The following is a 57,671-nucleotide window of genomic DNA, read 5'->3' on the forward strand; positions in this document are numbered from 1 at the left end:
AAGACCACATCAGGGAATTGATGGAAAAAAGCCAATTGAAATGATAAATCCGTTACCGAAATAAGTAACTTTTACAAGGATGACAAGATTGAAGATTTGTATTTCAAATATAGCCCGTAGTTTCAACCACGGGAAACGTTGTGAGGAAAATTATATTGTCGATATGCATTGTGTCCCCGTGGTTGAAACCACGGGTTATGTTTTTGATAATCTAAAAAAATCTTTGTCAAAGTTTTAAACTTTGACAAAGATTAATCTCATATAAATTCGTGAAAATTAATGTAATTGCTTCGCCAGTTCGCTATCGCTCGAGTCGTGGCAAAAAAAAACTAATTAATCAGTTTACTAGGTGGGAAACCAAATTGTTTTTTGAAGCACCTGCTAAAATACAATGGATCATTAAACCCAACTAAATTGGTTACTTCAGAAACATTGTATTTTTTACTTTTAAGCAATTCCGCAGACTTTTTAAGACGAATCGTTCTAATAAATTCGTTTGGAGCTAAATCTGTTAATTCCTTAATCTTTCTGTAGAGTTTAGAAGAGCTCACTCCAAGCTTATCGCAAAGAAATTCGGTAGAAAGATCTAATTCGCTTAAATTATCGTTGATCAAATTGGTTACTTTTTCCATAAATTCTTCGTCAATAGGAGAATGCGTAAGCATACTTACTTTGCTTTCAACTTCTCCAGAGAATTTTTGCTTAAGTTCCAATCTTGATTTGATCATGTTTTCAATCACCGTTTTAAGCAACAATGGCTCAAAAGGTTTTACTAAATAAGCATCAGCTCCTGTGTCGTAGCCTTTCACTTTATCCATATTTTCTGAAAGTGCCGTAAGCATAACCACTGGAATGTGGCTAATGAACTCGTCATTTTTAAGCTGTCGACAAAATTCCAACCCGTCCATAATTGGCATCATGACATCAGTAACACATACAATCGGTTTAATTTGTCGGCAGATTTTTAAACCCTCCTCACCGTTTTCTGCATCGTACACTTTATAATAATCCGACAAATAATCAACCAGATATTTTCTAAGTTCGCTATTATCCTCAATTACAAGAATTTTCTCTTTTAAATCGGTATTTTGAATAATTTTCTTAGCCGCTTTTTCAGGAATAAGCATACTTAGATTATCGTTTTTAATAGCATATTCAAACACTTCCTTGTGCACGTAAGAAGCACGATCAATAGGAAGTTCAACTTTAAATGTACTTCCTTTTCCTTGAGTGCTTTCTACAGCAATATTTCCTTTGTGAATCGCCACCAAAGATTTCACCAAAGATAAACCAATACCCGATCCTGTATTATTGGCCTTACTGTTTGAAGCCTGATAAAAACGCTTGAAAATCTTCTCCTGACTTTTTAACGGAATACCAATTCCATCATCAGTTACTTCAATAACCAAAATATCTTCAACGGTGTCTTTTAATCTGATATACAAATCGACATTTCCGTTTTTGTTGGTAAATTTTAAAGCATTAGATAAAAGATTGTACAAGATTTTATCGTACTTATCATTATCAATCCAACCGTTTATTTCATCATCTTCAGAGATAAAATTGAGTTTAATCTTTTTGTTATAAGCCATTTCTTTAAACGAATCAAAAATATTTTTTGAGTACGTCAAAATATTGGTCTCCGTAACTTTCAATTTCAATTCGCCCGATTGTGCTTTTCTAAAATCTAATACTTGATTTACCAAATTCAATAATCGGCTTGCGTTCTGATAAATCAGATTGTATCTGCTTTTTTCGTAATCTGTTGCATGGCTATTTTCTTCCAGCAATTGTTTCGCAGGACCTAAAATCAGGGTCAAAGGCGTTCTTAATTCATGAGAAATATTGGTAAAGAAACGCAGTTTTTCATTATTCAGCTTGATATCATGCTCTCTGTTTACTTTTTCGGTAAGCAGTTCTTGCTTTAAGCGAATTCGATTTTTGATTTCTTTCCTAACAAAATAGAAAACACCAAATAGAATGGCAAAAAACATTAAAAAAGAAGTCGGCGTTAGCCAGAATGGAGGCAGGATTTTTATTTTATAAGAAACTATTTTGCTCCAATATCCATCGCTGTTGCTTGATCTGATTTTAAAAGTATAATTGCCTGGATAAAGATTCGTATACTGCACAATTCTTGAAGTGCTATTGGCTGTAATCCAATGTTTATCAAACCCTTCCAACATGTATTGAAACTTATTTAATTTTTCGTTTGCAAAAGAAGGAGCTGAAAACTGAAGAGAAAAGTTTCGATTTTTATGGCTTAATTCAATTTCTTTTCCGTAATTGAGATCTTTTGAAAGCGGAATTTCTCCATTTATTTCCATTTCTGGAAAAACTTCTTCGTTCTGAATTTTAAACTCTGAAATCACTGGTAATGGCGACCAATTATTTCTTTTCATTGCGGGTGGAGAAAAAGAAATAATTCCGTTTTTTCCCCCTAGAAAAATATTAGAATTATTAAAATAAAAGAAGCCGCTAGCGCTAAAAACATCCAATCGGTTTCCACTATTTACATGATAAATGCTAATATCTTTTAAATTCGATTTGACAAAAGCAATATTATTGTTGTTGATATTCAGCCAGAGATTTCCACTTGCATCAGATAAAATATCGGTAATCCATTTACCAGAAAGCTCTTTTAGATTTTTTACAGGTTCAAATTCATTCTTCTTCGGATTGTACAAACACAATCCAAAACGCGTTGAAGCCCAAATTTTACCTTTAACATCTACCAAAACATCACTTACATTTTCGTCGTGCGGAACTCCTTTTTCTTTTATGAAAAGCGACGAATAGGTTTCTATTTTTCCTGAACTAATATTATATTTCACAACACCTGTTTCAGTAGCAAACCAAACATTATTTTTGGCATCTCTCTCGATAGCATTAATCTGAAAACCAGGCAAAAGTTCGTTAGAAGTTTGCACTTGAAGTGTTTTAGTATTTAAAACTACGGCACCTTCGCCAAATGAACCTACGATCATTAAGTCGTTACCAATTTTGCTAAAAGCAAAAACAGGCGACTTTTCAAAACCAACTTTAATTTCTCTGGAGGAATTTGCAGCATAATTGTAAACCAAAACATTTCCATCCCAAAGACCACAGTAAAAAATCTTTCCATCATCTGAATAAATGCTAGCAATATCTTTTCCAGTATTGTGCAAAGGAGTTGAGCTTTTTGTATTCGAAATAAAAAGTCCATTGTGGTACGTCGCGACAATAATTTTCTGATCGTACGTTTTTGCAAATCCTCTAATTCTTGGCGCCTGATTGCCAATAGAACGCGAAATATCTTTGTTTAATGTAAACTGATTTTCGTACGGATCATATTTGTCCAAACCGTCTTCAGTTCCAATCCATAAGACGCCAGATTTATCAAAATAAAGAGCTGAAATTAAATTATCGACAAGCGAAGTATCATCAGACAAAATAGAATAATACCATTTGTAATTTCCATTCTGAATGTTTTCTAACTGGTCGCAAACCAACAATCCTCCTAAAGTTCCTACCCAATATTTACCATCTGGAGCACGAGCAACAGATAAAAAATAAGGTCCTAATGCACCCCTAACCTGTTTGTTTTCAATATATAAATTAACAAACTGATTTGTAGTCTTATCTAATTTGTATAATCCCTCACGAGTTCCAACAAAAATATCCTGTTTTGCATCTTCATAAATAAAGTTGATGTACGGATTTTTTATATTGGAATAAGGAACAGAAAGCGTGTAATTGGTAATTCTGACAATAGCACCTTTGGCATCCATTGTAATTTTGGCAACAGATGAATTTTCATAACTTCCAATCCAGACATTTCCTTTTTTATCTTCGAAAATTTCTTTAACGTAATCAAATCCTTTTAATTTAATTCTCTCAAATCGATTTTCATTCAAAAAGAACAGATACATTCCTTTTGTCTTCGTACCAACCCAAACTCTTTTGAATTTATCTACATAAACCGATCTTACTTCATCATCTGGCAAACTGTTTGGATCATCTTTTTTATGGAAAAAGGTGGTAAAAACATGGGTATCCATTTTAAAAAGCGTCAATCCTTTTCGCGTACCAATCCACAAATGATTAGAAGCTTCGTCAAGTTCTAAAGCTGTGATATCATCATTGTATAATTTATTTTTTCCAGGAGTTGAACTCATGTAGTTTTTAAACTGATAACCATCGAAACGGTTTAGTCCTGAGAATGTTCCAAACCACATGAAACCTTTTTTATCTTGTACAATATGGCGTACTGAGTTGTGAGACAATCCATTATTGTCATTATAATGCGCGAATTTTATGCTCTGTGAATAAGAATGATAAAAAACGGCAGATAATAAGAATACTAAAAAGAATTTTTGTCTCATGAAAATAAATTATAAATGCAATTTAATCTTTTTGAATTAATAAATATCGGAATTATTTAACAGACAAATTATCAATTTTACTATTTTTTAAGTCAATTTTAAAATGATCTGAAGGTTGACCAAACATGGTTTTAAGAAATATTTCTGCCCATAAAATCAGTTTTGCATCATTTGATTTTTTTAACTGCCTGCATACTAACTCGTATTCCTTTAATCTTTTCTTTCCAATTTCTGGAATAGCAAGTTCATCAGCGTTCTTTAATCTGTAAAAATCGAAAATCATATCAAATCCTGTCCAAGATTCAAATTCAGAAAATACAAGGGAATTTTCCTTTAAATCCTTGGTAATTTCTTTGGTATCTTTGCCTATTTCTAGCAAATCTTTTCCTGAAAGTTTTTCTATCGACTTTAAGAAATCAGCCGGAAAATCTTCAGGCAAGAATCGCAATCGAACTAATTCTTTTAAATGCCAGTTTGTAAATGCTGCATAATCCTTTGCTTTTAAAATATCTTTATCCCAAATGTTTTTGCTATTAATTTCTTTTAAATGAGCATATTCTTGTTCGTAAAAAGGAAATAAACTATTGAATTTAGCCACTTTTCCGATGACAATCGTTTCGACCTCAAGATCTGAATCCGAATGAATCGTCAAGATTTTATAAGCTGGCATATAAGCCGCAAGCGATGGTGTCTGAATATTGAAAAGCGTATTCCCTTTTGCTGTCGTTCTAATTCCTGTATCGTTAATGTGCATGTGTCCGCCAAAATGAACCTGAATTCCAGCATCTGCAAATTGTTGCGCCACTTCTTCACTTGGAACCCTTGACAACTGCATTTTATTAGCACCAAAAAGCTGTTCTAGTTCTGATGAAGCATTATTATTAAATTCAACCAGTGGATAATGACTGAAAGCAATCAGAATTTTTCCTCTTTGTTTGGCTTCTGAGGCAACTTTTTTTACCCAATTAATTAAATGGCTTTTGTAAATTAGAACATTATTGTAACCTATATTAGCTCCTGAAAAATCATTTGGATTATTGGACTGACCCGATAATTTCTCATTCGGAACATACGCATTGCCATCAATAGCCAAAAGCCAAATTCCATTTACTGGCTCGACCAAATAACTGGCATCCGGCAAAGACAAATTGGTGTTTTTAATGAGGTACGTTCTTTTTTCTAAAACAGATTCGTCTTGAGCTTTTTCGAAATTATATTGTTCATAGGTATAATCGGAAAATGGTGTTTCCCAATATAAATCGGTCTTTTTTGGAAAGAAACCAAAATCGCGCATTTCTTGAATTGTTTCTTTGTAACCCCAATTTTTAATATCGGCTGTTATAATGGGCTCGAGCTCACTTTTGCTTTTGCTAAAATTATTTGGAGAACTGCTGATAATCTGTTCCTTTCCATTTTTCCCTAGAAAATCGGTTTTGACAGCATCTTGAGCAAACGGTTTTACTACATCATGATTTCCTGTGGTCACAAAAAACGAAATGCCATATTTCTGGGAATATTCATTAAGAATTTTTCTCAATCCGCGAACGTGGACAGGCTGTCCGTCATCGCTAAAATCGCCTGGAAGCACTACTTGTTTAATTCCTCTTTTTACAATGTCATTTAAGGCTTCTAAAAAAGCAAAATAGTTTTCGTTGAAAATTCGTGTAGAATGCAACTGAGAATTCATAGTTCTGATATTAGCATATTCACCCGTTACAGGATTTTGAATGCCTTTATAGTCGCTGTCTTCAAATTTGGCGTAAATATCCTGTAAATGAGCATCGGCTATAAAAGCAATTTGAACTTCTTTTTTTAAAGTCTGCTGTGATTTGCAGGAATTTAAAGAAAGTAATATTACTAATATAGCCGATATTCTAAACATGTATTTTGTATGCGTTTATTTTTTAATATATGCCTCCAATTTATCTAAAGTGTTTAATTCTGTTTCTCTCGCACTCGAAGATATAATTGAAGTCTCTAAAGTTTTTGCAGGTTTTGAAATCAATAAATATTGTGTTCCGTCGTCTGTCGTTTTTTCATAATCTTTCGGATTGTACATAATTGCAGCACCAATTTCTACAATTTCTGCTGCTACGTCTTCTGGGTGTTTTCCCCAAACTGCGATATAATTAGACCCTTTTTTAGTTCCAAAATCTTTAAAATAATTGATTCCAGTTGCAAATTGTACTTTTTCTCCAGTTAAGGAAACCGCTTCTACTTTTGCTTCTCTTTTTCCAGAAAATACCGTAACACGAACTAAGATGTCAACTTTTTTTCCTTTATATGGAACACCTCTCGAAATCATTTCCATCCAAGAAGTTGTATCTGTTTTGCCCACGCGCGCTAAACGATTTGTCACTGGATTTAAAGGAACTAATTTATCTCCGTCCCAAAGCTTAACACCGCCTAATCCTACAGTTGACGCCACTTTATAATAATCGGCTCCCCATCCTTCTTTTTGTTGTTGCGGTGTTGGGTACCAATTTGCTTTTCTCAATTCTAAACCTGGTTTCGCTTTAGAATAAACGTCAATTGCTACTTTGTCGCTGAAATAAATTCGCAATGCCATCCATTCGTTTTCAACTGCTGGACCGTGATGACCGATTGTTTTATATAAATCTCCTGATTCTGAGCCAATATCTGTTAAATAAGTAATTTTATCAGACTTCATATACAAACTGGTATCTGTATTATTTTGTCCGAAACAAATGCAGCAAAAAAGTAAAGAGGTTAAGATAGATAATTTCATAATTGATAAAAATAAAGTTTAAGTGTAATTCCTGTAAATTTAAAAACAACTTTCAACAATTTACCAAGAATTTTGCCTAATGTTCTGAAATTATCATTTTATACTGAAAATGTGATTTTTTTTTAAATTGATATCTTCCTTTTCTTTATCTGCAAAAACTTTGCTTATAATTATCTTTAACACCTAGAAACATAGATTTAAATGCTTTTAAATGGCGTTTCACTTGCGATAATGCACATAGCTATGTGTAAAAACTGGTTTTTCTGAAAAACTCTCTTTTAGACAAACCTATGTTTCTATGTGTTTATGATAAATCCATATTACCTATCTGTTACTTTTACTAAGGTCGGATTTATCCCTAACGGATTCTTGATGATTTTACAAATTAGAGGGAACTCGGGATTTTTGATAATCCACATTTCCGTTTCATCAATCTGAGCAATCACATGTAACGTTTCCATCGTTTTTCCGTCAATTGAAACACTATTTTTATCTTCGCTTTTATCTAAAATGTAAGTCGTATTATTATAAACAAACGAACCTTTCTTTAATAAATCTTGATAAGCCGATCTAGAAATCATAAAAAAAGTTTCACTTGGTTTTAAGTTTAAGACTGGAGCGTATTCTCCTTGATTGAAACTCAATTCTGTCCCATTCTTTATCGCTTCTGGAAGCATTACAATACTACTTTTTACACCTCTCGTCTCCAGTTTAAAAGTTAGTCCATCACCAACGGTTTGAGCTGTCAAAGTCAAAGTCCTAGTCTGGCCGTGAAGCTTGCAGACATAATTAAGTTCTGTATTATTCTTAATTGTTGGTACGTAATTCTGTGCTGTTCCATTCTGATAAACAATGCAGAAAAGAAACATTAAAATCATATTTTTCATTTTGCTTATACTTTTTATTTTTTTGGCGGTAAAATCACGGTTCCCCAAGCTGAAGGTTTAGAATCCATTTCGAAAATCAATTCTCCACCATTATTGATATCATCATGTATAATCCACGCTTTATCATACGGTTTTCCATTCAAAAGCGCTGATTTTATATATATGTTTTTATCACTCATTTTTTTAGTAGTGATTTTAAAACTTTTACCGTTTTCTAATTTTACAACTGTTTCTTTTATGAAAGGTGTATTAATCAAATAATAAGGCTGCCCAGCATTTGGATATAATCCCATCATATGAAAAGCAAGCCAAGAAGACATTGCACCAGAATCATCATTTCCTGGTAAACCTTCTCGTGAAGTATTGAAACTTCTTTTTATAATTGCTCTGATTCTATCGCTGCTTAAATAGGGCTTGCCAATCCAGTGATATAAACACGGAGTCAAAAATGAAGGTTCGTTGGCAACATTATACAGTTCTGAATCAAAGAAAGTATTCAATCTGCTCTCAAAGGCTTTTTCTCCTCCAGATTTTTTTACCAATTCTGGCACATCATGCGGAATGCTTAATGAATATTCCCATGAATTTCCTTCGTAAAAGAAAACGCACCAATGGCATACATACCAAGGAGACTCAATGATTACAGGTGTATATTTGAAAGTTGGCTTTTGGATTTTTGACTCTCCGAAAACAACATCATCTAGCCATTTTCCATCTTTATCTTTCGGCATGATAAATCCTTTTGCACCATTATTTTCGTAGTCTCCTCTCCACAAATTTTGCCAGCTGTCGGCTTGTTTTATGTATCTTTCATAAAGATCTGTTTTGCCAAGTCCTCTTGCCACGATTGCAATATTATAATCGTTATAGGCATAATCAATAGTTCGATTTCCTGCGCGGTCGGTGCCATACGGAACGTATCCTAATTTTAGGTAATCTATAAGTCCGCCTCTGCCTTCTCTTTCTTCATTTCCTCCTGGTGGCACTTCAGCATCTTTTAACATAGCTTGCAAAGCCAATTCGTAATCTATTCCTTTTAAATTTTTCACAAAAGCATCTGCAATTACAACTTCAGAATTTGATCCTCCTTGTGTTCTTCCGTTATCGTTTCCACTTCTACCCTCAGGAAGATAACCTTCACGCTTGTAAATATTTAGCATGGCATTAATTATTTCCACTTTTCGTTTAGAATCAATTAAAGTGATTAGAGGACTTGACGTTCTAAAAGTATCCCAGATGGTATAAAAATCATCATAATACGGCTCGTCATTTGTCCATAATGGGTTTTCACCAGTTCGGTTCACAGGCATAATCATGGTGTGATACAAACCTGTATAGAACATTTTCTTATAATCTTCTGATGTATCTTTAGAAAGCTGGATTCTGCTTAGGAGGTTTTCCCATTTGTTTTCTAAAGTCTTTAAAACCTCATCGAAATTCCAATGCGGAACTTCCTCTTCTATATTATTTTTTGCTTTTAATTCACTTAAAAATGAAATTCCTATTTTGACTTTCAGTTCTTCTTTTCCATTTCCGAAAGAGAGTAGAGCTGCAGTCTTTTTTCCCGAATCAAACTGGGCTTTTTCATTATAAAATTTTCCGTCTTTATAAGTGACATATTTTGCTATCGGCTGGTCAAAAACTGCCCAGAAATAAACTGTATAAGCGCGTCCATTGTTCCAGCCTCCGCGGATTCTGCTGTAGCCTCTCACTTCTGTTTCTGAGACAATTTCAATCTGAGAACCTACAAACTGCTGCGCTTCTCTCGCCTCTGGAATCTTTTCTTCTCCAAGAAAAAATCCTGGATCGATTTTTAATTCTCTTGATTTGTTTTTAGGGTAAGTAAAACGGTAAAAAGATACTTTCTCTCCTGTCGTAATCTCTGTTTTAATATTATTTTCTTTAAAGACCGTTTCATAATAACCCAGTTTTACATTTTCCTCGGTTCTAAATGAAGTCTGATCCATTTTATCCAAAGCTCCTGAAAACGGCATAATTTGGATGTTTCCATATTTTGGTCCTCCGCCTGTTCCGCTTACGTGAACCTGACTGAATCCTGTTACTTCTTTTGGCATTGGAAGCCAACCACTATTGGGACTCGAAGTACAATCTGGACTTGGTTTCACCATTCCATACGGACATGATGGCCCGATAAAAACTCTACCAACTCCTTCTGAACCTATCATTGGGTCAACATATTGTTGTACAGTTTGAGCATTTAGGGCTATTGTAAACAAAAATGATATTCCTAAAAGTATATTTTTACTATATATTTTCATTACTTATTTATTTCTTTACGGACTAAAAAAACTTTACTTTGACATTTCTAAAATCAACTCTCCGCCATTCGTAATTTCCTGATGCGAAAGCGTAAAATTCTTAACTGCTTTATTATTGAATTTAATGCCCTTTATATATACATTTTCAGGACTATTATTATTGGCTTTAATCACGAATGTCTTTCCTGAATAATATTTTGGATTTAAATCAATTGAGATTTTATTGAATATCGGACTTCCTATTTGATAAACAGCATCTTTATCTGTTCCTCCATTCATTTGAAATATACCTAATTTTAACAAAACATTCAAACTTCCCATTAATCCTTGATCTTCATCACCGTTATAACCAGTTGATGGAGACAATCCGCTGAAGGTTTCTTTAACTACATTTCTCGTCCAATACTGGGTTAAATCTGGTCTTCCTAAAACGGTAAAAATGTTTGAAGTCTGCATGGAAGGCTGATTTCCAAAATTTATCGGAATTCGGCTAAACTCTGGATGCAATTCGGCATCGTGCGATGTACCAGAGGTATAATTTTGCTTTTTAGCCGTTTCAAATTGCTGATTTAATTTTGTAACGGCTTTTTCTCTTCCTCCCATTAAATTCGCTAAACCTTCAATATCATGCGGTACAAACCATGTTGACTGTGCTCCGTTTGACTCAATAAATCCGTTTTCATATTGATAGGGATCATAATTTTCTCTCCATTTTCCATCTACATTTTTTGGGCGCATCCATCCAATGGTTTGATCAAAAACATTTTGATAGTTTTTTGACCTTTTCATGAAATAATTATAATCTTCTTCATGGTTTAATTTTTTCGCCAATTGCGCCAAAGTCCAATCTTGATAAGCATATTCTAAAGTCTGGCTGGCTCCGTCTTCATGGCTTCCAAAATTGCCTTCTGGAAGCGGATACGGAACATATCCTTTTTCTAAGTAATATTTTAAACCTCCTCCAATATTGGTTTTGTGCTCATAACCGGCTTTTGACATAATTCCGTCTGTCATATGCCCTTTTTTAAGCGCAACATAAATGTCTTCCAAATCTTCTTTTACAATTCCTTTTTGAATGGCGCTTACAATAAAAGGTGTTGCCGATGCTCCTGTCATTACATAGGTATCATTTCCTCCCGAAGGTCCGCGCGGAATAGAACCGCCATCTTTGTAATACTGCATTAACGAATACACAAATTCTTCCATAATTTCAGGATATACCAATCCCCAAAGATTATTGATTGTCCATTGTGCACCCCAAAAAGCATCAGAATTATAGTGATTGAACTTAGGCTTTCCATTTGCGTTTAAGGGCAAGTGCCCTACCCTGAATTTTTCCCCTGTATTGTCAGGGTAGGATCCATTTGCATCACTGATCATTTTTCTCCCTTGCAGAGCATGCCATAGATCAGTGTAAAATCTTCTTTGTTCGGTTTCTGTTCCGCCTTCTATTTTTATTCTTCCCAACAAATTACTCCATTCGTTTCTGGAATCTTCAACCGTTTTATTAAAATCCCAATGGGTTAATTCGGTTTCAATATTGTTGTTAGCATTTTCAATTGACGTGTACGAAATACCGACTTTCATCAGAACTCGGGAATTCTTTCCATTAAAAACAACCAAATAATTACCTGTTACATTATCTTTTTCGACAGAAGCGATAGGCTGATTTGTTTTGACTTTAAAGAAAACCGTCAATGGTTTTGGGCGTCTAAAATTGGTGCTTAAAACTAATGATCCTGAAAGTTCATAATCATTGTTTTTTTCTAATTTTCCATCGAAATTATCACAAGGCCCTAAAATAGTGTTCAGATTAAAAAGTATTGCTTTTTGTGCTTTTTTAGGAAAAGTATATTGATGAAATCCGACTCTTGGCGTACTGCTCAATTCTGCTTTTATCTGATATCTGTCTAATAGTAACGAATGATATCCTGGTGTAATGATTTCGGTTTGATGGCTGAATTTGGAATAAAAATCTTTGAAAACAGTACTTTTATTAGCTTCCGAAATTGTTACTGGCATTATAGACACTCCCGATAATTGCCATTCATGAACATGGCTGAAACCTTTAACTGTATCTGTAGTATATTTATAACCGCCTCCCCAATCGCCTTTAATCTCTGTGTCGGGATTTAAATTAACCATACCAAACGGACGGCTTGCTGATGAAAAGTAAAACCATCTTGAATTTTCGGTGTCCAACAACGGGTAAACCATATCTGATAATTTTTTCTTTTGTAAAGAAATGGTTTGTTGCGCATTGCACGACACTAAAAAAATAAGAGTTAAACTTATGGCAATATGTCCTATTTTATATATTTTATTCAGTTCCATTATGCTTTTTGTATTGATGGGGACAAGATTAGGCAACGATTTTTTTGTGGTAATTAAATTGAAGACCTTGCAAGATTTAACCAAGAATTATCGGGTTAAATATTCTAAAATAAAAAGAATGGCACAAAGCTTAATCTTTCATTGATTTTCAATAACCGCATTCGATTAAGCTTTGTATGCATTCAAAAAATGAAAACTAAAACTAATGATTGAGCAACTAACCGATCTGTTTTCTTTTTTATTAAAAAGGAGAAGATTTTTTAGGTTCTTCCCCTTTTCAAACTAAAACTGCTACCATGAGCACTTAACTAACTTTATGTTTAATATCCATCATTCTGTATCAGAGCTGGATTTAAAACCATTGCATTGGTTGGAATTGGGAAAACACGACGATAAGTATCAGTATTTGTTTTGTAGCCCCAAGATCCTTCATATTTTCCAAAACGGATCATATCATTTCTATGCCATGCTTCCCAAGTAAATTCACGGCTTCTTTCTTTGTAAAGTTCTTCTAAAGTTACTCCGCTTAAAATTGCAGATGTTGTACGGTTAGAACGAACCATGTTTACTAATGCATCTGCACTTTGTCCTAAGGTTACAGCTCCTCCACGAAGAATTGACTCCGCTTTCATTAAAAGTATATCTGAATAACGCAAGAAAGGAACGTCGTTCTTTTGGTTACGATTTGTTGAAGTCGCGTCTGGATAGAATTTAATATTTCTATATCCCATGTTCCATGCGATTTCGTCATTTCCAAGATCAAATAAAGGTTCACTTTGACGAGGTATAATATCTGGTGTCAAATTTACTTGATAAGTATAGCTTGCTCCTCCATCAGATCCTGTATAAAACTGGTCGTATCCTTTTTTAGTTGTCGTCACCATCACAGGAGTAACACCGTCATTCATATATTGAAGACCTGTTAACCATTGTTTGTTACGAATATCATTAGCATCATTAAAATAAGCATAGAATTCTGGCAGCGTACTTCTAGGTGCACTTGGCGTAAAAGGAAGACCGAACTTAGCTCTTTCAGAACGTGGCACATCATAACGTGCGTGATACATTTGTCCGTTGTAACCAACTGTAACAGCTGCTGGATCATAAGGAACTGCAAAAATGAATTCTTTCATCTGCGGTCCGTTATTTGGATAAAACATTTGAAGATAAGTCGCTCTTGGTTCAACAGAATACAATCCAGAATTAATAACTTCATCACAAGCCGCAATACAATCTGTATAACGTGCTGTTGCTGTATATACCTCAGCATTCAGATATAATTTGGCTAACATTGCATTAGCAGTTTGTCTGTTTGGTCTTCCATAAGTAGTAACTCCAGACGCTGGATTTAAATTAGGAATAGCGCTTTTTAATTCTTTTTCGATAAAATTGAAAACTTCTTTTCTCGGTGTTTTAGCCTTAGAAGTAAAATCTCCATATAAAGTATCCAAAGGCACATCTCCATAACTGTCCATTAACATGAAATAAGAAATCGCGCGCATTGTTTTAATCTCTGAAATCAGCGTTTTTTTCTCCGCCCCTTCTGGCATTGTCTGTCTTAAAATTGATATCGTCTGATTGCTTGTTCCAATTACTTTAGACGACCAATCCCAAAGACTTCCTATGATTCCGTTGTCAGCATTCCAATCGTGGTAATGCATAGCAATGTAGTTTCTATTATCAAACCAGTTTCCTCCTCTTGCAGGCAAAATAGCTTCATCTGTTGATAAAGATTGTGACCACCACCAAGCAAATGAGAATTCACCTCTGAAAGCTACGTAAACTGGGCCTGTAGCCTGAATATATTGTGTTGAGTTTTGAGGAAATACTTCAGGTGTCAATTGTGTTGTAATAGGCACCTCTAGATCATCACAAGACCATACCATACCAGCTAAAAGTACTGGAAGCCCTAAATATTTTAATATCTTTTTCATAATTTTTAGCATTAAGTTTTTAGAAGATCACATTTAAACCGAACAAATATGTTCTTGTTTTTGGATAGAAGTTATTTGAATCTACACCTGGAGCTGTTCCTCCTTGTTCTACCTCTGGATCAATTCCTGTGTATTTGGTAATCACAAATACATTGTTGATAGTATGGTAAAGACGAACACTGCTTATGTATCTTCCTACTTTACCAAAATTATACCCTAGAGTCATGTTGTCTAATCTTATGTAACTGCCGTCTTCTATAAAACGATCTGAATATTTATAAGCGTTTAAGTCATTTGGCGATTCATTGCCTGCATCAACCAATATATTAGTAGTCATTGCAGTGCTTGGTCTAAATAAATCGGCACGAGTTGCATTAAAAATTTTATTTCCAAAAACACCTCTGAAGAAAATATTCAAATCAAATTTTTTGTATTGGAAAGTATTCGCCCATCCCATTAATAATTTTGGCTGTGCATCTCCTGCATAATGATAATCTACTCCAATTTGCGGTGCAGTAGTCAAGTCTCCATTTTTATCATAATACTGCGAAACCCCATTAGCATTTTTTCCTGCATATTTCAGAGTAAAGAATTGACCAAGAGGTTTTCCTTCTTTAAAAATCTGTAAAGTACTTCCTGTTTGTCCGCCTCCATCTGGCTGTACTCTACGAATAGAATCTCCTCCAACAAAAAATGGACTAGTTAATTTAACAATCTCATTTTTATTATGAGCCAAATTCAGGTTTGTATTCCATGTGAAATTTGCTGTTTTTACTGGAGTAGAATTTAAACTCAACTCGATACCTTTGTTAGACATTGTTCCTCCGTTGGCTACAATAGTTCCTACTGGCACCAATACTGGATTAACATTATAGTTGAAGATCATATCTGTTGTTTTCTTGTTGTAAACATCAACAGATCCAGATAGTTTTCCTTTTAAGATTGTGAAATCAAGACCGATATTTCCTGTAGCTGTTTTTTCCCATTTCAAATCAGGATTTGCAGCCTGGTTAGGTCCATAAGCTCCAATCTGTTGTCCGTTGTAATAGAAAGTTCCTAAACTTCCAGATATAAATTGAGCCGTGTAAGCATTAAATCCAGAAGAGTTTCCTGTGATCCCCCAGCTTCCTCTTAATTTTAAATCGCTAAAGAAACTTTGATTTTTCATAAAACCTTCTTTATCCAATCTCCATGCTCCCCCTACAGATGGAAAATACCCCCATTGGTTATTCTCTCCAAACATAGATCCTCCATCTCTTCTAAGCGATCCTTGTAAAAGATATTTGTCTTTATAATTATAGTTTAAACGACCAAAGTAAGAGATCAAACGAGTTTTTTGATACGCTTTACTATCGCCAAAATTTACAACATAACCATTAACCGAAGTATAATTGCTTAAAGCTAAATTGTTGTACCCAACATTATCTACAGGAAAGTTTGTTGTTGTAGCTTGAAAACCGTCTCCTAAAGTATTTTCCTGCCATGAATAACCTAAAACTGCTTTTATTTTATGCTCTCCAAATGTTTTATCCCAAGTAAAGAAACTTTCAATAATGTTGTTTCTAGTTTCGTAAGCATTTCTTAATGCTGAACCATTTACCCCAAAGTTAACCAATGTTTTTGTCAAAGGCGGATCTGGATTGTTGTAAAAGTTGGCACTATTGTATTGTGAATAATAACTATCATAAAACTCTCCATGAGACGCCGTTAATCTTTGATGCGCTAAATTCAAATTATAAGTGATTCCAAACGGAAGTTTTACCTCTGTAGTAAGATTTCCTACCAAGTTATCCGTTTTAGTCTCATCAGTACCATGCTCAATTAAAGCTACTGGGTTAAAATATCCCGTACTCACAAAATTTTCAAAAAAAGTTCCGTCAGGATTTCTTACTGGAGAAATCGGAAGGTAACTTGCTGCTTGCAAAAGCACCGTGTTACGTTGTGGTACATTTTGGTATTTTGTAGTAGAGTTAGTTACGTTTAAACCAAATTTAACTTTGTCATCAAAAGCAAATTGTTCAACAGACAAACGAGCAATGATACGAGAGAAATTACTTTTTAACATTACCCCTTCTTTATTAATCGAAGTAATACTTGCTGTATAATTTCCATGTTCTCCACCACCACTCATAGATAAGTTATGGCTACTTGATGCTGCACGTCCTTGTCTTAAAATTTCTTTTTGCCAGTTCGTGTTAGCTCCTTTATCATTCTCTGGCGTAAAGTTCAAATTATTTCTAGTTGTAAAATCTCTCAACTGATCTGCATTCATCATATCCAGATTATTTGAAACTTCTTCTAAACCAAAATATCCATTGTATGCTATTTGCGTTCTGCCTTTACTTCCTTTTTTTGTTGTCACCATGATAACCCCATTTGCAGCACGGTTACCATAAATTGCCGTTGCAGCGGCATCTTTCAAGACATCAATAGTTGCAATGTCATCTGGTGCAATCACAGAGATATCTACACCAGGAATACCGTCGATTACATAAAATGGCCCTTGCGAACTATTTAATGTTGAAGCTCCACGCAAAACTACAGAAGCTGTTTTTGTAGGGTCACCGCTTGAAGAAATATTCAAACCAGAAACTTTACCCTGTAAAAGCTGTCCCACATCGCTAATTGCTCCTCTGTTCAAATCTTCAGCTTTAACAGAAGAAACAGCAGTTGTTAAGTTTTTACGAGATCCTTTACCATAACCTACTACAACTACTTGTTCTAAATTGGTTGTGGTAGACTGTAATTTTATCGAATAATTTGTTTTTGTCCCATCTAATTTTACAGTCTGATCTTCAAATCCAATAAAAGAAAATACCAATATTGCATTTTTGTTTGAAGCCGTAAATTTAAATTTTCCGTCAAAATCTGTTGTTACAGTATTAGTTGTACCTTTCTCAAGTACATTCGCAGCTGGTAGAGGAAGACCTTTGTCATCTAATACCACACCGGACACTTCTGTTTTTTGTGCCCAGGTATTAATTGAGAAGCCAAAGAAGAAGGCTAATAATAAAAGTTTAAGTTTTTCCATTGTGATATTGGTTAATTGGTTAAATAGTGTTGACGAAATTAGTGCTAATGAAATGTTAAGAAATGGACAAGTTATTCATAAACATGGATAATTTCTATAAAGTCAATGATAGTAAGCCTTTGCAAAGTTTTTTTTCGAAAATTATATCATTAAAAACTTACTAATAAAACGTTTTCGGGAATTTTCTTTTTCATATAGATGGTTTGGTTTTAAGTTATTTTATAAATATTAAGTTAAATTATGTTTATATACGAAGTAATTATAATCGTTGGATATTTTTATTTGCTTTCTGTCCAATTAATTTCCCAATTTTTAATTGATTCTCTTTCTTTATTTTCATCAAAAGGAGTGTTGTCAACTGATGCTTTTCTTAAAGCTTCTAAAAACATTTTCCATCTTGGCCAGTAAAATCCTTTATACATTCCTTTCCATGATCTCGAAGCATAATCATTAAGATGTCCTTCTCCTCCCCAAAGCGTAATTAATGTTTTGGCATTCTTTACATATAATGAAGACACTTCTGGAGAACTTCCATAATCTGAAGCCGATTTAACCCATTGGTCTAAACTGTTTAATGGCTCGCCTGCCATTATTTTATCAATATCCAATGCTTGTTTTTCTATCTTTTTAAATAATTGATCTCCTTTTTCAATATTTTTCTGCTGATAGGCTTTTACACATTCCATTAAATCCTCATCTATACATAATGAATAATAATGTCTTGAAACATCGATTAAATCATATTGGATAAAATCTTTTTGATCATACTTTTTAGCTTCTTTACTTAAAAGATCCAAAGCTTCTTTCAATTTTTTCTTATCGCCAGGATTTCCTTTGAATTCTGTAATTGTAGCAGTTGGACGTTTAAATAACAAATACGCTCCTGCTCTATCATTCCACCAGCGAGTTTCCCAGTATTTTACATTGTAAACCGACTCCAATAATAATTTCCAGGCTTGAAAAACAGATTCTGAAACTGTCCCACCGTATCTTGCATTTAAATATTTTGTCAGCCAATCGTTTATAGGCTGTTCTCCTTTGCTCCATGCAAGATCATATATGTATTCGTAAACAATTGAATTATTATTTAAACCCTCAGGCATTGCTCCATAACCGACAATATTTCCTTTGTGTGGATTTTTCAATAAACTTGTCAATTCTTCTTTGTAAAAATTCAAATCTCCGTACACAGGATTTGATCCTCCATAGTTATGCACATAACCGTACGTCCATTGTTTTCCATAAAAAGCTTCCTGATTTTCCCACACTTTATATCTGTCGTTGGCATAATCTTGAACCATCACTTTTTCATTCGGAACTTTACTTAAAAAAGCCTTTGTAGCTTCTTTTGTCCAAAATTCTTTATTGTCTCCAAAAAGCCAACCTTGCATAACCCAGACTGCGCCCGGAGCTGCTTCATTAATCGTTTCATAAACAGTGCTTCCGTAGTTGGAAAGTTCTTCATATTTATTATGTTCCGAAACTGGAGGTTCGATTTCATTGAAAGAATCTGCCAGATAAAAATCAGACTTTCCGTATGTTTTCGTGTAAATTTCAATAAAACGTTTCCCTATCTTTTTGAACAGCGGATCTTTTGAATCTAGTAGAAAAGTACTGGCAAAACCTCCTCCTGACCAAGACTTGAGTTCTGTTATCTTAGCTTCAGGATGTTTTTCGGCGAAAGCCTTAGGTACATAACCGCTAAAAGCAGGCACAACAGGATGCATATCTAATGCTCGCATTCTTTCTAAGATTTTCTTTTGAAGTTCTTCTTTTTTCAAAAACCATTCTTGTGGAAGCGGCCCTTCAAGACTATTGATATTTCCCATACGCTGCCATGGCAAAAATGCTGGTCCCGCAAAATGTGCTTCTAATTGCGAATTGGTTAAGCCATATTCTTTCCATAATTCCTGCCACACTGCTTCTTGCCCCTCCATAGCTGTTGGAAGATTAATTCCGTGCAAAGCCATCCAATCAATTTCCTGTTCCCAGCGTTTCCAATCCCACCAAGGTGTTGTGTAGCCGAAAGTACAGGCATTTAGATATTCTCTGTATTCAAAAGGTGTATTTCCTTTTTTACTATATTTTGGCCAAACCTTAGGAAGAGCCACTCTATTCCCTTCCCAACTTGCTAAAGCAGCTCCAATATCGCGAAGAAAATTATAAGCCGCGTAACAGATTGCAGTATTGTTTGACCCTTTAATTTTTACAACATTGTTTGTAGTTTTGATTTCAAACCAATCTGCTTGATTATTTTTACTTTTAACCAAGCTCAACTGAAAATCGGCTGCACGGTTGCCTACTAATCTTTCTATTACCTCAAAAGCACTTCTTGTATTTTCATTGTTTTGGGAATACCCCTTAACGACACAAAAAAACAACAGAATAAAAATCGATATAACATTCTTTAAAGAACTTTTTCTGTTTATGCTAAAATTCTCTCTTTTCATATAAATAGTATATTTATTAAATTATATTAACTGACTTTGAACAAAAAAATAAGGGAGAATAAATAGATCATTAATCTCCCTTTGAAATAAAAACAAACAAAAAATCTATTAATTAACCAACAATCTTATTTAACAAACTCAAAGACGCAATTGTATCTTCTGTAGAAGATAAAATTATAGAGAATGTTTTTTTTCAGGATGGATTAATCAATCAAAAATATAGACATATTCTTTCGGAAGGTTTGAAAGATTTCAAAATCCTTGTGCAATTTACTTTGAACAAGAGTTTGCAATAGCATATTATTTATCCTATCGGCAAAAAAAGATGTTTTTACACTAACTTTTTAGCATAAAATTGCCGATAACAGAATCATGTCGCTTATTTATTTTTCAAAGAGTGCCCAGCCAACAATATATACCATCCGTAATAGATGAATAGTTGAACCTATTTATTACAGAGGATTTGAGGAATAGAATGCAAAGGAATATTTCATGGTATCTATGCTCAGAAGAAATACAAATCAATACTTAATTATTTCGAGAGAGAATACAGGTAAAATAAACAGGACAAAACAATAACTTTAATAAAAAAGTCATTACATTTCCAGCAAAGAGAATTAGAGCATCAAAAAACACTTCAATCAATTAAAAATCAAAACATTATACACCAAAAACTAAGTAGTTTTATTTTTATGGCAAAATCGTGGCACTATAGTTTTTTATAAAATAAAAATGCAGGAAATAAGCGGGTTTTAAGCCTTAGGTTCGAATCCTGCTCTCCCCCCAAAAGTCCTAATTAATGGTTAGGACTTTTTTTTCCTAAAAAAACAAAACCTACAAATCCTAAAATTTGTAGGTTTTTCTATTTTACACTGCTTTTCATATTTTATAAACCCGAACAAAATTTCTGTGGTAAAATCGTGGCACTTTTAAGTTGGAATTCCCTCCAAAAGTCCCACAAAAAGTTGAAGACGGCTTTTAAATATTAGAAAACGTCCGTGCACTATTACAATGTCATCATTTTCGGCTAGAGTTACCGGCTCATAATTAAAATCGGGCGTTAAACAGGATGCTTATTTTACCTGCACCACTACTTTTCCTCTGGCTCTTCCGCTGTTCACATAATCAAAAGCCTGATTCATTTCCTCAAATCGGTAAACCTTGTCCAATACTGGCTTTATAACTCCCTGTTCCACCAGCTTGGTAATTTCGGATAATTGCTGTCCGTTGGCTTTCATAAATAAAAAGGAATAACCAACCCCTAATTTTTCTGCCTGTCTTCGTACTTTTCTGCTGATAAAGCCTATGATCAGTTTCAATAGCCATGGCATACCCATTTCATTGGCAAAAGCAGGATCTGGCGGACCTGAAATAGAGACCGCTTTACCGTCCGGCCTCAAAATGCGAAGGGATTTTTCCAAGGTCTTACTATCCTGGCTGTTGAGCACCAAGTCGTAATCTTTCAGCTGATTCTTAAAATCCTGAGTTCTGTAATCAATCGCTACATCTGCACCAAGATTTTTGACCAGTTCAAAATTACCTCTGCTCGCAGTGGTTGCAACCGTAGCGCCCAGATGTTTTGCCAGCTGAATGGCAATCGTGCCCACACCGCCTGAACCAGCCTGAATAAAAACTTTTTGTCCCTTTGTCAAATGTGCTTTTTCCATAAAAGCCTGCCAGACCGTCAACGCGACTAAGGGTAGAGACGCTGCTTCATTCATGGAAATGTTTTTCGGCTTCAGGGCAACATCTGCCTGATCAACCGCTATAAATTCAGCAAATCCGCCGATATGGTAATCAGAAGGACGGCTGTACACTTCATCTCCTACTTTAAAACGTTTTACATCAACCCCAACCTCAATCACAACGCCTGCCACATCGTGACCTAAAACTAAGGGCATCTGGTATTTGAGCATCATTTTAAACTCCCCGCTTTTAATTTTGGCGTCGAGCTGATTAATTCCTGCGGCATGAATTTCTATCAAAACCTCATTTGGTTTTATAGCAGGCCTGTCTACTTCGCTCAGCTTTAAAAGGTCTTTTTTGCTGTAGCGGCTAATAGTGTATGCTTTCATTATATTTAATTTTTTTTAAAATTATGGCTGCATGCTTGAAAGACTAATCTATTAAAAAATGAGTTACATAACATGCAATATGATTAAGACATTAATAGCCTATCTGCCTTCTTTTTATTTACAAGCCCATAGGCTAGATTTGGAAACAGCCTATTGATAAGGTAAACCGCTTTGCTGTCACCAACCCGAATGGTGAGCGTATTTTTCTTAATGCCTTTAATCAAACCCTCTACTAATTCCTTAGGGCTGATTTTTTTATCGTCTCTGCCAGCCACCATCTCGGTATCCACCAGAGGCGGCAGCAGTTCAAAAACTTTCACTTTGCTGTTGATTACCTGCAGATGCCTGCGCAGTGAAACCGTATAAAATGCCAATGCCGCTTTTGATGAACTATAGGTGGCTTCGGCTGCTGAAGGAACAATACTCAATATAGATGTCGTGTGAATGATAGCTGCTTCTGATCTGCTTTTGAGCATACTCATAAAAAGATTATTGAGCCTGATGACGCCAAAGTAATTCACATCCATTTCATACACTGCACCATGCAGATGTTTTTTATCCGGAATTCCTAAATTCGCAGGCGGAACCCCTACACCGGCATTATGGTACAAAATATCAATGCCTCCTAAAGCTACTATTTCGTCATACAGATTTTTTGCATCAGTTTCATCTGCCGCATCACTTTGGATGGCTTTAATTAAGGGATAACGTTTTGACACTTCATCCAGCTTTGATTGATTTCTTCCTGTAATAATCACTCTGGCACCAGCGTCCAGAAACTGTCTTGCAGCTTCCAATCCTATACCAGATGCTCCTCCAGTGATCAGAATAGTTTTATTTTGAATATTCATTTTGATACGTTTAATGGCCTTAAAAAGTGGATAATCTTCAATGATTTCGGCTTATCCTTTTTTTACTGAGCCAGTTTAGCCATTGCCTCGCCTATGGCAGCAGCATACTTTTTTGTTTCGCCTACTGGTATGTCAAACTGGTTTTTCTCTAGGCCCCAGAAAAGCTCGTCGGCTACTTCTGAAGCCGGAATACCGTCAGCCCCGCCTATTTCGGCAGAAAATTCGGTATTTACCAAAGGCGGATACACTTCATAGATCTGAACATTTTTCTGCTCTTCATAGGTGTATCGCAAAGCCATTGTGTAACTGTGCAGAGCTGCTTTGGTAGCACCATAGGTAGGCAGAAATTTATGGCTTCCATAAACCGCAAGCGAAGAAATATTCACAACGGCTGCAGCTTCTTTTTCCAGCAGATGAGGCATCATCAATTCTGTAAAATGAATAATAGCAATATAGTTGACATTCATCTCAATTTTTGCCTTTTCGTGGGCATTGGCGGTTTCGCTCAATAAATAGGCAAAAGCGGCACCTGCATTATTGATTATGATATTGACATCGGAATGATAGTTTTTTAATTCATCTGCAATACGGATCCTGTCTGCCTCAGATGCAAAATCACCCTGAATTCCGACTGCACTGGGCAGTTCCTTTAATGCATTTTGCAAACGCTCTTCGTCTCTTCCGTTGATGATGATGCTATTGCCTTCGGCGGCTAATTTTTTAGCGATGGCCAAACCAATTCCGGCACTTCCGCCATTTATAAATACTGTATTCCCTTTTGTCTGCATTTGTATATTTCTTTAAATTGTTGTAAATTTGCTTGCAAATTGCAAGTACAAATATACAAAACCACTTTCGTTTTGCAAGCGAATTTTTAAATTTTTTTTTATGGCAGAAAATAAGAAGCGTTCCGACTGTCCCGTAAGCCAGTCGTTGGATATTTGGGGAGACAAATGGTCACTGCTGATTGTGAGGGATTTAATGTTTGCTGGACAGTGCACTTATGGCGACTTTCAGAAATCAGACGAGAAAATAGCCAGCAATATATTGGCTTCACGACTTCAAATGCTGGAAGAAAGCGGGATTATCAAAAAAGAGCCTCATCCGGAAAGTAAATCCAAAGTTTTATACAAACTCACTGCGAAAGGTATCGACCTTTTGCCGCTGATGATTGAAATCAATTTATGGGCGGATAAATACTGCAGCATCACGCCTGAAAGAAAGGCACTAATCCAAGAGGTGAAAAAGGATAAGGAAGGGTATATAAAAATGTTTTCCAAAAAATTGAAAAGTCTGGTTTAATTTGAAGAAAATCAGCAATTGGAATTGACTGCAATTATATTGCAAAATACTAAATGAGCTGGGGCATAAAAATGACCCAGCTCAAATATTGAGATGATTACTATTGAACATTAGAAATTAATTTACTTTTTCCATTATCATTTTATTTTTTCCCATATCAATTTCCTGTTTCAAAAATTGATTGGTTTGCGAATCAATATAATAAGTATTTATCGTTTTGTTTTGCGAAATACCATCTGTGACAGTAACAATCCACACAGATTTTCCAGCAAGGAAACCTTTTTTGGTGTTCGTTATATTTGCTTTAAGAATTGCAGCTTTTGTGACAAGATTATAGTCAAAAATAGTTATTTCTGTTTTATAATTTTCTTTTAGCGGAAGCCAGCGGATTATTTGAGGATAAATATTGCTGTCAAAAAAGCTTCCTATTGTTTCTTCTTTAATATCTATTTTTTTGTTATCCTTTTTATCGAGATAATAACCAGTTGTTTGTTTCCCGAAATTAAGCTCTATGTCTCTTTGGGTGTTGACAGAAGTATGTTTTACAGGGTTTAAGTTAGGAAGTTCCGCTACAGTTTCATCAACCCAGTCCGGCATATTTTTCATTTTTACCGTCGTGGTTACTTTTATTGTGTTTTTTGTTTTAACGATTTTAGTAAATACCTTTCCAATTTCAATTTTTGCAGTATCACGAACTGCAAACCAATTCATTTCATACTCTTCATTTTTAATTAGTTTCTCAATAATTTCATTGTGATCAGGGGACTGTGTTTTTTCTTGGGCATTTGCAGTAAAACATAATAAAAAAAGGCCTGCATAAAGAAGAAATAAGGATTTCATAAATTTCATATAGAATATTTTTATGTTAGTTGGTGTGCAAAAAGGAATAAATGTTACAGCAGGCTGATTTTTAATCTATTATAATAACACATAAAAATCGCTAAACATAGTAAACCTAGGGGCTAAACAATCTTAATTTCAGAGCCCCCTGCTTCAGAATTTGAAGTCAATACCTGCTTCGACATTTATTCGTTTTATTTTGTGGCTTACCCGTTTAAAAATGCTCAGCAAAGTGAAAAAGTTATATATTGATTATTCATTCTTACTTATGAACGCAGACGGAAAACAATTTAACTGGAAAAACAATTCTTTCCTGTTGCTTTTGAATTCGTATATTCGGCCTTTATTTTGAAAAAAGAGAATGATTGCAAAATTGAATGAAAAAAAATCCTATCCATGGATTGTTGTCGGCCTGCTATGGTTTGTTGCTTTATTGAATTATTTAGACCGGCAAATGCTCTCCACTATGAAATCAGCGATGATGGATGACATTCCTGAATTGGCTAAAGCTGAAAATTTCGGACTTTTGATGGCAGTTTTCCTTTGGATTTATGCACTTATGAGTCCTGTTTCTGGAATTATAGCAGATCGGTTTAACCGAAAAAGAATCATTATAGGCAGTCTTTTTATTTGGTCTGGGGTGACTATGGCAATGGGTTATGCCACAACTTTCAATCAGATTTATATTTTGCGCGGCATTATGGGTTTTAGTGAAGCCTTTTATATTCCGGCTGCCTTATCCTTAATAGCAGATTACCATCAAGAAAAAACACGCTCTTTTGCAATTGCGATTCATACCACTGGAATTTATTTAGGACAGGCGCTCGGTGGTTTTGGAGCCACTATTTCTAAGTATTTTTCCTGGCATTTCAGCTTTCACTCCGTAGGCTTATTCGGTGTGCTTTACAGTTTAATACTGATATTTTTTATACAAGAAAAGAAAACTTACTTTTTAGATCCTAGAAAAAAGTCATCTGTCCGCTTTGAATTCAAGCAGATGTTCAAAGGATTGGGAATATTATTCGGTAATATCTCCTTTTGGGTTTTGCTCTTTTATTTTTCTGCACCAAGTTTACCAGGCTGGGCGGCCAAAAACTGGTTACCCACCTTATTTACTGAAACTTTACATTTGGACATGTGTCTGGCGGGACCAATTGCAACGGTAACCATTTCCATGTCTTCCTTTTTTGGCGTTTTAATTGGAGGTGCCATTTCAGACAGATGGGTGATGAAACATCTTAAAGGAAGAATTTACACTAGCGCTATTGGATTGTTTCTTACCATCCCGGCATTATTTTTATTTGGCTATTGCTGTGACACAACCGCTATTGTTTTTGGCGCTGTCCTTTTTGGACTTGGATTTGGAATATACGACACCAACAATATGCCTATTCTTTGTCAGTTTGTTGCTCCCCGATACAGGGCTACGGGATATGGAATTATGAATTTTGCAGGTATTTCAGCCGGAGCTATTATTACAGAGTTTTTAGGAAAAGCCGCTGATAATGGAGGAATGAGACACGTTTTTGTTCTACTGTTATTTGTAGTGTTTACTGCCATCGTTTTACAGCTGGCGAGCCTTCATCCAAAAACTATTGATATGATTGATGAGAGTGAAGCGACAGGGTTTCAATCTAAAAAAGAGACAAATTTGGAAATTAAATAAAATTACATTCTTTTATCATAACCTAATTTTAAACATAAGGTAAGCCAAAATCATTCTTACTAATTAAAATAACAAGAGACGACCTGATGGCCGTCTCTTGTTATTTTATAAAAACACCTATTCTAGAATACTGCCAGCTTCTACTTTTTAGTTGTATTTTGACAATCGGGTTTGCCAAAAAACAACAGCCTCGCGCTACCCCCCTTTTTACAGGAAAGGCTTTCTATTTATCATGTTTTCTGTTTTCCATAAAAGATACTAAATTCGTTATTGAGCATGGAGAGAAAAACTTCTTATTTGAATCTGGATCAACTGTTCCATTTGAGACAATCCCAACAAGTAAACCATTTTCATCTACTAGTGGAGCCCCACTAAGTCCTCCGAATTTCTCTGGCACAAGAATATCTTTTAATAAAATGCGATTTGAAATTGTTTTATAATATTCAAATTCATATACCCTTTGAGGTCCATTTTCCATCGTTCTGGTCCAACCCACAACATATAATTTTTCTCCCTGAATTAAAGGAGTATTTCTTATTTCCAAAGGTATAATACTGGAAGAGTTTTGCTTAATGGAAAATACCAGCCAATCATTATCATAAGTTGACTTGGCTTCCAATAACTCAGACTTGTCTTCATTTAATAATTTATCACAAATTACAATTTCGGACTTATTGTTTAATGGGTATAATATCCAATTTTTAATATAGCTCTCCAACGACAGGGTTGTCATTTTTTCGGGCTTAATAATCTTAAGTATATGTTTTGCTGTTACAGCAAATGTTTCATTGTTATATTTTATAAGAAAGCCACAACTAAATTTTGGCTGGTCATATTTCGGGTTTATAAATTCGATCCCGTTCACCAAAGCGATTTCTTTAAATATTTTATTTGAAGAAATCTCTTGTCCGTAGCAGCCTGCTATCCACAAAATCGCAATAGCAGAAAAAAGTTTAAATTTCATAATAGTACCAAATTTAGATTTCACTATCAGCCAATGCAAAACTTCCTTTTCTTGTATGCTGAGTTTCAAATATAGAAAAACAAATGTTATAAATGATAGAAGAGATTCACGAAAACAGAACCGGGATCATTATAAAATACAAGCCCGCTTCAACCAAATGAAAAAAACCGCCTTGAAAAAATCAAGACGGCTTTCAGAATAACTAACTAAAATTTATGGTTTAAGCTCTGTAAACTTCGAATCTAATTCAAAAGCTTTCTTCACTTTCTCCACTGTAATTTCTTTTTCAACCGAAAACGATGCTGTTTGTTTAATATTTAAAGAAGAAGCTCCTACAAGTACTTTATACTCGCCTGCTTCTGCAATCCAAGCACTTCTGTTTTCTAAGAAAGAAGCCAGATCTTTTGGCGATAAAGTCAAAGTCAACGTTTGGCTTTCACCCGGTTTTAATTCTTTTGTTTTTCCAAAAGATTTCAATTCTTCTTTCGGTTTATCAATTGATTTTGAAGGTGCAGAAAGATACAACTGCACTACTTCTTTTCCTGCCACTTTTCCAGTGTTTTTTACCGTAACAGAAACAGTCAATTTATCCTTGAAAGTTGAAGAACTTAATTTAACTTCTAAATATTCAAAAGTTGTATACGAACTTCCAAATCCAAATTCGTAAGAAGTTTTAATGTTGAACGTATTGAAATAACGGTATCCAACATACACGCCTTCTTCATAAGTTACCTCTTTCGGATTATCAACTGGAAATCCTGGGAAATTTTTCGCTGAAGGCGTATCTGAATATTTCGCTGGGAAAGTCATCGTCAATTTTCCAGATGGATTAATTTTTCCAGAAACTACATCTGCAACAGAATGTCCGCCTTCCTGACCTGGCTGCCAAGCTAATAAAATAGCATCTACTTTATCTTTCCAAGAAGCTGTTTCGATAACTCCGCCAATATTTAAAATAACGACTACTTTTTTTCCTTTAGCATGAAAAGCTTTTGATATTTTATCCAGCATTTGAATTTCTTCATCAGCCATATTAAAATCATTATTAACAACTCTGTCCCCGCCTTCTCCAGAATTTCTTCCTAAAGTCACGAAAGCAATTTCAGAACTTGCTGCTTTTTTAGCAATAAAAGCATCGTCCATTTTTAATTCTGGAAGTCTTTCTGGCAAAGCCAAAATTCCTCTTGCCTTTCTGTTTTCTAGTTCAGCTGCCACTTCTTTTTCAGCATGCGGTTTGTACAAATCAACCAACTCTTTATCTAGTTTGTAACCCGCCGCAGTTAAACCTTCTAAAAGAGAAACAGTGTGTTTGTTATTCACACTTCCGCTTCCTGTTCCGCCTGTAATCCAAGCGTAAGAAGTAACTCCAAATACCGAAACCTCTTTTTGTTTGTCTGCAAAAGGCAAAGCATTGTTGGTATTTTTAAGTAAAACCATTCCTTCTGCAGCCGCATTTCTGGTTACTTCAGCATTTTTAGTCAGGTTTGGTTTATCGCTGTATTTGTATTTAGCGAAAGTCGGGGTACGGAAAACGTATTCTAAAATTCTTTTCACGTTTACATTTGCCACTTCTTGAGATAATTTGCCAGAATCTAAGGCAGCCAACAACGCTTTTTTCTGAACTGGAATTCCTGGCATCAATAAATCATTTCCCGCAATCATCTGCTGTACAACATCAGAGTTTGAACCTTTCGAAATCGATTCAAAACCTGGAAAACCACCAAACCAATCTGTCATTACAATTCCTTTAAAACCCCATTCGTCTCTCAAAACCTGCGTTAAAAGATCTTTTCGGTCAGACGTGTAAGTTCCGTTTAATTTGTTGTATGAAGACATTACTGTCCAAGGCTGCGATTCTTTAACCGTGATTTCAAAACCTTTTAAATACAATTCTCTAATTGCTCTTTCAGAAACATGAGCATTGATGGTTAAACGGTTACTTTCTTCATTATTTACAGCGAAATGTTTGATTGAAGTTCCAACGCCTTGCGACTGAATTCCGTTTACAATTGCCGCAGCAGTTTTTCCTGAAATTAAAGGATCTTCAGAATAATATTCGAAATTTCTTCCGTTTAAAGGATTTCGGTGGATATTCAAAGCTGGCGCTAATAAAACATCCACACCGTATTCTTTTACTTCATTCCCCATTGCTTTTCCAACTTCTTCCAAAAGCGCTTTATTCCACGTTGAAGCCAAAGCCGTTCCAACTGGAAATGCCGTTGCATAATACGTTTTAGCATCATTATCTCTTGTTGGCGCAATTCTTAATCCAGCAGGACCATCGGCAACAACCGTTGCAGGGATTCCGAATCTTTCGAAAGCAGCCGTTCCTCCTGCCGCACCTGGAACCAAACCTTGTTTAGAATCTCCAACAGGACCAGTCAGAACTTCGATTCCCGGCATTCCGGTTCCAATTAAAAGTTCCACTTTTTCTGCATTCGTCATTTCTTTGATAATCGCATCAATTCTTTGATTAGCAGTAAGACGCGTATCTTCCCACGGATCTAGTTTTCCGTTTCTGTTGAAATCAGCAAACGTAAATCCTTTAATAGTTACAAGCGGTGGATTCGTTTCATCATTCGAAACAGTTTTCCAAGACAAATTAGAAAGTACTAACGCCGTCAAAAGCGTCATTTTTCCTGTTTTTATAATTTTATGTTTCATACTATATAGTTTTTAAAGTCTTAATTAATTTTCACGCAGATTTAAAATGATTTAAGCTGATATTCGCAGATTTTTTTTAATCTAATCTGCTCAAATCTGTGTAAATCTGCGTGAAACCTTTTCTATTTATTTCGATAAAAATCCTTCTAAAGAAAGCCATTCTTCAAAACGGGTTTCCCATGAATCAACAGGTAGATTTTGTTTTCCAGTTCCAAAACCATGTCCGCCTTTTGAATATATATGAAGCTCAACAGTCTGTCCTGCTTCAAGCCATTTATTATACATTTGAATGCTTCTTGGAGCCAATTTCAACTGATCGTCGCTCGCGGCACATACAAACATTGGAATCTTTTTTTCTGGTGCAGGAACACTCAAAAGCTCTGGTCTTGGTCCGCCGTAAATATTCGCTACAAAATCTGGAAGCTGTTCTGCTTTATTATCCAAAACGGTTTCCATCGCCACCGTACTTCCTGCCGAAAACCCGATTATACCGACTTTTTTAATGTCAATTCCATATTTTGAAGCATTCGCTCTAACAAAATTCAGAGCATTTTTCCCGTCTTGAGCTGCCAATTGAATAGTTGCCAAAGAGTTTTTTTCAAAAGCGGCTCTGTCTTTTAGTTTGTCCATCATTTCTCTTGCAGGATCGTTGGTTTCAGTTTTGTTAAGACGGTATTTTAAAACAAAAGCGGTGATTCCTTTTTTGCTTAAAATTTCGGCAAGTTCTTTTCCTTCTCTGTTAATTGATAAACTTTGAAAACCGCCACCCGGAGCAATGACAATGGCAGTTCCTGTATTTTTAACTCCTTTTGGAACTTGATAAATTAATAAGGAGGGATCTGTTACATTGTAAACAACTTCAGTTTTAAAAAGATCGGAATACATTTGAGCTTCTTTTTGTGTCCAGTTTTCAGATCCAGGCGCTTTTCCTTGATACAATTTTATAGTTTCTTGTGCTTTAACAGAAGTTCCTAATAGCAGAAATCCTGTTGCTAAAAATGAGTATATAATTTTCATAATAGTGTGATTGTTATTTAGTTGTTTTAAACAGTTGGAGTTTGGCAAAAAAATCTTCAAACATCAATCGTGTATCTAATTGATTGTAAACCCGAATATTTCGTCCGTTATGATTCGTTTCATAAAGCCCCTGCGCATTGATTAATGGTGAAGATTTTAAGACATAAGAGCTCGAACTCGGATCTGCCTCAAAAGAAGATTGCAGCGCCGTTAATAAAACTAGCGGACTGTCTCCCATAATGTAAGTTTCGCCAATATGAAGATTGAATTGCTGTACTCTTTTCATCAGACTTTCTATTTTTTCTGAAAGATATTCTCCCGTTTTTCCTTGCGGTTTTACTTTTAGCAACAATTCAGAATACGACAATAAAGTCTGGCGATACGCATTTCTTGGTATCTGCCAAATCGGAATTTTTGAATCATTAAAAATCACTTGTCCCGCAGTAATATCAATTCCTAAATTGTATTCTAATGAAGTGTAACCTGGCGGTGGAGTAGCTAAATCTGTATATTCAGGACCGCCAATCCAAACCAAAATAAGGCGATCTGCGATTTTAGGTTCCAATAAATAAGCACTTGCAATTTCAGTCAAACCTGCTCCGCAAACTACATAAAGTGGTGTTTTTACATCGTCACGCATTGCCTCTTTTACAATTGCCTTTGCTCCTTCTGAGATATTGGGTGTTTTAGCATCTTTCAGTTGCAAATTGGAACCTTCATAAACTGGAAAAGCGTTTTGAAGCTTCATTACTTCCAGAAGTTCTTTCACTTTTTTAACTGCATTTGTAGCCGTTTCTGATGAAGAATCAAAACCATCTCCCGGTTTTAAATGAGAACCAATTATTCCTTTAATTTCTGCCGAAGGAGATAAAATCTGATGCACCAATTGAAACAATCCGTCTGGATCTCCGCTAAAATCATTGTCGACAATAACACGCATTCTAGGCACTACCAAATCTTTTGAAAATGAATTTTTAGCTGTTGATTGGGCTTGTGAAACGAATCCTGTCCATAATGAGAATATCAGAATTAGTAAATGTCTGTATCTTTTCATAAAAGTTCTTTTTAATAAAGTGATTATGCCTCTTGTGTGGTTTCTCGCAAAGTCGCAAAGACGCGAAGTTTAAAAACTTAAAAAGAAAAAAACTTTGCGCCTCTGGGTCTTTGCGAGATTAAATCAATTACTTCTTTTTATAAACCTCAGTACGGGCATCTTTAATAACCCCTTTCCAGTTCAATCCAAAAGCAAAATCATAGACATTTCCCTCACTGTCTTTATGCGGAATCATATCATAAGGAACGTCTTCAAATTGTTTTTCTACCGTTTCCATGTTTGCTGGCATTTGTACTGGAAGCAATCCTGAAGGTTCTGTTTTTCCTGAAATAATATCTAAAACAGCTTGAGATGATACTCCGAAATTCAATACAATTCCATCAACCTGTTTTTCGAATTCATTAAAAATCATAGGTTTTGAAGCCGTAACCGAAACAATAACAGGCTTTCCGTTCATCATGTCTTTGGTATCGAGAATCGTTCTCAAATCCATAGTATTGGCAGCGGTAACCGTTTTGTTTTTGTATGTTCTATCTTTTATAGTTGGGTCAATAACCTGATCTCCGGCTGCGATACTTTTTGCTCTTGCTTCCGTTGCGGTATAAGTTCCGTATTGAAGTGAAATCGGCACATAACCATTGCTTCCGTTTTGTCTGTCTTTTAAATCATAACCGCCTTCTAAACTCTGCGGGCTCGTTACAAAAACAATGGCAAAATCTGCTTTTGAAGGATCTTCTGTAACATTATAATATTTCTTAACCAATTCTAGATTTACTGGATATTCTAATTTTGGCTGGCTCGCAACGCCCCACCAGTCTTTGGTTGAAGCCGTATAGATTTTCGGAATAAAAACCGTTTTCTTTTCCTTTACAGGCAAAACTGCAGCTTTATTTTTCAACAACACAACCGACTTCAATTGCGCATCATAACCCGCTTTCATAAACTCAGGATTTCCAACAACCGCTTTTGTTTCTTCAACATTTAAATATGGATTTTCGAAGAGTCCCACTCTAAAAATGTTTTTCAATAAACGAACTGCTGATCTTTCAAAACGGGCTCTCATAAAAGATTCTCCAAATTCTTTGATTCCCATTTCATAAGCAGCCAAAACGGGTTTCTTATCATTATTTCCACCAAACTGATCTACTCCCGCAATAATCGCTTTGTAATGTCTTTGATCAATAGAAAGATTTTCAACTCCCCAAGGTTTTCCAGCAAATAAATTTGGTGTTTTTCCTTCGTCTCCCGTTACCAGCCAATCGGTACAAACTACGCCGTCGTAACCGTATTTATCTCTCAATAAATCGGTAATAATATATTTGCTGTAACCGTTGGCTACATTTTCATTGTATTTTTTATCCTGATCAAAAGTGATCGTGTAATAAGGCATTACCGCCGAAGCTTTACTGGTTTTTCCTTTCAGTTTGAAAGCGCCATTAATAAACGGATCAATGTGCTGCTGTAAATTATTTCCTGGATAAACCGCAAATTTCCCATACGCCCAGTGTCCGTCGCGTCCGCCTTCTTCAGCACCGCCGCTTGGCCAATGTTTTACCATGGCATTTACACTTTTGTAACCCCAACCGTCTTTGATTTCGTCTTTTCCGTATGATGTTTGAAAACCGTCAATGTAAGCTCTTCCCATATCTCTGGTTAAAGCTGGGCTTTCGCCAAAAGTCATCGAAATTCTGTACCATCTTGGCTCAGAACCTAAATCGATTTGTGGAGACAAAGCTGTTGCAATTCCTAACGCACGATATTCTTTTGCGGCAATTTGTCCAAACTGTTCTACAATTTTTGGGTCAAAAGTGGATGCCATTCCCAAACCGTCTGGCCACATTGAAATTGTTCCTCCTGCCCCAGCGTTAAATTCAGAAGTTACATTTGCCGTATGACGCGGATCTGTACTGGTATTACTTGGAATTCCTAATCCTATTCCTTCCACAAAAGCCTGCATTTGGTTGTTCCATAAAGCTGCTATTTCTGGCGTTTCGACACTTGTAATCAATACATGTCGAAGATTATCATCTTTCAGAAATAACTTTTGCTCATCTGTAAGCTGCCAAGGTTTAGCACCGCTTTCAGCAAAAACTTTTCCATTATAATGCCCTGCTCTATATCCGTCTGCAGGAGCAGGAAGTGCTTGATGACGACTGTAAAGCATTAATCCTGCAATTTGTTCCATCGACATTTTTGAAGCTAAATCTTTGGCTCTTTCATCTGCCGAAAGGCGCCAATCTTCATATTTATCAAGCTTTCCGTTTTTATTTAAATCTTTAAATTTCTTTCCGTTAACGGTTAGAATTTTGATGCCAGATTCGGGAGAATATCCCAAATCTGCACCTTTGTTATTTTTTACAATCGTAAAGTTTCCTTGCTGCGCCTGCATAGTAACGCTTAGAAAAAAAGCGAAACCAGCAGTTATGATTATTTTTTTCATGCGAAATAAAATTTAGAATCTGAAATTAAGAGAAGCTTCTAAAGTGAATGGTCTGATGTAAGATCCAACCAAAAGCTGATCGTAATAAGCTGAAGCGTCTGTAATTAACTCCGCTCCATTGATTGTTCCTTTTGCTCCTGTTTGGTTTAAGAAGTTTACCGCAGTTAGACCAATATCAAAATGATTGTTTATTTTGTAGTTTACACCTCCAAAAGTTTCCCATCTTGGTGCGAAAAACAAAGCATTAGTTTGATTCGCATATTGTTTACTGAAATAGCGGAAACTAGCCCAGAATTTGAAATCTTTGTACGTATAACTCGGATCGATTTCCATTAATACTTTAGAGATTTCTAGAACATTTTTGTCGTTGTAAGAATAGCTATTTCCAAAAGCATTGAAATCGTAATTTTTATAAACAGGATCTTGAAACGTAATTAAATAATGCAGATTAAATCCTTTGAACGGTGAAGCTACAATGTCTGTTGTCCAGCCCAAAGTCTGAATATCATAGAAAACTGTTGCTACTTCTGACTGGCTTGCATTTGATGGATTTACTAAATTTAATCTTGCCTGATAATTATTTCTTGTCAAATAAGTTGCCTGCGATACAACACTGAATTTTTCATGATTGAAATACAATCCAAAAGCGCCTAAAGGGCTTTTAGTTTTTGCCAAATTAGGCTCCACAGCTCCAGAATAGCTCTCTAACTGCCCATTTTTTTCTGTATAGGTAAAGTCTGCAAGAATTCCTGCTCTTTTGGTTACTTTGTAAACTGCATTTATAGACCCTCCTAAATGAAACCAATTGTTATCAAAATAGGTTTTCTGACTTGGATCAAATACTAAATCTGGTGTTCTTGGTGTTAAATAATAGTCTCCTTTTAATTTGTGGTATCGTAAATTAACACCGTAAGCCAAACTAAAACGATCATTAACGGTCCAGTTATCAGAGAAATATCCAGATAATTTATTTTCAAAACCATTGTGGTATTCACCTCCAACGTTGTAATTGTAAAATCCGTCGGCGTCTGTGTTGGAAGTGCCGCCTGGAGTATTACGAACTAATTTATCTGGGTTTGCACTAACTGTTTGGTTAAAGAATGATCTGCTCGATGTGAAATCATCAACTTGATAATAGTATTCTGTAATACCAAATCTCCATTTGTGCTTTTCTACGCTTTTTGTAATTTCAAATCGAGATAAAGCCGTTTTTGTAGGCGTTCCGTCTGTGTATAATCCCAACATTGAGTTTACATTACCAACGTATGCATTCCCGTTTGATTTGTAAGTGAAATTATCTGCTGCAGTAGCTTGAAAAATCCCAAGCGGAATTGCGATTAACTGAGATGCTTCTGCATAACGAAAACGAGTCGAGAAATTGAATTTCCAATCATTTGCCAGATCATAATTTCCTAAAATATCGAAGGTATGCGAAGTTGATGCAGCGTCACTTCCTCCCATATCAGCAAATTTAGTTTCGCCCGTTAAGATATCTTTAAACTTCATGATTCCGTCGTTAACGATATACGAATCACGTCCGATTTTAAAGTCATTGTATTCTTCTACTTTTCCTCCTTCTTTATATCTAAAAACGGCATAATTGGTTAAAGAAGCTGAGTTGGCATATTTATATAAAAAGCTGATCTGTCCTTTTCCGTTATTGAATTTCTTGGTTAAACCTGCTCTGTAAATTTGTGTTCTGTCTGAATACTTAGCAAATTTTAAATCAAATGAATTTGGATCAAAATTGGCATAGGCGCCCATTGTGTACGACCATCCTTTGGCCAAAGGTCCAGAAACATTTAGGTCGCCTTTCATCCATCCGAAACTTGAACCTGAAAAATTCCCCACGACTTCCAGTTTATCTGTTCCGAGTTTGGTATAAGAATTAACGGCAAAACCTAAATCTCCGGTTGTAATTGCAGCTTCTCCGATTTTTAATAAACCTGTTCGCCCCAAACTTGTACTTTGTCTCCAAGTACGGTTTGGCAACTCTGGCCAGAAATAATATACTACTGGTAAATCATTTTCTTGAATGGTAATTCCTCCAACTGTCGAAGGTAAACCAATATTTACATCACGCGGCCCCGTATTGTTGGCTGCGTTTAGCATTACGTTTCTATTTTTTTCTTCTTTGGTGTCTGATTCTACAATTTTGGTCGTTTTTTTAATCGAATCTGTGGCTTGCTGTTTTTTATCTTCTTGTGAAAAAGCTTCAGAAGCTGGATAAAATGCCAAACAAATTGTGGCAATAATTAATTTTTTCATGAGTAGTTTAAGTTAGGTTTTTTGTTATGAAATTTTCATTGCTTCATAATGAAGCAATATTAAATACAATTTCTCAAATCAGCAAATTAATGATGCTATTATTTTCATTATCGCATTAAAACCCGCCTATAAATTCCATAAAAACAACAAATAAAGAGATATGCTTGAATTGTCAAATAAACACTTAAAACAAACTACCTCGTTTGCGTAAAGAGCCGTAGTTATTGAAAAAAATGATCGAAGAGAAGAAAAGACGTAAAAATGATTTTAAAAGAAATTTTAAAAAAATATCACCAATAGTTAATTTTTTGTGACGATGCCAAAACTGTCAGAAAAAATTTAAACAATTTGACTTGTAACTATTAAAAGGTTTAAATTTGAAGCTAATTGTACCCTTATGGATTTTAAAAAGTTTCTCGAAAATGAGTCTAAAGAGGCTTGGAAAAAATATATTCCAACACTTTCTATTGACAGCGTTATTTTTAGTTTTTACCAAAATTCTCTTCATGTTTTGCTTTTAAAAATGAAAGACATGGAATCTTGGGGACTTCCTGGCGGTTATGTAAAAAAAACAGAAAATGTTGATGAGGCAGCAGTTCGTATATTGAAAGACAGAACAGGAACTGAAAATATTTACCTGCACCAATTTCATACTTTTGGAGATCGCAATCGTTCTGAAGACGCTTTCGCTGAATATGCTGATGATATTTGGTACAAACAGCGTTTTATATCAATTGGGTATTATGCTTTGGCAGAACATTCGCAAGTAAAATTGGTAATTGATGAGTTTTCTAGTACCGTTGAATGGTGTTCTATAGAAGATCTTCCTGAATTCATGATGGATCACAGACTGATTTTTGACAAAGCATTAATTACACTTCGCGAGCAATTGAACAATCATCCTATTGGCTATAACCTTCTCCCTGAGAAATTTACAATGCCTGAACTTCAAAAATTATATGAAGGTATTTTAGGTAAAAAATTAAATAGAGGTAATTTTTATAGAAAAATTTTGCGTTATGATATTCTAACAAAATTAGATGAATCGCGAAAAGGCGGAGCACATAAAGCGCCCGATTTGTATAGTTTTGACTTGGAGAAATATAATAGTGCTCTTAAAGAAGGATTACAAGGAAACTGGTAATCACATTCTTTCCTCTTTTATTTCACAAAAAAAAAGTCCTAATCAAATTAGGACTTTTTTTATGATTTATTTCGATACTGAAATTGGAATAAATTTATTGTTTTGATTTTTTAGGCGGCAAAAATTTAGGTCTTTCTGGGTTATTAGATAGTATCCATCCTGTTCGATACATCCACTCTGTCATTTTATGCAGTTTTGCAAAATCTATATTTTCAGATTCATCCATTGGGGTGTGATATTGACTGTGAAGTACACTTGTAAAAAAAACGGCAGGTATTCCTTTTTGCGCATAAGGAACATGATCAGATCTAAAGTAAAAGAATTCAGGATGTTCTGGTCTATCCCAAAGTTTATCGAGTTCAAATTTAGGTCCTTCGTCATTCGCTTTTTTGGCTGCATTTACCAAATCAGGAGAATTTTGATGCGGATCAGTAGAACCTAAAAGTGCTGCTTGATTAATATCATTTCTTCCAATCATATCTCCATTTAATACTGCAATAATATCTTTTTCAGGCACTGTCGTATGTGATGCATACCAGTTTGAACCTAATAATCCGCGTTCTTCCGAACCATGAAACACAAATAAAGCAGATCTTTTTCCAGGTTGTTTTTTAAATGCTCTTGCAATCGCGAGCATTGCCACACAGGTACTTGCATTATCATCTGCTCCATTGTAAATAGAATCCTGACCGTATTTTTGTCGTACACCATCGTGGTCTTGGTGGCCGCTAAAAAGAACATACTCATTTTTTAATGCAGGGTCTTTTCCGTCTATTTTTCCAACAACATTTACAGATGGGTATTTGTAAGTTTCAGAAATTACTTCAGCTGACAAATAATCTTTTGTGTTTTTCAGAAAGTCGATTTGGTCATTATGAACCCAAAAAGCAGGCATTCTAGCAGGTACAGGCATTTTTTCACGATAACCTTCAATTCCGTACACTCCTCTCTTCATCTGTGGTTCGACTTGAGACCAGCATTCTTCACCAAATTGATCTGCAATTATAATTAAAGCCGCCGCTCCCCTTTGAGCTAAATCTTCATAATATTTTTGTTTGACAAAACCAGGATAACGTCTGTCAAAAAGCGAAATATCTTCTGAAATTCCATCTTTAGAGGCTATTAAAACAACAGCTTTTCCTTTTACCTCTATTTTCCTAATTTCTTCTGTAGAAATTTTCCCCAAATAGAGCAATGGTGCTTCAACTTTATTGGTTGTTGTTTCGGCTACTAAAACGTCAGTCCATAATTTAAATTCTTTTTGTCCAATTTTAAATTTGGTGTAATTGGTAACCTGATGTCTATACAAATCGAAAAATTGAAAAAAAGTGCCATCATCTCCTGCGGGAGACATTCCGGCTTGTTTTGCTTTTTCTGCCAGCCAAACAGATACCTTTAATTCGTCTAAAGTGCCGGCTTCCCGTCCATTAAAATGGTCTCCTGCCATTTGGTACATATCTGTTTTAAGATCTTTTACCGTAATTGCATCAACTAATGGCTTTTTTACTGTCTGCGAAAAAACCGCATGGCAACATAAACTAAGTAATATAAATAACTTCTTTTTCATAATTAAAATCAAATTAAAGAATTAAGATAATTTTCTTGCAAAAAAAGAAGGGCTTGAAAAAAGACAAATCTATACTTTTTATAAATATCCTTTAATATAAAATACTTTTTTTATTGTATTTTATTCAATTCTCAATTAAAACAAGACTTAACCTACAATAATTTAAATACAGTTCTGAAACAGGATTGAATCTTATGCAAAATTGAAACGTTTATTTTTACAATAATTTAATATTTTATTCATAAAATAGTAAAACAGTATTTTTGAAGGCATATTATAGATAAATAATCTTTGTTTGAAAAAAAATAAATAATATTGCTGAATTGATTGTTACTTAAACATGGCTCAAAATTCAAATATTGACGAAAAAAAACTTCTTTTTGAGTTATCTCAAGGAAGTGAGCTTGCTTTTACAACGGTATACAACCAGTACAAAAATATTGTTTACTCTACTGCTTTAAGAATTACCAAATCAAAAATTTTATCAGAAGAAGCCGTTCAGGATATTTTCTTGAAGATATGGCAAAATCGTGAAAGTGTAGCAGAAATAGATCATTTTGAAAATTACATTTATATTATCTCACGCAATCATTTGTTTAATTCTATCAAAAAAATTGCAAGAGAAACTAATTTCGCATCAGAAATTAATCTAAAAGATGCCGGCTTTATTGATACCGATACTTCAATTAAAGATGAGCAGTACAATACTATTTTAAATCAGATTGTTGAGCAGCTTCCTCCGCAGCAGCAAAAAGTATATAAAATGGCTAAACTGGATGGTTTAAGTCATCAAAAAATTGGCGAAAGTTTAGGCATTTCTACCGATACTGTTAAAAAACATATGGCTCAAGCTCTAAAATTTATACGTCTTAAAATTTCTCCGTACATGAATATGTTCATGACGCTTCTTCTATTTTTTAAATTTTAAATTAAAGTTTTTTCTCTCAAAAAGGCCTCATTGGCTATTATTTTACCTTTTTTTTACCTTTTTTTCACATTTCACTACTCCCTCCCCTTTTTTAAATGGTCTTTATAATAAAGAGACATATTAAAACACGTTCTTATCCCTAAAATCAGAAGGGCTGAAAAAAAAAAAAAAAGATAACCCAATCTACCGTTTACAAACAAGTACTAATTTAATTTACTAAACCAATGCAGCAAAAAAAATTTGAAGAGTTATTTGAAGGCTATCTGCAGAATAATCTATCTGATGCAGAGCAGCAGCAAATGATGGAAATAATTCAGCAGGGTGCTTACGATGATTTCCTTAAAGGAAAAATTCATGATATGCTGAAAGTAGGTAATGTTACAGATGTAATGGACAAAAAACAGAGTGATGATGTTCTAAACTACATTTTATCTCAACCACAAAATGAACCTAAAGTGGTCGATTTAAATCCGAAGAGACGAAGAAAAGTAGTTTTACAATCTCTTTTTGCGGCCGCAAGTATTGCTTTGCTAATTGCTTTGGGTAATTCATTATTTTTTAAAGAAAAAACAGTTATTCCTGCTGTTCCAGAAACACCAAATGTCGTTGCACAAAATACCTTAATTGATTTTAGCGGCAAGCAATTGGTTCATCTTCCAGACGGAAGTACGGTTTTACTAAACGATAACAGTACTTTGAAATACGACCAGAATTCTTTTGACTCTAAAACTCGTGAAGTAACACTAACTGGAGAAGCTTTTTTTGATATTAAACACAACCCAGAAAAACCATTTATCGTACATACTGGAAAAGTGCAGACTAAAGTTTTGGGAACTGCTTTTAATATCAATGCTCGAAATTCTTCCAATGATATTGAAGTTACCGTTGCCCGTGGTAAAGTTCAGGTTGGAGATACAGAAAAGATTTATGGTGTGATTACTCCTAACCAGCAGATTAAAGTCAATAAAACTACTTTAGACTATCAGCAAAATACGATTAGTGTCGCCATTGTAACCGAATGGAAAAACAATTACCTGATTTTGGACGATATCAATATGGCTGAAGCGGTTTCTTTAATTTCTCAGAAATACAAAGTTTCGATTTTATTGGATAATGAAAAGATTAAAAACTGCCGAATAACTGCGAGTTTCTTAAATGAAGAAGATTTAGATCATGTTCTAAAAGTAATCTGCAGTGTTATTGAAACCGAATATAGATATAACAAAGCTGGATCTATCACTATTGATGGAAAAGGCTGTGAATAAAAATAGATAAAGACAAAGCCGACTAATCTCCTACTTAGAAAGCTTCTTAAAATTAAATATTAACCTTTAAAAACAGAACCATTAACCAAAACTAAATTAAAAAAAGCCATCCAGCTCCTACACCAGATGGCCGAGATTTTTAACAATTAATCCAGTAACCATTAAAAAACAAGCAAATTTATGAAATTACGCTGTAAAACAACCATGTTTGACAGTGAAAAGAATTCGTCTTTTTTTCACTTGTCAAAAAAAACCATTATGATTATGCGAATCAGTTTATTCCACATTTTCTTGCTGACGTGCGGTACTCATATGATTTTTGCTACCGAGATGAGCGGCCAGAATCTAGAGTCTATATCTGTTGATATTGAACTTCATAATCAGGATATTAAAACTTTATTTAAAACAATAGAGAGTAAAACGGGATTACTATTTGCTTATCAGCCGCAAATCATAAAAGATTTTCCAAAAGTGACTACACCGAGAGGACGCCGAAGTGTTAGTGATATTTTGAATACCGTATTTCAAGGCAGTAATTTAGTCTACAAACAAGTAGACAAAAATGTCGTGATCTACAAAAAAGAAACTCCTAAAGCCATTGCAAAAGAAGATGACAGCGAAGCAAACTACATGCTTAGCGGTAAGGTTCTAGATGAAAACGGACAACCTTTGCCTGGAGTATCTATTGCTTTAGTTGGAGGTAATAAACAAGGTGTTTCAGACTTTGATGGTCAGTTTTACATCGAATTGCCTTCAGGAAAACACGTTTTGAAAGTATCTTATTTGGGCTATAAAACGCAAGAAGTGACGGTACAGAATCAAACTTCCATTACTATCAAAATGCAGCCCGATCTAGCTAAACTAGATGAGATAGTCGTGATTGGTTATGGTACAACAACTAGAAGAACTTCTACAGGATCTGTAGTAAAGATCACTTCTGAAGATATTGAAAAACAACCCGTAACCAATATTCTACAAACCCTACAAGGAAGGACTCCCGGAGTATTTGTAACGCAGACTTCTGGTTATGCAGGAAGTGATATGAATATCAGTATCCGTGGTAGAAATTTCATTGCAGGCAATAACCTCCCGCTTTATATTGTTGATGGCGTACCATATATTGGAGATGACATTAAAGAACAAGTGCAAGATCAAAATGTTATTAGAGGTGCTCAAAAATCAACAAGCCCATTAAACATCATTAATCCAAATGATATAGAAAGTATCGAAATCTTAAAAGATGCAGATGCAACAGCAATTTACGGTTCCAGAGGTGCCAATGGCGTTGTTCTTATCACTACTAAAAAAGGAAAAGGCGGTAAAACAGAATTTACTATAACTACCAACTCTGGAGTTTCGGAAGTAGCACATATGGCCAAAACTCTAGATACACCTACTTATCTAAATATGCTTCAAACCGCTTTAAACAATAATGGCGATGTTGCTGATGTTGATAGTAATGGTATCGCTATTACAGATTGGGACCCGAATGCTTATACAAATTGGCAGAAAAAATTAATTGGAGGAACAGCTAATTTTAATAATTATTCGGCTTCCTTAAAAGGCGGAAACGAAACAACGAGTTTTCTTTTAAGTGGTGCTTATCACAAAGAAACTACTGTTGTACCTGGGAATTTCAGCTACGATAAATTCTCTACTAACTTTAATGTCAATCACAGTACCTTAGACAGAAAATTAAAAATAGGCGCTTCTGTAATTTTTGCAGTAGACAATAATAAACTTCCATTTTTTGATATCACAACTTATGCTGTGGGTACTGCTCCTAACCGTCCGTTATACAATGCGGATGGAAGTTATTACTGGTCACCAGACTATTTTAGTGATATAAATCCTCTTGCTGCTTTAGAAAAAAGAGTAGATGACAAAGGACTTAACTTAATTACTAGTTTTAGTCTTCAATATGAAATTGCAAAGGGACTTTCTTTTAAAACAGATTTAGGATACGGAAGAGCTCAAATGCAAACCAAGCAATTTATGCCAGGATCTGCAACCAATCATGCTTATGCTGAAGCAAATGATCAGAGTTTAAACTTTCAAAGATCTTATACTGTTTCAACCAATAATACGAATAATTTCACTGTTGAACCTCAGCTTAATTACACAACAGAATTATGGAAAGGAAACTTAACAGCACTTGTTGGAGGTTCATGGCAGAATAGAAAATCAGAGATGCCTTCTTATGTTAATTCAAGTGGTTACAGCGCAGACAATTTAATTGGAAATCTTGGAACTGCAGAAAGTATAACGGCTAATAACGGAAGTGTAGAATACAAATATATATCACTTTTCAGCCGACTTAACTACAATATCCAAAATAGATATATTTTAAATGTTAACTTTAGAAGAGATGGTTCTTCTCGTTTTGGAGCTAATAATCGTTTCGGAAATTTTGGTTCTGTAGGTGCTGCATGGGTATTTACTCAGGAAAAATTCTTAAATAATCTTTCATGGTTAAGTTTTGGAAAACTACGTTCGAGTTATGGAGAAATTGGAAGTGACGAGATTGGAGATTATCAATATGCCGAAACTTTTGACACGCGCAACTACGGTAACGGAAATGCTTCTATGGCTGCCGCTAGAATTGCAAACCCTAACATAAGATGGGGATTAACAAAGAAATTTGAAGCTGCACTTGATTTAAGTTTCCTAAATGACCGTATTTCTTTTACGGCAGCATATTACAAAAATACGTCGAGCAATCAATTGGTAAATTATACGCTTAGTGCACAAGCAGGATTTACAACTTATACAGCAAATTTACCAGCTGAAGTTGAAAATAAAGGTTGGGAATTTACCCTTGGTACAACCAATATTCATAATAAGAATTTAAATTGGTCAACCTCTTTTAATATTTCAACCAATTCTAACAAATTAGTATCTTTTCCAGGTATAGAATTTACCAGTTATTACTCTCAATACGTTGTTGGAAGACCTTTAGGATCTAGATATCTATATAATTTTACAGGTGTCAATGCTGCTGGTATTGCTCAGTTTGAAGACGTAAACGGAGATGGAAGAATCTCAACTGGATACGCGGATACTGGTAGAGGCGATAGAAAATATTATGGTCCTAACTATCCACAATATTATGGCGGTATTTCTAACACCATTAGCTATAAAGCCTTTACCCTTGACTTTTTGTTTCAATTTGTAAAACAAGATGGTACCACCCTGATGTCAAGTACCGGAGCACAACCAGGTTACCCTTACGGTACTGCAAATTTTCAAGTGGATGAGTATAATGATTATTTAGCACAAGGAAATGTTTTAAGTTCAGGATATCAAAATAGTTTTTTCAATTATTTAGGCTCAACAGCTTCTGTTGTTGATGCATCATACATTAAACTTAAAAATGTAAGTGCCTCTTACCAAATTCCTTTAGATGAGGCAACAAAGAAATACTTGCAGAGTATCCGCCTTTCTATTCAAGGACAAAACTTAGTCACTTTTACTAAATACAAAGGTCTTGATCCTGAAACGCAGGGATTGGCATTGCCACCATTACGTACAATCACATTTGGAACTCAGTTTACATTTTAAATCTTAAAATCATGAAAAATATTTCAACTAAATATACCTATATATTTTCGTTTTTTCTTTTATTAGGAATTACGAGCTGTGATGATGCTCTAGATGTAGATCTTCCAAGTAATCAGCTGTCATCAGAAACCGTGTATGCTTCAGAGCCAACAGCCGAAGCTGCTGTAAACGGAATTTACCAAAGCATGGTTGCGGATTTTTTTTACAACAGAGTTCATTCTCTTCTCGGACAAACGGCAGATGAATTGGTGCCTAGAACTGGTATTGCCAATTTGTACAGTTCGAATGAAATCCCAGAAACTGATGGAACGATAAACACTAACTGGGGTGAATTATATAAAACGATTTATAATGCTAATAATGTTATTGAAGGAGTTTCTAAAAGTACTTCTCTTAGTGCAGTTAAAAGCAGACAATGGATTGCAGAAGCCAAATTCTTAAGAGCGTATTCTTATTTTTACCTGACTAATCTTTGGGGGAATGTTCCTCTAGTACTTACTACAAATGTAGATGTGTCGGCTCTATTACCCCAATCTTCTCAAGAAACTGTTTATGCCCAGATTTTGCTGGACTTAACAGATGCATCAAAAGATCTTCCAACAGATTATAAAAATTATGATCAGGAAAGAATCAGAGCTACAAAATGGGCGGCAGAAGCTTTATTGGCAAGGGTAAATCTTTATTTAGGAAGATGGAGCGAGGCCGCAGCCCATGCAACTACAGTAATAAACCAGACAGCAACTTATAAAATAATTACTGATTTGGGAGATGACAACAGTCCGTTTATTGCTGATAATGACGAAGCAATCTTGCAAATACCTTATTTTAATGTTTCGTACACTTATGAAGGATCTTCTGTATTTACAACTGGCGGTACTTTTTTATTAAGAAAAGGAAATTCACTTTTTGAAACTGGGGATGCTAGAAAAACAAATTGGACAATAGACATTAGAGATAGATTAGGCGTATTTTTAGGCATTGCACCTTATAAATATCAAAACGGATTTGGAGATTCTCCTGTAGAACGCTCTACCGTCCTGAGATTGGCAGAACTTTATTTAATTAGAGCCGAAGCTAGAGTAAGATCTAATGATATTACGGGAGCACAGCAGGATATTAATGTTATTCGAAATAGAGCTTTATTGGGTAATACCTCTCTGACAGATACCAATCAGTTATTAGATTTAATTGCTCTAGAAAGACAACGCGAGTTCTTTGCAGAAAACGGACACCGATGGCTAGACCTTAAGAGAACTGGAAAACTAGATGAAACACTCTCCGTTTTATCTGATAAAATCTGGAAAAGTACAGATAGTTTATATCCTATTCCAGAACCTGCTATTCGTTCTAATCCCTTTTTAACCCAAAATTCAGGATACTAAAAATTAAAAATAACGCAAGAATGTGTTTTCAGTAAAAATACATTCTTGCGATTTTAAAAACACTATGGAAACAACAATTGTAAGAGTTGAGGATTTGTCGCATCAATACAGTAAGGATTGGGCAATACAAAATATTAGTTTTGAAATTAAAGAAAATAGAATTTTAGGTCTTTTAGGATCTAATGGTGCAGGAAAATCTACTACAATGAATATTCTTTGTGGTGTCTTAAACCAGACCAGCGGCAGCATTTTTATTGATGGAATTAACCTGAAAGAAAACCCAGTTGAAGCCAAAAAATTAATTGGCTTTTTACCACAAACACCACCTTTACATTTAGATTTAACAGTAGATGAATATTTAATTCACTGTGCAGAACTGCATCATGTAAAGAAAGAAGATTTAAAAAATGCTTTAGAGAAAGCCAAAGAACAGTGCGGCATTTCACATTTCAGCCATCGATTAATTCGAAATTTATCTGGTGGTTACAGACAACGTGTAGGCATTGCTCAAGCTATTATTCACGAACCTAAATTAGTAGTTTTAGATGAACCAACAAACGGACTTGATCCTAACCAGATTTTAGAAGTTAGAAAATTAATCAAAAAAATATCCAAAGATAAAGCGGTTATTTTCTCTTCACATATTCTTTCTGAAGTTCAAGCAACTTGTCAGGATATCAGAATGATTGAAAACGGACACATGGTTTTTGCTGATACGCTTGATGCTTTCAACAACTATATCGAAGCAGATAAATTAACAGCAAGTTTTGAAAATCCGCCAAAATTGGAATCTTTAACAGCTATTCCGGAAGTAACAAATGCTGTATTTCTTTCTCCTAAAAAAGTGCAGATAACATTTGAAGGAACGCAGGAAGTGGCAGAAAAAATCGTTTCGTTAAGCGTTCATAACAATTGGAAATTACGTGAAATTCAATTCGAAAAAGTTTCATTAGACGAAATCTTCGCCCAATTATCTAAAAAAGCCCCATCTAAAAACGCTATTCCTTCTTAAAAACTAAACAAATGAAAACAATATATAGAATTGCTAAAACAGAACTTAACACCATGTTTTATTCGCCGGTGGCATGGGTAGTTTTAGTAATATTTTCGATCCAGTCCAGCTGGAAATTCTTCGGTACAGTTGAACGCTTTGAAAAAGCACAAAAAATTGGCGAAGGTCTTGGCAACCTTACTCAAACGATATTTTCAGGCTTCAGCGGTTTATATACCGAAATGCAAAATTATCTATACTTATACGTTCCGCTTTTAACAATGGGATTAGTAAGCCGTGAAATTAACAGCGGGTCGATCAAACTGTTACTTTCTTCCCCAATTAAAATTAAAGATATTGTACTGGGTAAATATTTAGCTATTGCAGCCTATTGCCTTTTATTCATTGTAATACTAGGATTGCAGGTTGGTATTGCCTACTTCTCTATTGAAAATTTAGATTTAAAATTTGCTATTTCAGGACTTATTGGGTTGTATTTGTTAGTTTGCACGTATGCTGCAATCGGACTTTTTATGTCTTGTTTAACTTCTTATCAGGTCGTTGCTGCCATTAGTACATTGGTCGTTTTGGCGGGTTTAAATTTCATTGGAAAGCTTTGGCAAGATGTTGAAATTGTAAAAGACATTACCTATTTCCTCTCCATCGCCGGGCGTGCAAACGAAATGCTTGAAGGACTTATCATTAGTAAAGATGTATTTTACTTCGTTTTAGTAAGCAGTCTTTTTATTGTATTGAGTATCTACAAATTGCAAACTGGGAGAGATGCACAAACAATCTCAAAAAGAGTTTTGAAATATACTTTATTGATCACAGTTGTTTTGGCACTTGGGTACATTACATCTAGAGCTCCACTTACGTTATATCACGATATGACTCGCACAAAAGACAGAACGTTAACCAAAACCAGTTTAGATATTGTCAAAAAAATAGACGGCCCAATAAAGTTAACGACTTATGTAAACTTATTAGATATCAACTACTATATGGCGATGCCTTATTCTCAAAATTCGGATATAGCAAGTTTTGAAAAATACACTCGTTTTATACCCCAGATGGAAATGGAATATGTGTATTATTATGATACCTCAAGCAATGAAGCTTTGTATGCCCAAAACCCTGGTTTGAACGACAAACAGCTGGCAGAAAAAATGATCGAAACGCAGGATTTAAAGCTAAAAAAATTATATTCTCCTGAAGAGATTAAAAAGGTTATAGATCTAAAATCTGAACAGAACAGAGTGGTAAGAACTGTGGAATACAACGGAAAGAAAACATTCTTAAGGATGTACGACGATATGTTTAAAGTTCCGATGGAAAAAGAAATTTCTGCCTCTTTAAAACGTTTGGTCGTTCCAAGTCCTAAAATTGTTTTTGCGACTGGAAACATGGAAAGAAGTGTAGATAAAGTTGGAGATAAAAATTATAAAACAGGATTTAATGAAATTACTTTTAGATATTCACTTATCAATCAAGGATTTGATGTTTCTTCTGTAGACATTAATGCCCAGAATATTCCTGAGCAAACTACTATTTTGATTATTGCTGACCCTAAAACGCAGTTGAGCCAGGGTGCTATAGACCGCATCAACAAATACATTAACGAAGGAAAGAATCTAATGCTTTTGGCTGAACCGGAAACTAATTCTGCTTTAGCGGCAGTTACAGACAAATTAGGCTTGAGTTTTACCAAACAAGCATTGGTACAGGAAAGCGAAATCAATTCTCCTGATTACTTGGTTACCGAAATTTCAAAAAATCTTGATCCGACTGTAATTAAATTCAGTAAAACCAGAAATAATTATCCAATCCCATTTTTAGGAAGCAGCGGGATTAAAACAGTAAAAGATACTGGCTTTAAAGTGACACCGCTTTTAAAAACAAATGCACAGCCGGCTTGGGAAGCGCAGACTGGCATTACTTCAATTCCTGAAGATTTGAAAAAACAACCTGCAGTAACTTCTGTTCCGCTTGCTGTTGCTTTAACAAGAAATGTGAATGGTAAAACACAAAAAATAATTGTAGCCGGAGATGCCGATTTTATGGGCAATGCCGAATTAAGCCGAGGCGGTTCCGGAACATTCCAGTTTGTAACTGACATCTTCAGCTGGTTTACCAATTACGAATTTCCAATCGATACCACTCGTCCCGAAAATACCGATAAGAAAATAACTTTTACTGCTAATCAAGTTTTTATAAGTAAAATTGTCTTCATAGGACTGTTTCCTTTATTGATTATCCTAAGCGCCGCTTTTATCCTAATTAGAAGAAATAGAAGATAAAAAAACAAAAAATGAATACTAAAAAAAATATCATTATTGGGATTCTCGCCTTGTCGTTTCAAGGCGCATTTTCACAGTTCAAAACCAACATTCCGCTGGATAAAAACGTAACAACCGGAAAATTAAAAAACGGATTAACGTATTACATTCTGCATAACGAAGAACCAAAAGATAGAGCAAGTTTCTATTTTGTTCAAAATGTGGGTGCTATTTTAGAAGATGACAATCAAAACGGATTGGCGCATTTTCTGGAACACATGGCATTTAACGGAACAGAACATTTTAAAGGAAAAGGCATCATTAAAATGCTGGAAAAAAATGGAGTAAGTTTCGGAAAAGACATTAATGCTTACACGGCTCAGGACGAAACCGTTTACAACATCAGCACTGTTCCGGTTTCCAACGAAAAACTGATCGATTCTACACTTTGGGTTTTACACGATTGGTCTGGCTCTCTTTCTTTAACTAACGAAGAAATTGATGCCGAAAGAGGTGTAATTAGAGAAGAATGGAGAACGCGCCGTACAAGCGGTTTCCGTTTAAAAATGCAGACTGATCCTGTTTTATACAAAGGTTCTAAATACAGTAAAAGAGATGTTATTGGTGATTTAAACATCATCAATAACTTCAAATATCCTGAACTGCGCAATTACTACAAAAAATGGTATCGTCCAGATTTGCAAGCTGTAATCATTGTGGGAGATATTGATGTGAAGGTTATGGAGCAAAAAGTGAAAGCAATATTTTCTGGTATTCCTTTAGCTAAAAAAGTGGCTGCAAGAACGTATTCCGAAATTCCGAAACATGACGAATTGTATTTTGGAACGGCGTCTGACAAAGAAGCGTCCTCAACATCAATTACACTTCAATATGTTTTAGATGAGCCTTTGGTAAAAGACAGTATTGTTACGCGCAAAAATGTACTGAACTCTTTTTACACGAGTATTTTAAATAATCGTTTTCGAGAATTAATCTTAAAAAATCAAGGTTCGGCATTAAATTTCAAAACTTATTTTGAACCGATTTCGAGATTAAATACTTCGTTTAATATTTCGGCTTTAGCCAAAAAAGGAAAAACAATTCAGGCGTTTGAAGAGGCCTATACGGAAGCAGAACGCCTAAAACGTTTTGGCGCCGCACAAGCCGAATTAGACCGAACAAAAAAGATTTTTATAAGCTCATATGATGATTTTCTAAGTAACAAAGATAAAGTCGACAACGATAGCTGGGCAGATAACTTGACCAATTATTTCTTAAAAGCAAAACCATTCCTTTCCCCTGAAGATGATTACAAATTAATTGTTGGTATTATAAAAAGTATCTCTTTGGAGGAATTGAATGCGTATGCTAAAACTATTCAGAAGCCAACAAATCAGGTAGTTTTGGTTACTGGAGCTGATCAGGATAAAAATGATTTCCCAAATAAGGAAGCTGTTGTTAATGTAATGAAAAAGGTTGAAAGCATGACTTTAGAACCTTATACTAAAAAAGAAAACAATGCCCCTTTAATAGACAAAGAATTAAAACCTGCTGCGATCAAAAAGACATTTGAAGTTACAGGAATTGCTGATGCAAAAGGATATACTTTGGAAAATGGAGCCAACGTAATAGTTTTGCCAACAACACATTCACAGGATCAGATTCTATTTTCTGCATTTGCAAAGGGCGGTAAATCATTAATTAAAACAGAAGATTTAGCTTCTGCTGAAATCGCCACGACAATTGCAAGATCGTCAGGTTTGGGAAATTTTGATAATATTGGTTTAAAAGAAAAACTTACTGGAAAAGTGGCACAGTCTGCCCCATTTATTGGCGAAAACACACAAGGATTCCAAGGAAGTTCTAATAAAGCCGATTTCGAGACCCTGCTGCAATTAATGTATCTTTCTTTTGAAGCGCCTCGTTTTGACCCCAATATCTTTAATATTCTAAAAGAACAATATAAAAATCGTTTAGAAACCATTAAAAAAGATAATGGAAGCGCTTTTAAAGATTCAATCGATCTTGCAAATTCAAATCACAGCCCACGCACTTTTATTTTCAACGAAAAATTCCTCGAAACGATTGATCTTAAAAAAGCAGAAAACATTTACCGCGATCGATTCAAAAATGCATCTGATTTTACTTTTGTATTCGTCGGAAACATTCCTGAAAAAGCTTTAGATCTAATTCAGAAATATATTGGAAACTTAAAATCAAATCCAGCTTTAAAAGAAACTTTTATCGATCATAATATTGAACCAAAAAAGGGCAAAACCATAATGCATTTTAAACGCCCAATGGAAGTGGCAAAAAGTACTGTATACTTAAATATCACAGATAAAACAGAGTACAGTAAAGAAAATGCCATGACGATGTATATTATTGGAGAACTACTTTCAAAACGTTTCCTTCAAACAATTAGAGAAGAAGAAGGCGGAAGTTACGGCGTTAATGTGGGCGGAAACCTGGAGTTAATTCCAAAGCCAACTTTTAGTTTGGCACTAACTTTTGACTGTAATCCTGATAAGCAACAGAAATTAATGCAGATTGTCTGGAAAGAAATAAACGATTTAAAAACAAATCCAGTAAATGCAAATGATTTAGAAGACATTAAAAAAGCTTTGTTAAAAAACAGAGAAGAATCACTTAAGACCAATTCTTTCTGGACTACAACAATCTACAACAACACATTAAATCAGATTCCGTTTTCAACGGATGAAGAATACAAGAGTTTAATTTCTAAAATTAACCCAAAAACTATTCAGCAGTTTAGTAAGCACGTTTTGGATAGTTCTAGTAGCGTCGAAGTTATTATGAACCCTGAAAGCCAATCAGGAAAGTAACAACTTTAGAATACATTTTTATTTTTAATTAGTCATTAAAGGTTGTCTTGCCAAGACAGCCTTTTTTGCTGTTTGCAATTGTCTTCAAAAGTGCAACGATAAATCAATACAAATTACACACATTTATAAGATTTGAGACAGAATCGTGGCGCAATACAAATTATCATTTAATAATTATAATTCCACTAAAGTCCCTCGTTAAACCTTGTCATGGGCAGTTTTTTTTTAAGTTTTAATGTGAAATAGAAACCTATATTCTACAGTTGAGATTTCTTTAAATATTTCTCTTAAAAGGCTTTTTTGCTATATTAGCTAAATAGATAGAATCTAATACATGGTTTGATAATTAATGATATTCACAAACAAACTAACAGAGAATGAGATTAATAAAGCAATTTAAAGATAAGTTTTTAAATCTTTACGACAATTTTACTAATGCTGATTCCAGTTGGGAGAATAGAGAATATGATTTTTACTTGATTTTTGGACAGGTTGACGAGGAAAAATCTCCTTGGATAAAAACAAATTGGAAATCGAACTTTGAACCCTATTTTGATTTACTGGTAAAACAAAGCGAATTTTTAAAAGAGACAGGAGTTAGGGCAACTAAATGCAAACTTGAAAAACGTGTCTCTAAAAAGGACAACAAAGAATTTGTCTATCATTCTGATTTAAAGCTTGGACGGCTTAAATGGAATGAAAAATCACACGAAAAGTGGACGATGTCTGATAACACGGAGAATTACTTTCTTGATTTCGAACTTTGGTCACCGATTTGGACAATTTGCGAAAAAAGGCAATGTCCACCAGAAATTTATATTTCAATTTCTAATCAAAGAGATTTTGAAAACAAAAGGCATATTGAATTTGGATACTTCATTGTAGTTGCAATTGCCAAGAGTTTAAATCTTGATTCCAGACCTATTTTGAAAAAGCTATCGGAAAGGATAAATTCCAAAGCAACAATTTTGAAAACAAGAAGATGGGGTAAGCCTGAAAAAGCAGGGAATTGGACTTTCGGAAATTGGATACAAGATACTTTTAGCAGTGATATTTATAAAAATAAAAATTTACATTCGTTCCAATTTGAAGAGTTAGAATTTGAACCAACATGGGAAGTAGTATATCGAGATAAATAAAAAAGAAGAAATTAAGTATAACAGCTGTGACAAAAAATATAAAACCTCAAAAGAAATATTTAGAAAACAAAAAAAGCTTCAGATCTATCCGAAACTTTTACTTTGTTGTGGGAACCGGGCTCGAACCAACATCTTACTAAATACTTTTCCTGTAATTTTTAGCTTATTAAATCATCAGCAATCAAATAACCATAAGACCACAATTCCTTTCAAATGGACACCACACTCCGGCTATTTGTACCGTTAAATTTTAAAAGTGGTTATTTTTAGTTATTGTGGCTTCCTTAGTAAGGAGTTACTTTTACGAATAGTATATTTCGAAAGATTAACAAGGATGCTTCATTTTTTGCCTTTTGCAATCAACAATCTCTTTTTCAAAGGAATGCTAAAACTTAGTATGTTAGTATGACTATATTTAGATTTCATTTTAAACAACCTGAAACCAAAATTTAGTACAACCATTTAAAGATTAAATAATGAAAAAAATAATTCTCATTTTATTTACAACCTTAATTCCCGCAATCACTTTTAGTCAGAACATTACCAAAGCATGGGTATCAGATTCTCTTTTCTTAAAACCTGAATCTGCACTTTACGATTCTTCAAAAAAGATTCTCTATATCTCAAATATAAATGGTGAATATCTTGCAAAAGATGGCAATGGATTTATTTCCAAGCTTAAAACAAATGGCGAAATAGAAGTTTTAAAATGGGTTGATGGATTGGATAACCCTCAGGGAATGGGATTATATAAGAAAAAATTGTATGTTGCAGATATTGACAGAGTCGTCCAGATAAATACTGAAACAGCTAAAATTGAGAAAGTATATCATGTAGATAATGCTAAATTCCTTAACGATATAACAATAGATACCAACGGAGATATTTACGTTTCTGACTGCTTTGGCAACAAGATCTATAAAATAGCAAACGGAAAAATAAATGTATGGGCTGAATCTGGTTTTCTTGCTAAACCAAATGGATTGTTATGCACTAAAGAGGATCTCTTAGTGCTGAATATGGAGAATAAAACTGCCTTTGCCATAAACAAACTAACCAAAAAATCTCATCAGATTTTTAGCGGAATTGATAATCTGGATGGTATTGTCAGTTATGGCAAAAATGGGTATATAGTTTCGGGAGCTTGGCAGGGACAGCTTTTTACTATTGATTTAAATGGAAATAAAAATTTACTAATTGATTTAGGTAAAGAAAACATCATTACTGCAGATATTGAATATATCGAAAATGATGATTTACTCATTGTACCTACACTAAATAAAACAGTAATAGCCTACCGATTACTCCACTAAAAGATTATTTTTAATGCTGTTATCTTCAATCTTAATCTGGCACATACATTTTTAAACACTTAAAAATGGAGCAAAATCAAAAGATTTTTTACTTGTCTAAATCCTACAGTTGCACTTTAAAAAAAACAGCTTAATAGTTTTTCTTAAATTTGCAGATTACTCTTATTGTTGCTATCTATTGTCTGAAGATGATGGGACAAAAAGAAAAAATATGACATTACAATACCTATATTTTACAAATGGATTTAAAACGGTTTAAGCTTACACATAACATCCAGAAGCAGGAGGATACGAATCTATCTTTTCGAGTTTTTGAAATAAACGATCTCAATATCAGCGAATATCTAAAACCGCATAAAAATGACCATTTTTACATCTTAATAGTTGAGGCTGGAAAAATTGACATCCAAATTGAAGAAAAAGTTTTTAATTTAAAATCTGAAAAAATATCAATTGTTTTCCCTGGCCAGATTAACTTTATATCCAACCCCAGCACTGACCTTAAAGGCAAAATAATATTATTTGAAGAATTATTGTTCTGCTCTGATATATTGAAAAATGAATTAAGTCCTTATAATGTAAACCTATCGGCAAATCTAAACTGCAGTGCACTTTCTAAGGAAGAGTTCATACAAGCATTATCACTTATTGAACACATCCGAGTTATTTATAACAATCCGAGTCTTGTGAGAAAAGAGCAGGCTCGTTTTTACATTAAGATATTGCTGCTGGGACTTATTGAATCGGTTCATGGCCAGCATCCCGTATTGCACCAAAAGACCAATCAGCATCTTTATATCGGTTTTAAAAAACTGCTAAATGAACAATTTAAAAGCCAGCGTACAGTACAATATTATGCATCTGAACTTGGCATTTCCCCAAAAAAACTTAATGATATCACGAAAAAACACTGCGCAGAAACAGCAATTAACGCCATACATAATCGAATCCTAAAAGAAATAAAAAGACAGCTGCTGTTTTCTGATCTTTCCCATAAAGAAATTGCATTTGATCTCGGCTTTAGTTCTCCGTCTGCATTAAATAAATTTGTGAAATCAAAACTCAAAGAAACACCGACAGAACTTCAAAACGAACTGGCACAAATTTATAATGCATAGTATTCTTTTTATATCATAGATCTGAGCGCATACAGCTAAACAGTGCTAACGATAACGCACTTTTTCTTTTACCTTATTCTACAATAATTTATATTTTGAATCTATTTCTTTAATAGAAAAATGGCCTATGCTCAAAACTCAAGAAAAATATTTTTATGAGATTGATCAATTCTTTTATTGTGCTTTGGAAAGTTAAATAAGTTTGATCCATTAAGTAATTATTGAATCCAGATTCACGCAGTTTTCTGAAGCTAATTTTATAGCGCTGTTCTGGATAAAACCGGCGCAAATTTATACCGCGTTGTCTCATATGTATAACACCTTCCCCTCTCTGCTGATTTATCTTTGCATCAGCAATCAGAATTTAGTATAGTTCTATAAAAACTTAAAAAAATATCCAGAAATAACGCTGTTTAATTCAATTGGATTGGGATAAAAAGTCCATAATAAATTCAAAAATCATCACTAAAATAATCCTATCCTGTTAACAATTTTGCAAAAACAGGCTGGTCTCGATACTTAAAAACAAACAGATGAATAAAAAAAATTCTACAAAGGAAAACCTAGAGACTATTTTAAACGAAAATCTAAAATTAGCAGACCAGATTAATCAGCAGGAAATAGATGTTCTGATTCATGAAATTAAAGCTGCAAAACGAATCTTTATCATAGCAGCCGGAAGAAGCGGACTGGCATTAAAAATGGCTGCAATGCGATTTATGCACTTAGGCTACCATGTCTATGTTGTAGGAGAAATTGTAACACCTGCAATTCTTGAAGGAGACCTTCTGCTGGTAGCTTCTGGATCTGGAACTACCTCATCTGTGCTTTCAGCCGTCGAAAAAGCAAAAACACAAAAGGCAAAAGTTATCGCAATTACAGCCGACGCAAAAAGCAGACTGGCACAATCATCAGATAATATACTGCTAGTGAATGCTGCAACAAAAACAGATTTCGGCATATCAGTTT

Annotated in this window: 34 protein-coding genes (1 of these 34 running past the window's edge); 14 read left to right on the plus strand and 20 right to left on the minus strand. The window is 34.6% G+C overall.

Annotated elements, in window-relative coordinates; translation table 11 throughout:
* Nucleotides 1-329: 329 nt before the first annotated feature.
* The 12 genes from AC3Y25_RS21225 to AC3Y25_RS21280 all read right to left on the minus strand — a co-directional run bounded on the left by AC3Y25_RS21225 (nucleotide 330) and on the right by AC3Y25_RS21280 (nucleotide 23,742).
* A complete protein-coding gene (locus AC3Y25_RS21225) occupies nucleotides 330-4,364 on the minus strand; it encodes a hybrid sensor histidine kinase/response regulator transcription factor (RefSeq protein WP_489904112.1) in 4,035 nt (1,344 codons plus the stop codon).
* 52 nt (nucleotides 4,365-4,416) lie between these two features.
* Entirely contained in the window at nucleotides 4,417-6,246 is a 1,830-nt protein-coding gene (locus tag AC3Y25_RS21230; RefSeq protein ID WP_489904113.1) for a metallophosphoesterase, read from the minus strand.
* 15 nt (nucleotides 6,247-6,261) lie between these two features.
* On the minus strand, nucleotides 6,262-7,113 hold the full coding sequence (locus AC3Y25_RS21235; RefSeq protein WP_489904114.1) for a DUF4861 family protein: 852 nt from the start codon (nucleotides 7,111-7,113) through the stop codon (nucleotides 6,262-6,264).
* Nucleotides 7,114-7,433: 320 nt separating this feature from the next.
* Complete coding sequence (locus AC3Y25_RS21240; RefSeq protein WP_427874377.1) at nucleotides 7,434-8,000, minus strand: hypothetical protein; 567 nt, start codon at nucleotides 7,998-8,000, stop codon at nucleotides 7,434-7,436.
* Between the two features lie 14 nt (nucleotides 8,001-8,014).
* Complete coding sequence (locus tag AC3Y25_RS21245) at nucleotides 8,015-10,279, minus strand: GH92 family glycosyl hydrolase (protein WP_489904115.1); 2,265 nt, start codon at nucleotides 10,277-10,279, stop codon at nucleotides 8,015-8,017.
* A gap of 33 nt (nucleotides 10,280-10,312) precedes the next feature.
* A complete protein-coding gene (locus AC3Y25_RS21250) occupies nucleotides 10,313-12,613 on the minus strand; it encodes a GH92 family glycosyl hydrolase (RefSeq protein ID WP_489904116.1) in 2,301 nt (766 codons plus the stop codon).
* Nucleotides 12,614-12,933: 320 nt separating this feature from the next.
* On the minus strand, nucleotides 12,934-14,547 hold the full coding sequence (locus AC3Y25_RS21255) for a RagB/SusD family nutrient uptake outer membrane protein (protein WP_489904117.1): 1,614 nt from the start codon (nucleotides 14,545-14,547) through the stop codon (nucleotides 12,934-12,936).
* 19 nt (nucleotides 14,548-14,566) lie between these two features.
* Nucleotides 14,567-17,578, minus strand: a complete 3,012-nt coding sequence (locus AC3Y25_RS21260; protein WP_489904118.1) for a SusC/RagA family TonB-linked outer membrane protein — start codon at nucleotides 17,576-17,578, stop codon at nucleotides 14,567-14,569.
* Between the two features lie 278 nt (nucleotides 17,579-17,856).
* Nucleotides 17,857-20,028 carry an alpha-N-acetylglucosaminidase gene (locus AC3Y25_RS21265; RefSeq protein WP_489904119.1) on the minus strand — a complete coding sequence of 724 codons (2,172 nt, stop codon included), beginning with the start codon at nucleotides 20,026-20,028 and terminating at the stop codon, nucleotides 17,857-17,859.
* 1,073 nt (nucleotides 20,029-21,101) lie between these two features.
* Nucleotides 21,102-22,103: an NADP-dependent oxidoreductase gene (locus AC3Y25_RS21270; RefSeq protein ID WP_489904120.1), complete on the minus strand. Its 1,002-nt coding sequence runs from the start codon at nucleotides 22,101-22,103 to the stop codon at nucleotides 21,102-21,104.
* Nucleotides 22,104-22,186: 83 nt separating this feature from the next.
* Complete coding sequence (locus AC3Y25_RS21275; RefSeq protein ID WP_489904121.1) at nucleotides 22,187-22,954, minus strand: SDR family oxidoreductase; 768 nt, start codon at nucleotides 22,952-22,954, stop codon at nucleotides 22,187-22,189.
* A gap of 62 nt (nucleotides 22,955-23,016) precedes the next feature.
* Nucleotides 23,017-23,742: an SDR family oxidoreductase gene (locus AC3Y25_RS21280; RefSeq protein WP_489904122.1), complete on the minus strand. Its 726-nt coding sequence runs from the start codon at nucleotides 23,740-23,742 to the stop codon at nucleotides 23,017-23,019.
* Between the two features lie 100 nt (nucleotides 23,743-23,842).
* Here AC3Y25_RS21280 and AC3Y25_RS21285 point away from each other — a divergent pair, with 100 nt between their 5' ends.
* Nucleotides 23,843-24,256, plus strand: a complete 414-nt coding sequence (locus AC3Y25_RS21285; RefSeq protein ID WP_489904123.1) for a winged helix-turn-helix transcriptional regulator — start codon at nucleotides 23,843-23,845, stop codon at nucleotides 24,254-24,256.
* 117 nt (nucleotides 24,257-24,373) lie between these two features.
* Here AC3Y25_RS21285 and AC3Y25_RS21290 read toward each other — a convergent pair whose 3' ends face one another.
* Nucleotides 24,374-25,105, minus strand: a complete 732-nt coding sequence (locus tag AC3Y25_RS21290; protein WP_489904124.1) for a DUF3108 domain-containing protein — start codon at nucleotides 25,103-25,105, stop codon at nucleotides 24,374-24,376.
* 352 nt (nucleotides 25,106-25,457) lie between these two features.
* Between AC3Y25_RS21290 and AC3Y25_RS21295 the strand changes: the two genes are divergently transcribed.
* The gene (locus tag AC3Y25_RS21295; protein WP_489904125.1) at nucleotides 25,458-26,762 is read left to right on the plus strand and encodes an MFS transporter; all 1,305 of its coding nucleotides are present in this window, start codon (nucleotides 25,458-25,460) and stop codon (nucleotides 26,760-26,762) included.
* Nucleotides 26,763-26,985: 223 nt separating this feature from the next.
* Here the strand turns inward: AC3Y25_RS21295 and AC3Y25_RS21300 are convergent, their stop codons facing one another.
* The 6 genes from AC3Y25_RS21300 to AC3Y25_RS21325 all read right to left on the minus strand — a co-directional run bounded on the left by AC3Y25_RS21300 (nucleotide 26,986) and on the right by AC3Y25_RS21325 (nucleotide 37,169).
* Complete coding sequence (locus AC3Y25_RS21300) at nucleotides 26,986-27,726, minus strand: trypsin-like serine protease (protein WP_489904126.1); 741 nt, start codon at nucleotides 27,724-27,726, stop codon at nucleotides 26,986-26,988.
* A 213-nt stretch (nucleotides 27,727-27,939) separates the two neighbouring features.
* Nucleotides 27,940-30,390: a glycoside hydrolase family 3 C-terminal domain-containing protein gene (locus AC3Y25_RS21305; protein ID WP_489904127.1), complete on the minus strand. Its 2,451-nt coding sequence runs from the start codon at nucleotides 30,388-30,390 to the stop codon at nucleotides 27,940-27,942.
* 126 nt (nucleotides 30,391-30,516) lie between these two features.
* Nucleotides 30,517-31,407 (minus strand): alpha/beta hydrolase, encoded by an 891-nt coding sequence (locus AC3Y25_RS21310; RefSeq protein ID WP_489904128.1) that lies wholly within the window; start codon nucleotides 31,405-31,407, stop codon nucleotides 30,517-30,519.
* A 13-nt stretch (nucleotides 31,408-31,420) separates the two neighbouring features.
* Entirely contained in the window at nucleotides 31,421-32,461 is a 1,041-nt protein-coding gene (locus AC3Y25_RS21315) for a nucleoside hydrolase (protein ID WP_489904129.1), read from the minus strand.
* A 127-nt stretch (nucleotides 32,462-32,588) separates the two neighbouring features.
* Nucleotides 32,589-34,901: a glycoside hydrolase family 3 protein gene (locus tag AC3Y25_RS21320; protein ID WP_489904130.1), complete on the minus strand. Its 2,313-nt coding sequence runs from the start codon at nucleotides 34,899-34,901 to the stop codon at nucleotides 32,589-32,591.
* 12 nt (nucleotides 34,902-34,913) lie between these two features.
* Nucleotides 34,914-37,169: a TonB-dependent receptor gene (locus AC3Y25_RS21325; protein ID WP_489904131.1), complete on the minus strand. Its 2,256-nt coding sequence runs from the start codon at nucleotides 37,167-37,169 to the stop codon at nucleotides 34,914-34,916.
* Between the two features lie 397 nt (nucleotides 37,170-37,566).
* On the opposite strand from AC3Y25_RS21325, the gene AC3Y25_RS21330 reads away from it, so the two are divergent.
* Entirely contained in the window at nucleotides 37,567-38,313 is a 747-nt protein-coding gene (locus AC3Y25_RS21330) for an NUDIX hydrolase (RefSeq protein WP_489904132.1), read from the plus strand.
* A 94-nt stretch (nucleotides 38,314-38,407) separates the two neighbouring features.
* Here the strand turns inward: AC3Y25_RS21330 and AC3Y25_RS21335 are convergent, their stop codons facing one another.
* The gene (locus AC3Y25_RS21335) at nucleotides 38,408-39,880 is read right to left on the minus strand and encodes a M28 family metallopeptidase (protein ID WP_489904133.1); all 1,473 of its coding nucleotides are present in this window, start codon (nucleotides 39,878-39,880) and stop codon (nucleotides 38,408-38,410) included.
* A 340-nt stretch (nucleotides 39,881-40,220) separates the two neighbouring features.
* On the opposite strand from AC3Y25_RS21335, the gene AC3Y25_RS21340 reads away from it, so the two are divergent.
* The 11 genes from AC3Y25_RS21340 to hxlB all read left to right on the plus strand — a co-directional run.
* Nucleotides 40,221-40,808 carry an RNA polymerase sigma factor gene (locus AC3Y25_RS21340; protein ID WP_427874407.1) on the plus strand — a complete coding sequence of 196 codons (588 nt, stop codon included), beginning with the start codon at nucleotides 40,221-40,223 and terminating at the stop codon, nucleotides 40,806-40,808.
* Nucleotides 40,809-41,032: 224 nt separating this feature from the next.
* The gene (locus tag AC3Y25_RS21345) at nucleotides 41,033-42,073 is read left to right on the plus strand and encodes a FecR family protein (protein ID WP_489904134.1); all 1,041 of its coding nucleotides are present in this window, start codon (nucleotides 41,033-41,035) and stop codon (nucleotides 42,071-42,073) included.
* 180 nt (nucleotides 42,074-42,253) lie between these two features.
* Nucleotides 42,254-45,634 (plus strand): SusC/RagA family TonB-linked outer membrane protein, encoded by a 3,381-nt coding sequence (locus AC3Y25_RS21350; protein WP_489904135.1) that lies wholly within the window; start codon nucleotides 42,254-42,256, stop codon nucleotides 45,632-45,634.
* Between the two features lie 11 nt (nucleotides 45,635-45,645).
* Complete coding sequence (locus tag AC3Y25_RS21355; RefSeq protein WP_489904136.1) at nucleotides 45,646-47,016, plus strand: RagB/SusD family nutrient uptake outer membrane protein; 1,371 nt, start codon at nucleotides 45,646-45,648, stop codon at nucleotides 47,014-47,016.
* 64 nt (nucleotides 47,017-47,080) lie between these two features.
* The gene (locus tag AC3Y25_RS21360; RefSeq protein WP_489904137.1) at nucleotides 47,081-48,028 is read left to right on the plus strand and encodes an ABC transporter ATP-binding protein; all 948 of its coding nucleotides are present in this window, start codon (nucleotides 47,081-47,083) and stop codon (nucleotides 48,026-48,028) included.
* An 11-nt stretch (nucleotides 48,029-48,039) separates the two neighbouring features.
* A complete protein-coding gene (locus tag AC3Y25_RS21365) occupies nucleotides 48,040-50,307 on the plus strand; it encodes a Gldg family protein (protein WP_489904138.1) in 2,268 nt (755 codons plus the stop codon).
* Nucleotides 50,308-50,318: 11 nt separating this feature from the next.
* Nucleotides 50,319-53,132, plus strand: a complete 2,814-nt coding sequence (locus AC3Y25_RS21370; protein WP_489904139.1) for a M16 family metallopeptidase — start codon at nucleotides 50,319-50,321, stop codon at nucleotides 53,130-53,132.
* Nucleotides 53,133-53,509: 377 nt separating this feature from the next.
* A complete protein-coding gene (locus AC3Y25_RS21375; RefSeq protein WP_489904140.1) occupies nucleotides 53,510-54,271 on the plus strand; it encodes a hypothetical protein in 762 nt (253 codons plus the stop codon).
* 476 nt (nucleotides 54,272-54,747) lie between these two features.
* Nucleotides 54,748-55,584, plus strand: coding sequence for an SMP-30/gluconolactonase/LRE family protein (locus AC3Y25_RS21380; protein ID WP_489904141.1), 837 nt, complete (start codon nucleotides 54,748-54,750; stop codon nucleotides 55,582-55,584).
* 239 nt (nucleotides 55,585-55,823) lie between these two features.
* The gene (locus AC3Y25_RS21385; protein ID WP_489904142.1) at nucleotides 55,824-56,702 is read left to right on the plus strand and encodes a helix-turn-helix domain-containing protein; all 879 of its coding nucleotides are present in this window, start codon (nucleotides 55,824-55,826) and stop codon (nucleotides 56,700-56,702) included.
* 533 nt (nucleotides 56,703-57,235) lie between these two features.
* Nucleotides 57,236-57,671: the 5' portion of a 6-phospho-3-hexuloisomerase gene (hxlB, locus tag AC3Y25_RS21390; protein WP_489904143.1), read on the plus strand. Its footprint extends 131 nt past the window's final position; the window shows 436 of its 567 coding nt (coding positions 1-436); the start codon lies at nucleotides 57,236-57,238; its stop codon lies off the right edge, out of view.

Source organism: Flavobacterium sp. LK-23 (assembly GCF_058135255.1).

What these genes read in the sequence shown, in the direction of transcription:
- AC3Y25_RS21365 (WP_489904138.1), top strand. Translation starts at nt 48,040, where the DNA reads ATGAAAACAATATATAGAATTGCTAAAACAGAACTTAACACCATGTTT.
- AC3Y25_RS21295 (WP_489904125.1), top strand. Translation starts at nt 25,458, where the DNA reads ATGATTGCAAAATTGAATGAAAAAAAATCCTATCCATGGATTGTTGTC.
- AC3Y25_RS21355 (WP_489904136.1), top strand. Translation starts at nt 45,646, where the DNA reads ATGAAAAATATTTCAACTAAATATACCTATATATTTTCGTTTTTTCTT.
- AC3Y25_RS21320 (WP_489904130.1), bottom strand. Translation starts at nt 34,901, where the DNA reads ATGAAAAAAATAATCATAACTGCTGGTTTCGCTTTTTTTCTAAGCGTT.
- AC3Y25_RS21335 (WP_489904133.1), bottom strand. Translation starts at nt 39,880, where the DNA reads ATGAAAAAGAAGTTATTTATATTACTTAGTTTATGTTGCCATGCGGTT.
- AC3Y25_RS21230 (WP_489904113.1), bottom strand. Translation starts at nt 6,246, where the DNA reads ATGTTTAGAATATCGGCTATATTAGTAATATTACTTTCTTTAAATTCC.
- AC3Y25_RS21265 (WP_489904119.1), bottom strand. Translation starts at nt 20,028, where the DNA reads ATGAAAAGAGAGAATTTTAGCATAAACAGAAAAAGTTCTTTAAAGAAT.
- AC3Y25_RS21380 (WP_489904141.1), top strand. Translation starts at nt 54,748, where the DNA reads ATGAAAAAAATAATTCTCATTTTATTTACAACCTTAATTCCCGCAATC.
- AC3Y25_RS21290 (WP_489904124.1), bottom strand. Translation starts at nt 25,105, where the DNA reads ATGAAATTTATGAAATCCTTATTTCTTCTTTATGCAGGCCTTTTTTTA.
- AC3Y25_RS21270 (WP_489904120.1), bottom strand. Translation starts at nt 22,103, where the DNA reads ATGAAAGCATACACTATTAGCCGCTACAGCAAAAAAGACCTTTTAAAG.
- AC3Y25_RS21255 (WP_489904117.1), bottom strand. Translation starts at nt 14,547, where the DNA reads ATGAAAAAGATATTAAAATATTTAGGGCTTCCAGTACTTTTAGCTGGT.
- AC3Y25_RS21385 (WP_489904142.1), top strand. Translation starts at nt 55,824, where the DNA reads ATGGATTTAAAACGGTTTAAGCTTACACATAACATCCAGAAGCAGGAG.
- AC3Y25_RS21330 (WP_489904132.1), top strand. Translation starts at nt 37,567, where the DNA reads ATGGATTTTAAAAAGTTTCTCGAAAATGAGTCTAAAGAGGCTTGGAAA.
- AC3Y25_RS21240 (WP_427874377.1), bottom strand. Translation starts at nt 8,000, where the DNA reads ATGAAAAATATGATTTTAATGTTTCTTTTCTGCATTGTTTATCAGAAT.
- AC3Y25_RS21370 (WP_489904139.1), top strand. Translation starts at nt 50,319, where the DNA reads ATGAATACTAAAAAAAATATCATTATTGGGATTCTCGCCTTGTCGTTT.
- AC3Y25_RS21260 (WP_489904118.1), bottom strand. Translation starts at nt 17,578, where the DNA reads ATGGAAAAACTTAAACTTTTATTATTAGCCTTCTTCTTTGGCTTCTCA.
- AC3Y25_RS21245 (WP_489904115.1), bottom strand. Translation starts at nt 10,279, where the DNA reads ATGAAAATATATAGTAAAAATATACTTTTAGGAATATCATTTTTGTTT.
- AC3Y25_RS21285 (WP_489904123.1), top strand. Translation starts at nt 23,843, where the DNA reads ATGGCAGAAAATAAGAAGCGTTCCGACTGTCCCGTAAGCCAGTCGTTG.
- AC3Y25_RS21340 (WP_427874407.1), top strand. Translation starts at nt 40,221, where the DNA reads ATGGCTCAAAATTCAAATATTGACGAAAAAAAACTTCTTTTTGAGTTA.
- AC3Y25_RS21310 (WP_489904128.1), bottom strand. Translation starts at nt 31,407, where the DNA reads ATGAAAATTATATACTCATTTTTAGCAACAGGATTTCTGCTATTAGGA.
- AC3Y25_RS21315 (WP_489904129.1), bottom strand. Translation starts at nt 32,461, where the DNA reads ATGAAAAGATACAGACATTTACTAATTCTGATATTCTCATTATGGACA.
- AC3Y25_RS21360 (WP_489904137.1), top strand. Translation starts at nt 47,081, where the DNA reads ATGGAAACAACAATTGTAAGAGTTGAGGATTTGTCGCATCAATACAGT.
- AC3Y25_RS21375 (WP_489904140.1), top strand. Translation starts at nt 53,510, where the DNA reads ATGAGATTAATAAAGCAATTTAAAGATAAGTTTTTAAATCTTTACGAC.
- AC3Y25_RS21275 (WP_489904121.1), bottom strand. Translation starts at nt 22,954, where the DNA reads ATGAATATTCAAAATAAAACTATTCTGATCACTGGAGGAGCATCTGGT.
- AC3Y25_RS21280 (WP_489904122.1), bottom strand. Translation starts at nt 23,742, where the DNA reads ATGCAGACAAAAGGGAATACAGTATTTATAAATGGCGGAAGTGCCGGA.
- AC3Y25_RS21235 (WP_489904114.1), bottom strand. Translation starts at nt 7,113, where the DNA reads ATGAAATTATCTATCTTAACCTCTTTACTTTTTTGCTGCATTTGTTTC.
- AC3Y25_RS21225 (WP_489904112.1), bottom strand. Translation starts at nt 4,364, where the DNA reads ATGAGACAAAAATTCTTTTTAGTATTCTTATTATCTGCCGTTTTTTAT.
- AC3Y25_RS21325 (WP_489904131.1), bottom strand. Translation starts at nt 37,169, where the DNA reads ATGAAAAAATTAATTATTGCCACAATTTGTTTGGCATTTTATCCAGCT.
- AC3Y25_RS21300 (WP_489904126.1), bottom strand. Translation starts at nt 27,726, where the DNA reads ATGAAATTTAAACTTTTTTCTGCTATTGCGATTTTGTGGATAGCAGGC.
- AC3Y25_RS21350 (WP_489904135.1), top strand. Translation starts at nt 42,254, where the DNA reads ATGAAATTACGCTGTAAAACAACCATGTTTGACAGTGAAAAGAATTCG.
- AC3Y25_RS21345 (WP_489904134.1), top strand. Translation starts at nt 41,033, where the DNA reads ATGCAGCAAAAAAAATTTGAAGAGTTATTTGAAGGCTATCTGCAGAAT.
- AC3Y25_RS21250 (WP_489904116.1), bottom strand. Translation starts at nt 12,613, where the DNA reads ATGGAACTGAATAAAATATATAAAATAGGACATATTGCCATAAGTTTA.
- AC3Y25_RS21305 (WP_489904127.1), bottom strand. Translation starts at nt 30,390, where the DNA reads ATGAAACATAAAATTATAAAAACAGGAAAAATGACGCTTTTGACGGCG.